Source organism: Kouleothrix sp. (assembly GCF_046328425.1).
Classification (GTDB): Bacteria; Chloroflexota; Chloroflexia; order Chloroflexales; family Roseiflexaceae; genus Kouleothrix.
On the sequence record NZ_JAXLWP010000024.1, the window covers coordinates 57,672 to 113,462 of the forward strand.

The window sequence follows — 55,791 nt, forward strand, 5'->3', positions numbered from 1 at the left end:
CGAGTGGTGAACACCGGCCCGGATGGCCTGTTCCTGCGGCCCGAGCACAACACCGACCGGCCGCCGGTCAAGACGCTGGCCGAGGGCGCGGTGGTGACGATCATCGGTCAGGATTTCAGCGGGCCGGACCGGGTCTGGAAGAATGTGCGCGACGCCGAAGGCTCGGAGGGCTGGGTCGCCGCCGACTTCTTGCAGGCAGTGCAGTAGGCGGCGGGCAGCCCTAGCGCGGCGCGGCCAGCTTTTGGGGGCGGGCGCGCCGGCCATTGCGCGCAGCCTGGTGGCCCTCGGGGAATGGCTCGCGGAACGCCTGGGCCAGCACCTCGTCCATATGCTCGACATAGACGAACGCCAGCCGGCGCTTGACGTGCCCAGGCACCTCGGCCAGGTCGTGCTCGTTCCTGCGCGGCAGAATGATCGTGCTGATGCCGGCGCGGTGCGCGCCGAGGATCTTCTCCTTCACCCCGCCCACCGGTAGCACGCGCCCGCGCAGCGTGATCTCGCCGGTCATGGCCACGTCGCGCTTCACGCAGCGGCCGGTGAGCGCCGAGATTAAAGCGGTGGCGAGGGTGATGCCAGCCGAGGGGCCATCCTTCGGCACCGCGCCCTCGGGCACGTGGATGTGGATATCGATCTTGTCGAAGCGCCGGTCGTCGATGCCGAGGCGCGAGGCGTTGGCGCGCGCGAACGAGAGCGCCGCCTGCGCCGACTCGCGCATCACGTCGCCGAGCTGGCCAGTGAGCGTCAGCGTGCCGCGGCCCTCCATCACCGACACCTCGATCGCCATGGTATCGCCGCCATTGGCCGTCCAGCTCAGGCCTGTGGCCACGCCGACCTCGTCGCGGGCCTCGGCGGCGCCGTGGCTGCGCGGCGGCGGCCCGAGGTACTTGCCGATCAGCGCGGGGGTGACGGTGCGCGAGAACGGGCGGCCCTCGGCCACACGGCGCGCGACCTTGCGGCAGATCGAGCCGATCTCGCGCTCGAGGTTGCGCACGCCGGCCTCGTAGGTGTAGCCGCGAATCAGGTAGCGCAGCGCCTTCTCGCCGAAGTGCAGGCCAGTCGCCGGGATATGCCAGCCGGCGGGAGGGCTGTCGTCGCCGAGCCGCTGGCTGCCGGCCAGGCCATTGGCCTCGATCTGCTTAGGCACCAGAAACTGGCGCGCGATCTGCAGCTTCTCCTCCTCGGTATAGCCGGGCAGCTCGATCACCTCCATGCGGTCGCGCAGCGGTGGCGGGATGGGGTCGAGCAGGTTCGCGGTGGTGACGAACATCACGCGCGAGAGGTCGTAGGCCACGTCGAGGTAGTGGTCGGCGAACGCGTTGTTTTGCTCAGGGTCGAGCACCTCAAGCAGCGCCGAGGCCGGGTCGCCGCGGAAATCGCTGCCGAGCTTGTCGATCTCGTCGAGCATGAACACCGGGTTGATCGTGCCGGCGTCCTTCATGGCCTTGAGGATACGGCCGGGCATCGCGCCGATGTAGGTGCGGCGGTGCCCGCGGATCTCGGCCTCGTCGTGGATGCCGCCAAGCGAGATGCGCACGAAGTGGCGGCCAAGCGCCTCGGCGATCGAGCGGCCGAGGCTGGTTTTGCCCACGCCGGGCGGGCCGACGAAGCACAGGATTGGCGACTTGAGCCGCGGCCCGGCCAGCTGGCGCACGGCCATAAACTCGAGCATGCGCTCTTTGATGCGCGGCAGGCCGTAATGGTTGCGGTCGAGCGTGTGCGCGGCCGCGACCAGATCGTGCGTGTCGGCGGTCTGCTGGGCCCACGGCAGGTCGAGCAGCCAGTCGAGGTAGGTGCGGATGACGCTGTACTCGGGGGCGGCCGGCGACATCGCCTCCATGCGGTCGAGCTCGTCGAAGGCTTTGAGCTGGACTTTATCGGGCATGCCGGCGGCGCTGATGCGCTCGCGCAGGTCGAGCAGCTCGCGCTGCAGCGGGTCTTCCTGGCCAAGCTCGCGCTGGATGGCCTTCATCTGCTCGCGCAGAAAGAACTCGCGCTGCGACTTATCTACCTCTTTTTGCACCTGGGTATGGATACGGCTCTCGAGTTCGAGCACGTCGAGCTCCTGGGTGAGCATGATCGAGAGCCGCCGCAGCCGCTCTTCGGGGTCGACCGTCTCGAGGATCTCCTGGCGGCGCGGCACGTCGAGCGGCAGCGTCGAGGCGATCAGGTCGGCCAGCCAGCCCGGCTCGTCGACATTCATGGCCATGATGTACGAGTCGTCGGGCAGGGTGCGCGAGAGCTTCACGACCTTCTCGAACAGCGAGAGCACCGCGCGCATCATGGCTTCGACGGCGATCGACTTATCTTCGTCGCTGTAGATCGCGGCGGCATTGGCGCGCAGCATCGGGCGCTCGGCGGTGTACTGCAGCACGCGCATGCGCCGGCGCCCCTGCACCACGATCGACGTCGAGCCGTCGGGCATCTTCAGGACGCGCTGGATGTGCGCCTCCACGCCGATCGTAAACAAGTCGCCCTCGCCAACATCCTCGCTGTCCTGCTCGCGCTGGGCGATCGCCAGGATCGCCCGGTCGTGCTCCATGGCGTCTTCGACGGCGGCAACCGAGCGCTCGCGCCCCACGAACAGCGGTGTGAGCATATGCGGAAACAGGACGGTGTTGATCAGCGGCACCACCGGCAGCTCGCGCTGGCCGCCCTGGGTTTCGCCTAGCCGGTCCTCGGGGCTGTTGGGGAAGTCGAACAGAATCGGCAGATCTTCCGGCATTGCCATACCCTCGTCACTGCTGCGCGCAGCTCTTCTGGATGCCCGGCATTATAGCACAGCTTGAAAGTTCACTCTGGCTCTTGATAAGGCGCCGTCCGAGCCCGGCACGCTTTGCGCTCTCGCCCTATGTTACAATCCCCACCTGGAAGGAGCGCCGGGCCTACGGCACAGCGTGGCTGTACAGTTTGGCTGCCCGATCTGCTGCGCCAGAGCGACCGCGAGAACGCCTGCATCACCGATCTGTTCTGCGAGAGGCAGCGGCGCTACCTGGCCGGCGAGCCGCCGCTGAATGTGCTGAATACGCGGACGCTGTACTAGTGCCATAAAAACACAAAGCCTCGCAGGCACGCGGCAGCCGCATATTCTTTGCGTCTTTGTGGCCATGTGAAATGTATTGGTACCAGGCGCGATGATCGATAACCCGTTTCTGCTCGAGGACTCGGCCGTGCGCTCGCTCAACCGGGCGCGGATCGTGGAGCTTGGCGGGGTCGCCGCGCCCGAGGGCGTGCTTGGCGCCACCGGCTACGAGCTGCTGTCGGCCGCGAGCCTCGGGCAGCAGATTGCTGCGGCCGCAGATCGGCTGGGGCTCGACCCGGCGCAGCCCGACCTGATCCGGCGCTTTGACGCGTGCTTCGGCCACTCGCAGGCCCGGCCTCACGCGCTGGCGATCGCGCGCGACTATGGCCGGCGGCTTGGCTGCCTGCTGCTGATGCTGGCGCGCGGCGCGCCGGCCAACCGCGCGGCGCGCCACGAGTGGGCCGAGGCGCACTGGGCATTCTGGCGCGCGCAGCGGCGGGTGGTGCTGGGCGGCGGGCTGCTGGCGGGCCAGCTCGGCGCCCACGCTGTAGCCGCCGCCCAGGAGCTGCTGGCCGAGGCCGGCGAGACCGGCCTGGCGGCCGAGCGGGCGCGTTTTGGCGCGTACCTGCCGCTGGTAGGCCTTGCGCGCGCCGTGCCGCCGGGCTGCCGGAATGCGCTGGTGTTCGATTTTGGCCAGACGGCGGTGAAGCGCGGGCTGGCGACTTACCAGGCCGGCCAGCTCGGCCAGCTGAGCCTCTGCCACGACGCGCCGTCGGTGTGCGACGAGCGCTTCGCCGAAGAGGCACGCGAGCGCTGGGAGCGCATGGCCGCGCTGATCGGTGAGGGCTGGCAGGCGCTGCCGGGCGCGCTGCGGCCGCACACGGCGATCGGCATCGCCCTGGCCTGCTACCTATTTGGTGGCCAGCCCTCGGCGCGCGATCGGGGATGCTACGGCGCGCTTGGCCGCCTCGCGCCAAACCTGGCCGAGTTCGTGGCCGGCGAGCTGGCGCGGCGGCTGGGCCAGGCGGTGCCGGTGGTGCTGCTGCACGACGGCGCCGCCGCCGCGATGGCCTACGCCGGCGCCGAGCGCGCCGTGGTGATCACGCTAGGCACCGCGATCGGCAACGGCTTCCCGCCAGCAGCCGGCGCGGCATGGCCGCTTGCGCCGGGGTTTGCGCTGGCCGAGCAGATCGCCTGAGATAGCACGAGCGCGGCCGCGCGATCACAGCCTGCCGGTCGCCTCGGGCTCGACCATCACCGCCGTGCCGTAGGCCAGCACCTCGGTCATGCCCTGGGCGATCTCGGTGGTGTCGTAGCCGAAGCCGACGATCGCGTTGGCGCCAAGCTGCGCGGCATGCTCGACGATCATGCGGTAGGCCTCGGTGCGCGCGTGCTCGCACACGGTGGTCATGGTGCGGATGTTGCCGCCGGCCAGCGACTGGAACGCCGCGGCGATCTGGCCGCCGAAGCTGGCCGAGCGCACCGTCAGGCCGCGCACGATCCCCAGCGAGCGCACCAGCCGGTAGCCCGGCAGCGTGAACGCCGACGTGACCATCGCCGGATCGAGCGCCAGTGGCTGGTCGGGCCGCAGCCGCTGGGTCGCGCCGGTCTGCGCCGCTGCCACCGGCGCGCCGCAGATAATGCAGAACTGCGAGTCGGGCGGGATGACCGCATCGCACATCGAGCAGTGCATGGGCTAGCTCCTTTCGACAACTGTGGTGCAAAAACGCGCATATCGGCATGGTTCTTGCGGTCAGCTCGGGCAATACGAGAGGAGGCCCAAACCATGCAGTCGGCTCATCTGCTTCAGCTTCCGCCGGGTGGCTCGCCCGCAGCCCCGGCCGAAGGCTCGATCTTCTTCATTGGCAACGCCACGGTGCTGATCCGCTACGCCGGGCTGACGATTCTGACCGACCCGACCTTTGTGCACATGCACGAGCAGGTGTCGATCGGCTATGGCATGCACACCACTCGCCTGACCGACCCGGCGGTCGATATTGGCGACCTGCCGCCGCTCGACCTGGTGCTGCTGTCGCACTTCCACGGCGATCACTTCGACCAGGTGGCCGAGCGCGAGCTCGACCGCGCGCTGCCGATTGTGACCACCCCCGAGGCCGCCAGGGCGCTTGAGCGGCGCGGCTTCGGCAACACCTACTCGCTCGGCACCTGGGGATCGCTGGTGGTGGCGAAGGGCGATACGCGGCTGCGGATCACTGCCGCGCCCGGCCGGCACGGCCCGCCGCTCGCCGAGATGGTGTTGCCCGAAGTGATGGGCAGCGTGTTGGAGTTCGAGGCCGGCGCGCCGCCGTACCGCATCTACATCACCGGCGACACGCTGATCATCGACGATCTGAAAGAGCTGCCGCGCCGCTACCCCGGCATCGACCTTGCGCTGCTGCACCTGGGCGGCACGCGCGTGCTCGGCGTGATGGTTACGATGGACGGCCAGCAAGGCGCCGAGATGATCGCGCTGGCGGATCCACGGCTGGCCATCCCGATCCACTACGACGACTACGACGTGTTCGCGTCGCCGCTGTCCGACTTCGAGCAGGCGGTGAGCGCGGCCGGGCTGGCCGAGCGGGTGCGCTACCTGCAGCGCGGCGAGAGCTACCGCTTCGGAGGGCACTAGCGCGGCGGCTGGTGCTTGCGCAGCTCGAGCTTGGCGACCGCCTCGGCGTGCACCTCGTCGGGGCCGTCGGCCAGCCGCAGTGTGCGCGCGCCGGCCCAGGCCGCCGCCAGCCCGAAATCCTGGCTGACGCCGGCGCCGCCGTGGGCCTGGATAGCGCGGTCGATCACCCGCAGGGCCATGTTTGGCGCCACCACCTTGATCATCGCGATCTCGGCGCGCGCGGCCTTGTTGCCGACGGTGTCCATCATATAGGCGGCCTTGAGCGTCAGCAGCCGGGCCTGCTCGATCTCCATGCGCGAGGCGGCAATGTCGGCGCGGATGGTGCCCTGCGCCGCCAGCGGCTTGCCAAACGCCACGCGCGACTCGACGCGCCGGCACATGGCCTCGAGCGCGCGCTCGGCCAGGCCGATCAGGCGCATGCAGTGGTGGATGCGGCCAGGCCCCAGGCGGCCCTGCGCGATCTCGAAGCCGCGGCCCTCGCCCAGCAGCATGTTCGCGGCCGGCACGCGCACGTTCTCGAAGCGCACCTCGGCGTGGCCGTGCGGCGCGTCGTCGTAGCCGAACACCGTCAGCATGCGCTCGACCGTCACGCCGGGCGCGTCCATTGGCACCAGCAGCATCGACTGCTGTAGGTGCGCGGGCGCGCCGGGGCTGCTTTTGCCCATGAAGATCGCCAGCTTGCAGCGCGGATCGCCCGCGCCGGATGTCCACCACTTGCGGCCGTTGATCACATACTCGTCGCCCTCGCGCACGATCCGCGCCTGGATGTTCGTCGCGTCGGACGACGCGACCTCGGGCTCGGTCATGGCGAAGCACGAGCGGATCGCGCCGTCGAGCAGCGGCTGCAGCCAGCGCTCTTTCTGGGCGGGGGTGCCGTAGCGCGCCAGCACCTCCATGTTGCCGGTGTCGGGGGCCGAGCAGTTAAACACCTCGGGGGCGAGCGGCGAGCGCCCCATGATCTCGCACAGTGGCGCGTACTCAAGGTTGCTCAGCCCGGCGCCGTCGTCGCTGTCGGGCAGGAACAGGTTCCACAGCCCGGCGGCGCGCGCCCTGGGCTTCAGCTCCTCGATGATCGGGGCGGGCTGCCAGCGGTCGCCGGCGGCCACCTGCGCGGCGAACACCGGCTCGTTCGGGTAGATGTGCTCGTCCATGAACGCGCCGAGCTGCTGGCGCAGCCGCTCGACCTTGTCGGAATAGTCGAAGTTCATAGCTCACCATCATGCAGCGTATGCCAAGAATGGCCGATCGCGCTGAGTATAGCATAGCTGCCGTGGTATGATGCGAGCGATGTGATCTGCCAGAGAAATGGAGATGCGAATGGTTCAGCAGCTGCGAATCTACGAGATCTTCGAGCACAACAAGGCCGCGTTTCACGCGCGCTTTCGCGACCACGCCGCGCGGATCATGCGGCGCTACGGCTTCTCGATCGTGGGCATGTGGGAGGCTGCGGGCGCGGCGCGCACCGAGTTTGTGTACCTGCTGGAGTGGCCCGACGAGGCGGCGCTCGCGGCCGCCTGGGCGGCATTCCGCGCTGACGAGGAGTGGCAGGCGATCAAGCGCGCCACCAGCGCCGCGCATGGCGATCTGGTCGGCGCGATCGAGGATCGTGTGCTCGTGCCGCTGGCGCCGATCGCGCCGACGGATGCTGGCTAGGGCCAATACCTTTCATACGCTGTTCGCTTGATCACGTATAGATTGTGCTGCACTCCGTGGCTTCGCCACGGAGTGCAGCACAATAAGAAATTTGAGGGCGGCGAAGCCGCCCCCAAACCCCCACCAAAGTGTCAGTCATGAAGCGAATTTGGTATCAAATAGCCACAAAGCCACAAAGCTGTACCAGCCCACCCGCGCGCTCACAGGCTGGCCCCGCCCGAGAGCCGCGCGTGCGGCTGCGGCTGGCCGCGCCGCGCCAGGTAGCGAATCCCCAGCTCAGCCAGCACCAGGTTTGGCACCCACGCGAGCCAGGCCACCAGCGGGTAGGCCACGCTGAAGGGCAGGTGCGCGGCGATAATCAGCAGAGGCATCCACAGCCGCAGCGTGACGGCCGCAAAGGTGGCGGCGAAGTTGCGCACCATCCAGCGCCGGTGCTCTGCGATGCGCCGCGCGCGGATCGCGCGGTAGGCGATGGCGCCGCTGAGCAGCCAGGCCAGCGCCAGGCCGGCGAAGCCGAGGTGCGCGACCATGCCGCCGCTCGAGAACATCGCCATGTAGAGCCCGCCCAGGCCGCCGACCAGCACGCTCACCAGGTATGCCCGGCCCATCCAGCGGTGCAGCGCCGGGTAGCGCCCGCGCAGCCGCGCGACGAACTGAAACGGCCCCAGCGCCAGCGTCAGCAGCGAGCCGCCGATGTGCACCGAGATCGCCAGGCTATGCGCCTGAAACGACGGCTGCAGCTGCTCGGGGAAGGCGCGCGTCACCAGCATGATCACGGCGTAGGCTAGCACGATCAGCGCGAGCGTGGCCATCAGCAGCCATCCTGCCGCGCGGCCCGCACGCTGGTAGCGGTTTGCGACCATAGGGAGTGTTCCTTTCTGGTTGGCCGAGGCCGGCCACAATAGCGTTTTCGGGTCGGCAGAGCGCTCGTTTCTCCTGTATGGCGCCGCTAGTGTGTTTTGTTTGAAGAGCCAGCTGCCATCCTGGCTGCGCGTGCTGCGCCCTTCGCCAGGGTACTATAGCGTGCTGGCTGCGTCGAGAGGCGAAAGATGTAGCGTTGCGGCGAATTGGCTGATCGCGTGCTGTGTGCGGAGCTTTGGGGCGGCTTCGCGCCCCGAAGTTTCTTTTGCCCTGCCCGACTTCGCCGGGCAGGGCAAAACGAAAGCGATCGAGCGGAGTTTGGTATAAGTCCTATGAATAGTGTTGCTCGGCGGCCGGCGCGGGCGGCTCGGCCGGCAATTTCCGCGCGCTGTCGCGGTACCACAGCCAGATCAGCACAAGCAGCAGCGGCCCCTGCACCACCGGGGCCATGTTGTCGGGCGGCAGCAGCTGCATGCCTACCAGCAGCGCGGCCGCGCCGGCCAGTGCGAGCGCGGCCTGCTCGAAGCGCCCCAGCCGGTCGATCTCGGCAAGACCTATGTAGTGCCGCCAGCTCAGCGGCGACCCCAGCAGCATCACCGGCACCAGCGGGCGCAGCCAGTCGCCGCGCCGCAGCCGCGGCACCAGCGGCAGTGCCAGCAGCACCAGCAGCGCCAGCGCCAGCGGCGTGGCCGGCGCGCCAGGCAACACCGCGCGCACCAGCCGCACCAGCGAGCCATTGCCGATCTGGTCGACATAAAAGTTAGTATTGATCGGCGTGAAGCGCAGCCAGCCGAGCGTGGTGCCGAAGCCGAGCACCAGCTCGCACAGCAGCGTGAGCGCGGCGCCAGTGGCCAGCGCCACGGCGGCGGCGGCGTAGCGCCGCGCCAGCAGCAGCCCGCCGATCAGCACGATCGGGTACACCTTGATCGCCGCGCACAGCCCGACCAGGCCGCCCACAAGCCAGTCGCGGCGGGCCGGACGGCTTTCTTCGGGCAACGGCGGGCGGTCGAGCTCGAGCGCGAGCAGCAGCAGCGCGAACAGCAGCGCCTCGTGGGTGCCCAGGCCGAGCGCGATCACCCAGAACGCGCCGGTGGCAGCGCAGGCCCACGCGCTCACCCGGCCGATCTGCCAGGCGCCGACCAGCGCGGCCCACGAGAGCGCAAGCCAGATCAGGCGCGCGGCCGGCCAGGGCAGCCAGCCCAGCGGCAGCGCCAGCAGCGTCGCGAAGGGCGGGTGGGCCGTCTGCATGCCGCCGTACAGCGGTGCGATATCGGCGCAGCACTCGCTTAGAATTGCCGCAGTCTGGCTGTTCGGGCTCAGCCCACGCCACCACGCCCGCGCGGCCGCGTAGTCCTGGGCGAAGTCCGAGAGGAAGCGCGGCAGCAGCAGCAGCGTGGCGACCAGCACGATCGCACCGACGAGCAGCCTGAGACGCATGGGCGTGGTTCCTTGAACGTCGCGTGGTTTACTCCTCGCCGGCCAACACGCTGTCGTAGGCCTCCGGGTCGGTGGCGCCCTCGGTGCAGATCAGCAGCACCCGGCTGTGTGCGCCGAGCCCCAGCCAGCCGCGCGCGGCCGCCAGATCGCGCGCGGAGCACAGGTCGATCAGCCCGCCCGCGCCGGCCGCGCCAGTCTCGCCGGCCACAATGCCGTCGCGCGCCAGGGCGCGCATGGCCTGGCGCGCCAGGTCGTCGTCGATCGCCAGCAGCATGTCGAGGCCGGCCGAGACATCGGGCCAGGCAACCAGCGAGGGCGTGCCGCAGTTCAGCCCGGCCATGATCGAGTCTTGCGGCTCGGGGATGCTGACGAGCCGCGCGGCCTGCAGCGACGCGAGCACGCAGGCCGCGCGGGTCGGCTCGACGCCGACGATCCGCGGGTGCGACGGGCGGCCGGGCTGGCGGTAGTGCCGCACCACTGCCGCCGCCAGCGCGCCGACTCCCACCTGCACGAGCACTACGTCGGGCTGTGGCGCGCCCGCGCCGGCGAGCTGCCGGTCGATCTCGCCGAAGATCGTGGCGTAGCCGGCGATCACGTCGCGCGGCGTGTCCTCGTAGCCGGGCCACGAGGTGTCCGAGATCACCAGGCAGCCAGGGCCGGCCAGTGCCGCCGAGCGCGCCACCGCGGCGTCGTAGCCGCCGTCGACCACGGTCACATCGGCGCCTTCGCCGGCGATGGCGTCGATGCGCGCCTGTGCGGTGCCGCGCGGCACGAAGATCTGCGCCCCGAGGCCAAGCAGGCGCGCCACGCGCGCGACCGCCCGGCCGTGGTTGCCGTCGGTGGCGGCGGCGAGGCTCAGCGGGCGCAGCGGCGCAGCCAGCGCCGCGAGCTCGGCCAGGCTGGCGAAGCGCGGCTCGGGCTGCCCCAGCCGCCGCGCCAGCGCGCGTGCGCTGGCCCACGCCGCGCCCAGGATCTTGAACGCGGGCAGCCCCATACGCTCGGTCTCGTCTTTCACCCACACCTGGCCGAGCCCGAGCGCCGCGGCCAGGCGCGGCGCTTCGGCCAGCGGCGTGGGCGCATAGGCGGGCAGCATCCGGTGGAACGCCAGCGGGTCGCCAGCCGGGGCCGGGGCGATGTACTCGGCAGCGGCTGGGTTGCTGAATACGCGCGGGTTGATCATTCGGGCGTCTCTTCTGTGAAGCGGTATGTAGCTGCATTGTAGCACAGCCTGCCGCTGCCCTCGGCCGTTCTCAAGGCTCGTGCAAAGTCGGCCCTCACCCCCCTTACCCCCTCTCCCGCGCGGGAGCGGGGGTAGGGGAAGAGGTCGAAAGACGTTGCACGAGCCCTCGGCCGTTCTTGAGGCGGTTGACATTCAATAGCGCTGCTGGTATACTCGGCGCAACAGAAAAGCAAACGACGACGAACAGGAAGAGTACGCGTCTGGCTGCCGCTCAGAGAGCCGGTGATCTGGTGCAAATCCGGTGCGGGTGCGGTCGCGGAATGGGCCTGCGAGTTGCGGAGCGAAATCTTTGTATATTGGGAATAGCCATTTCCAGTATACGATCGACGTAGTAGCCGCCGGCGACGCCACCGTTACCAGGGCGCGGGGTATCGGATGCCGTGCATCCCGTACCCGTTGAGTGCGCCAGGGCCGCAAGGCCGGGCGAATAGGGGTGGCACCGCGAAAGGCTTCTGGCCTCTCGTCCCTACGGGGGACGAGGGGTTTTTTGATTCTGCCGGCGGTTGGCACCAGGCGCGCGATGCCGCCAATGCCGCACTGCCGGATGCTGTCGGCATTCCGCTATTCGCTGAGGAGGCCACATGGACACCATCAAGTACGTCTTGTCGGAAGATCAGATGCCCACGCGCTGGTACAACATCGCCGCCGACCTGCCCGCGCCGCCGCCGCCGCCGCTGCACCCCGGCACCGGCCAGCCGATCGGCCCGGACGACCTGGCGCCGCTGTTCCCCATGGAGCTGATCAAGCAGGAGGTGAGCACCGAGCGCACGATCGACATCCCCGAGGAGGTGCAGTCGGTGTATCGCCAGTGGCGCCCGACGCCGCTGTACCGCGCGCGCCGGCTCGAGCAGGCGCTCGATACGCCGGCCAAGATCTACTATAAGTACGAAGGCGTCAGCCCGGCCGGCTCGCACAAGCCCAACACCGCCATCCCGCAGGCGTACTACAACAAGCAGGAGGGCGTGAAGCGCCTGGCGACCGAGACGGGCGCGGGCCAGTGGGGCTCGTCGCTGGCGCTGGCCGGCGCGCTGTTCGGGATCGAGGTGGTGGTGTATATGGTGAAGGTCAGCTATGGCCAGAAGCCGTATCGCCGCGCGCTGATGGAGACGTTCGGCGCCAAGGTGATCGCCAGCCCGAGCGACTCGACCAACGCCGGCCGGCAGATCCTGGCCGAGCACCCCAACAGCACCGGCAGCCTGGGCATCGCGATCAGCGAGGCGGTGGAGGTGGCCGCCACCGACCCGAATACGAAGTACGCGCTCGGCAGCGTGCTTAACCACGTGCTGCTGCACCAGACGGTGATCGGCCAGGAGGCGATTGCCCAGCTCGAGATGGCCGGCGACTACCCTGACATCATCGTGGGCTGTACCGGCGGCGGCTCGAACTTCAGCGGCATCGCGTTCCCGTTCATCGGCGCGAAGCTGCGCGGCGAGCGCGACGTGCGCGTGGTGGCGGTCGAGCCTGCCGCATGCCCCTCGCTCACCAAGGGCCGCTATGCCTACGACTTCGGCGATACCGGGCACCTGACGCCGCTGGTGAAGATGCACACGCTCGGCAGTACGTTCATCCCGCCGGGCATCCACGCCGGCGGCCTGCGCTACCACGGCATGGCGCCGCTGGTGAGCCACCTGCTCGACATCGGCCAGATCGAGGCCAGCGCTGTGCAGCAGCTCGACGCCTTCGCGGCCGGCGTGCAGTTCGCGCGCGCCGAGGGCATCCTGCCGGCGCCCGAGGCCAACCACGCCGTCGCCGGCGCGATCGCCGAGGCGCTGCGCTGCAAGGAGGCCGGCGAGTCGAAGACAATTCTGTTCAACCTGTGCGGCCACGGCCACTTCGATATGAGCGCGTATATGGACTACATGGCCGGCAAGCTCGAGAACTTCGAGTACCCCGAGGAAGAGATCGCTATGGCGCTGGCCGGCCTGCCGAGCGTAGGATAATCGTTTTACAACGTACGCAGTCGGCGGGCTCAGCCTTCGGCAGAGCGGTGCCTGATGCTTTATAGGTGTGCGGTTTTCCGCGCGCAGCGCGGAAAACCGCACACACAACGATGCTGCCGCAGGCAAAAGCGCCCGAGGTGGTACAAGAAGAAGTGGTATGGCACAGATCAAGATTTACGGCATGCGCGCGCACCTCGATGCGGTCAAATCGCGCATGTCCGACGCAGTGCACACCTGCGTGGTCGAGGCGCTGCGCTACCCGCCCGATAAGCGCGCGCACCGCTTTATTGGGCTCGACCCTGCCGATTTCTACTACCCGCCGGGGCGTAGCGAGCGCTATACGATCATTGAGATCAGCATGTTCGAGGGGCGCACGGTTGAGGCGAAAAAGGCGCTGATTCGCTTGATTTTTGCAAAGCTGGAGCACGAGCTGCAGATCGCGCCAAATGATGTCGAGATCACGATCTTTGAGACGCCGCGCCACAATTGGGGCATTCGCGGCCAGCTTGGCGATGAGATGGCGCTGAACTATACGGTTGACGTGTGATATTGGTTGGCGATGGGAGGCGACGATGCCGACAAAAATCTTGCTTGATACTGATATTGGATCTGATATTGACGACGCGGTATGCCTGGCCTACCTGCTCGCTCAGCCCGAGTGCGACCTGCTGGGCATCACTACCGTCACGGGCGAAGCCGAGCGGCGCGCGAGTATGGCCAGCGCGCTGTGCAAGGTCGCCGGGCGCGCGGTGCCAATCTTTCCTGGCGCCGAGCTGCCGCTGCTGGTCGAGCCGCGCCAGCCGCACGCGCCCCAGGCCGCCGCGCTGAGCCGCTGGCCGCACGAGGCGAGCTTTCCGCGCGGGCAGGCGATCGAGTTTATGCGGCAGACGATTCGCGCGAACCCAGGCGAGGTGTCGCTGCTGGCGATCGGGCCGCTGACGAACATTGCGCTTCTGTTCGCCAGCGACCCTGAGACGCCAGGCTTGCTGAAGCAGCTGGTGCTGATGTGCGGCGTGTTCGCCGAGCAGCTGCCGAACGCTAGCCCGCTGGAGTGGAATGCGCTGTGCGACCCGCACGCCGCGGCGATGGTGTATCGCGCCGCGGTAGATGGCCACCGCTCGATCGGGTTGGATGTGACCCGCCAGGTGACGTTGGACGCGAGCGAGGTCCGGGCGTCGTTCCAGCACCCGCTGCTGCTGCCGGTGCTTGATTTCGCAGAAGTGTGGTTCGAGCGCGTCAAGGTGCTCACCTTCCACGACCCGCTGGCGGCGGCGACGATCTTCGATGACCAGATCTGCACGTTCGAGCCGGGCGCGGTGGAGCTTGAGCTTGAGGATGCGCCGCAGCGCGGGCGAACGCACTGGCGCGCCGGAACTGCGCACTCGCACCAGGTTGCGCTGAGCGTCGACCGTGAGCGTTTCCTGAAGCACTTTTTTGGCGTCTTTCGGTAGCTGCCGCAAGCCAGATGTATTGGGTTTTTCCCGCGCGGAGCGCGAAAAAACCGCACACGATACGGAGCATAGTACTGCCAAGAACAAGGAGGAAACCAATGGCAACCAATAAAAAACGTATTCTGACCGGCGACCGGCCGACAGGGCGCCTGCACCTGGGCCACTACGTCGGCACGCTGGCCAACCGCGTAAAGCTGCAGGAACAGTACGACTGCTTCTTTCTCGTGGCCGACCTGCACATGCTCACCACGCGCACCGAGCTCGAGCGGCTGCGCCACACCGGCGAGAATATTCGCTCGGTCGTGCTCGACAACCTGAGCGTCGGCATCGACCCGAGCCGCAGCAGCTATATGCTGCAGTCGCTAGTGCCGCAGATCGCCGAGCTGCAGCTGATCTTCTCGATGCTGGTGACGGTGCCGCGCCTGCAGCGCGTGCCGACGCTCAAAGAGGTGATGCAGGATCTTGAGATCGAGCAGCCCTCAATGGGCCTGCTGGCCTACCCGGTGCTGCAGGCCGCCGACATCCTGTGCGTGCGCGCCAACCTCGTGCCCGTGGGCAAAGACCAGGCCTCGCACCTCGAGGTGACGCGCGAGATCGCCCGGCGCTTCAATGGCCTGTACGGCGATACGCTGCCCGAGCCCGATACGCTGATCGGCGATGTGCCGACGCTGGTGGGCACCGACGGCCAGGCCAAGATGAGCAAAAGCCTCGACAATGCGATCTACCTCAGCGACGACGCCAAAACCGTCGAGCAAAAGGTGCGCGGGATGTACACCGACCCGGCGCGCATCCGCGCCGACATCCCCGGCAAGGTCGAGGGCAACCCGGTGTTCCAGTATCACGACGCCTTCAACCCCAACGTCGACGAGGTGAACGACCTGAAGGATCGCTACCGGCTCGGCAAAGTCGGCGACGTCGAGGTTAAAAAGAAGCTCGCCGCGGCGATCAACAACTTCCTCGACCCGATCCGCCAGCGCCGCGCCGAGCTCGAGCGCAACCCGCGGATCGTCGAGGATGTGCTGGCGGCCGGCAGCGAGCGCGCCCGCGCCGAGGCCGACGAGACGCTGCGGATGATCAAAGAGGCGATGGGGCTCAAGTTCATCTAAAGTCATATGGAGTATCAAGATGCACATCCGTCCCTCGCTTGACGAGATCCGCGCGCTGCGCGACCAGGGCAACCTTTGCCCGATCTACGCCGAGATCCTGGCCGATCTCGAGACGCCGGTGTCGGCGTTTCTCAAGGTCGCGCGCGGGCCGTGGAGCTTTCTGCTCGAGTCGGTCGAGGGCGGCCAGCACCTGGCGCGCTACTCGTTCATCGGCGCCGAGCCCTACCTGACGCTGCGCTTCGCCGATGGCCTGGCCCAGGCGGTGCACGGCGGCTACAAGCAGTCGCTGCCCTATACCGACCCGCTGACCGTGCTCGATTCGTACCTGCGCGAGTATCGCCCGGTGCGCCTGCCCGACCTGCCGCGCTTTGTCGGCGGCGCGGTGGGCTACCTGGCCTACGAGACGGTGGCGCGCTTCGAGCGCCTGCCCGTGCCCGAGGAGCGCGCCTACAGCATCCCCGAGGGCATGTGGCAGTTCGTCGATACGCTGCTGGCCTTCGATCACCTCAAGCACAAGATCAAGGTGATCGCCCACGTGCACCTCGACGCCCACGACCTTGAGGCCGAGTATGCGCGGGCGTGCGCCAAGATCGAGGATCTGATCGCGAGGTTGGCGAGGCCGCTGCCGAGCAGCCAAACACCAAAAACCAAGGACGAAGTGGCCGAATCTCGTGTTGAACGAGATACTTCGTCTTTGGTGTTTCGTCCTTCGTCCAACGTTTCTCAGGCCGAGTACGAGCGCCGCGTGCTGCACGCCAAGGAGTATATTGCTGCCGGCGACATCTTTCAGGTGGTGCCGTCGCAGCGCTTCAGCCGCCGCGTGTCGGTCGACTCGTTCACGATCTACCGGGCGCTGCGCACGATCAACCCCTCGCCGTATATGTTCTTTCTCAAAACCCCCGACTGCGAGCTGGTCGGCGCGTCGCCCGAGCTGCTGGTGCGCGTCGAGGATGGCCTCGTCACGACCCACCCGATCGCCGGCACGCGCTGGCGCGGCGCCGACGAGGCCGAGGATCGCGCGCTGGCCGAGGAGCTGTTGGCCGACGAGAAGGAGCGCGCCGAGCACCTCATGCTGGTGGATCTGGGCCGCAACGACATCGGCCGCGTGTCGCAGCCCGGCAGCGTGAGCGTGCCCGACTTTATGTTCGTCGAGAAGTTCAGCCACGTCATGCACCTGGTGAGCCACGTCACCGGCCGGCTGCGCGCCGACATGAGCGCGCTCGACGCGCTGCGCGCCTGCTTTCCGGCCGGCACCGTCAGCGGCGCGCCCAAGATCCGCGCCATGCAGATCATCGCCGAGCTCGAAGGCCAGCAGCGCGGCATCTACGCCGGCGCGGTCGGCCACGTCGGCTTCAACGGCGACCTCGACACCTGCATCGCTCTGCGCACCATGATCGTCAAGGACGGCGTGGCGTATGTGCAGGCCGGCGGCGGCGTCGTGGCCGACAGCAACCCGACCGCCGAGTTCAACGAGAGCTACAACAAGGCCGCCGCGCTGCTGCGCGCGATCGAAGAGGCCGAGCAGCTGTGACCAAAACCAACGCGGTGCGCGCGCTCGACCGCGCCGGGGTGGCCTACGAGCTGCGCGCCTACGCTATCGACGAGAGCGACCTGAGCGCCGAGCGCGCGGCCGCCAAGCTCGCGATGCCGCCCGAGACGGTGTTCAAGACGCTGATCACGCGCGGCGACCGCACCGGGCCGGTGCTGGCCTGCATTCCCGCCGGCACCGAGCTCGATCTCAAGGCGCTCGGCGACGCCTCGGGCAACAAGCGCGTCGAGATGGTGCCGCTCAGAGAGGTGCTCGACCTGACCGGCTACATGCGCGGCGCAGTCACGCCGCTGGCCGTCAAGAAGCCCTACCCGCTGTTTGTGGACGAGACGGTGGTGCTGTGGCCGGTGGTTGGCATCAGCGCCGGGCAGCGCGGCCTCGAGCTGCTGCTCGCGCCGGCCGACTTGATCCGCGTCACCGGCGCTACGCTGGCCAATATCGCCCGCTAGCCTCGCCGGCACTAGCTTCGCCCGAGGCCCTATGCTGTGGAGTGAAATGAGCACGTTGCCAGCCCGTTTTCTCGGCCGCGTTGGCCTTGTGGCGCTGCCCCTGCTGGCGCTGCTGGCCGCCTGCGGCGGCGCCGCGGTTCCGCCTAGCGCCGCGCTCCCAACGCCGCCGAGCGCCACGCCGGCGCCAACCGCACCGCCAACCCCGCGCCCGACGCCGACCGAGCCGGCGGTGCCGCAGCTGCGCACCCTGGCCGCGCGCCGCGATTTCTACGTCGGCGCGGCGGTGTCCGCCGACGCACTGCGCGCCGACGCCGAGTACGCGCGCGTGCTGGCCGAGAGCTACAACCAGCTCACGCCCGAGAACGTCATGAAGTTCGGCCTGATCCACCCCGCGCGCGACCGCTACGACTGGGCGCCCGCCGACGCGCTGGTCGACTTCGCCGAAGCGCACGGCATGCGCGTGCACGGCCACACGCTGCTGTGGCACCAGGAGCTTCCCGGCTGGGTCACCGCCGGCAAGTTCACCCCCGAGGCGGCGCGCGCCGCCCTGCACGACCATATCGCCCAGGTGGTTGGCCGCTACAAAGGCCGCATCGCCGAGTGGGATGTCGTCAACGAGGCGATCGGCGATGGCGGCGCGCCGCGCGATACGCCCTGGCGCCAGCTGATCGGCCCCGAGTATATCGAGCTGGCGTTTCGCTGGGCTCACGAGGCCGACCCCGACGCCAAGCTGTTCTACAACGATTACAACGGCGAGGAGCTGAACGCCAAGTCCGACGCAATCTTCGCGCTGGTGCGCGACCTGAAGTCGCGCGGCGTGCCGATCGACGGCGTGGGCCTGCAGATGCACATCTCGCTGGCGGGCCGGCCGGACACCGACGCGCTGGCCCGCAACATGCGCCGCCTGGCCGACCTTGGCCTGCTGGTGCATGTCTCCGAGATGGACGTGCGCGTGCCCATCCCGGCCGATGCCGGCACGCTCAAGAGCCAGGGCCGCGCGTTTCGCGAGGTGCTGCAGGTGTGCCTGGCCGCGCCCAACTGCCACGAGTTCACCACGTGGGGCTTCACCGACAAGTACTCGTGGGTGCCTGGCTTTTTCCCCGGCTTTGGCGCGGCGCTGCCGTTCGACGAGCAGCTGCGGCCCAAGCCGGCCTATGCCGCCCTGATGGAGGCGCTGCGCTGATCTTTTGGCGTGTTCCACGCCGCCGCAGGCAGAACCAGCCATGCGGCGCAAGAGCGAATGTGCGCTGTTGAAAAGGAAAGAGGAAACACATGCTGCTGCTGCTCGATAACTACGACTCGTTCACCTACAACCTATACCAGTACCTGAGCGAGCTGGGCGCCGAGGTGCTGGTGAAGCGCAACGACGAGCTGGGCGTAGGCGACGTGGCCGCGCTTGCGCCCGAGAAGATCGTGATCTCGCCGGGGCCGTGTACCCCCAGCGAGGCCGGCATCAGCGTGCCGCTGATCCGCGAGCTGGGCGATCGCTTCCCCATCCTGGGCGTGTGCCTGGGCCACCAGTCGATCGGCGCAGCCTACGGCGGCGCGGTGGTGCGCGCACCCCAGGTGATGCACGGCAAGCTCTCGCAGATCTACCACGAGGGCGCGGGCGTGTTCGCCGGCCTGCCGGCACCGTTCCAGGCCACGCGCTACCACTCGCTGATCGTGCGGCGCGACGACCTGCCCGGCTGCCTGGAGGTGACGGCCTGGACGAGCGACGGGCTGATCATGGGGCTGCGCCACCGCGACCTGCCGGTGCAGGGCGTGCAGTTCCACCCCGAGTCGATCATGACCGAGGCCGGCAAGCAGCTGCTGCGCAATTTCCTCGCGGCGTAGCGCCGCGCTGCCATAGCTCGATCGCTTTCTTTTGATACCAATTTCGCTTGATTACCTACACTGGTGGGGTTCGGGGGCGGCTTCGCCGCCCGGACTCTTTTGTGTTGCACTACTGATTACTGACGCTTTGGTGGGGGTTTGGGGGCGGCGAAGCCGCACCCAAATTTCTTTTGTGTTGCACTACGTGGCGAAGCCACGTAGTGCAACACAATCTACACGTGATCAAGCGAACAGTATTAAATCGTTGGTTGGGCGTAACCTCGAAAATAGTTTATTCGTCTTATAGTGTGCCACCCTCAGGTATTGCTTTCCTGAATCGGCGCTGTGATTATTTGGATCGCTTCCTCTCGTACAAGCTGGGAGGGGGAAAGGAGAACAGCGTGTTCGATTTCGTTGGCGTTGGAATATTGCTAGCTCTGCTATTCGTATTCGGCTTCCTGACGCGGCGCGCCTGGCGCGCTCGCAACGGCGTTGTCAAATGGGTGGGGACGATTGTCGCAGGGCTGCTGACGCTCGCGGTGGCGGTGGTAACGGGCGCAGGATTGTACGGCTTTTCGATGCTGAATCGCAGCTACTCGAACCCGGTGCAGAATGTGAAGGTCGCCGGTTCGCCCGAGCAGATCGCGCGTGGTGAGAAGCTTGCGCACATCTGTGTAGGATGCCATGCCACAGGCGGCCAGCTGCCTCTCACCGGCCAAGATTTCGGCACCGACGGCCCGCCGGTGGGCACGCTCTACGCAGCCAACCTCACGCCAGGCGGTGAGCTGAAAGATTGGAGCGACGGCGAGATTATTCGTGCGATCCGCGAGGGCATTCACAAAGACGGCCGCTCGCTGCTGATTATGCCGTCGATGACGTTTCGCGGCCTGAGCGACGACGATGTGCAGGCGCTGGTAGCCTATCTGCGCTCGCAGCCGGCCACGCCAGCCACCCCGCCAACGAAAATCAACCTGATGGGCGCGCTGCTGGTTGCAATCAGCAACGGCGCATTTCTGAGCGCGCAAGCGCCAGTGAGCGGGCCGGTCGTCGCTCCGCCGGTAGGCACAACCGCCGAGTATGGGAAATACCTGGTGTACACCATTGGTGGCTGCCGCGACTGCCACGGCCCGAGCCTGGCCGGCGGTACGCCCGACCCGAACGGCCCGCCGGCTGGACCGGATATTACCGGTGTGGCCCAGCACTGGAGTGAGGCCGACTTCATGAAAATGATCCGCACCGGCATCCGGCCCGACAATACCCCACTCAGCGAGAGCATGCCCTGGAAGGATATCAGCGCCTTCGCCAGCGACGACGATCTGCGCGCGATCTTCGCCTTCTTGAAGACGCTGCCAGCCAAATAATACGCTGCTCGCTTGATCATGTATAGATTGTGTTGCACGACGTGGCTTCGCCACGTCGTGCAACACAAGAGCAAGGCGGCGAAGCCGCCCCAAACCCCACCAAAGTGTACGTAATCAAGCGTTTGGTATAACCTCCTGGGCTCAGCGCGCCAGGATGCGCACGCCGTAGCCTTCCACATCGATCGTGCCGCTGGCGGCTGTGTCGCTCAGCAGATCGTGAAATGTGCCGGGCAGCGCGAGCGTAGCCGGCGCGGCATTGTGGTTCAGGATGAACAGCAGCTGCCGATCGCCTTTCTGCCGCAGCGCCACCTCCACGCCGGCCGGCGCGTCGAGCGCTGGCGCGATGCCGTGCTGGGCCAGCAGCCGCGCGTACAGGTCGTCGAGCAGGCGCGGCTCGGGGTCGCTGGCGATGTAGATCGCCTGCCCCTGGCCGAAGCGGTTGGCGGTGAGGGCCGGCGCGCCGGCGTAGAAGTCGCGGCCGTAGGTCGCCAGCACCGCCGCGCCCTCGCTGTGCAGCAGGTCGAACAAGCTGGCGCAGCTGTAGCTGCCGCTGCCGTCGGCCATCACGATCTGGTTCTCCTCGCCAGGCGGCAGCGCGTCGATCTCCTCGACGCGGATGCCCAGCACGCGCGCCAGCGGGCCGGGGTAGCCCTCGAACGCCAGGTCGTTCTCGTTCACCACGCCACTGAAGTAGGTGGTGACAAACGTGCCGCCGCGCGCCACCTGCGCCTCGACGCGCTCGGCCAGGCCCGGCTTGACCATGTGCAGCATTGGGGCCACCACCAAATCGTAGCCGGCCAGCTCGGAGTCGCTCCACACGATGTCGACCGGCACGCGCTGGCGCCACAGCGCGGCGTAGTGCTTGCGCACCACCGCCACGTAGTCCTTCGAGCGGATCGGCCCGATCGCGCCTTCGACCGCCCACCAGTTGTTCCAGTCGAACAGCAGCCCGACGCGCGCCGGCGTTGCCGCGCCCAGCGTGGCGTCGGCCAGGCGCGCCAGCTCGGCGCCGAGCGCGGCCACCTCGCCGAACACGCGCGTATCGGCGCGCCCGCCGTGGTCGACAACCGCGCCGTGAAATTTCTCGCCGCCGCCGCGGCTGCGCCGCCACTGGAAATACATCACCGTGTCGGCGCCGTGCGCTACCGCCAGGTAGCTCCACAGCCGCAGCACACCCGGCCGCTTCAGCGCGTTCACCGGCTGCCAGTTCTGCGTGCTCGGCGTCTGCTCCATCAGCATGAATGGCAGCCCGTCCTTCAGGCCGCGATGCAGATCGTGCAGAAACGCGATGTCGGAGGGCGTGGCATTGTGCGCGGGGTAGCAGTCCCAGCTCACTACGTCCAGCTCCTTGGCCCACGCGCGGTAGTCGAGGTGCGGGAAGGTGCCCATCATGTTGGTGGTGATCGGCACGCCTGGCGCGACGGCGCGGATGGCGTCGCGCTCAATTGTGAAGCACTCGAGCATGGCGTCGCTCTGGAACCGGCGGTAGTCGATCGTCAGTCCATGCGTCACGCTTTCGCCGTCGGCGTAGGGCGGCTCGATCTGCGACCAGTCGGTGTAGGTGTGGCTCCAGAAGGGCGTCCACCAGCGCGCGTTCAGCTCGGCGAGGCTGGGGTAGCGCCGCTGCAGCCACTCGCGAAACGCGGCAGCGCAGTTTTCGCAGTAGCACAGCCCGCTGCCGCCGTACTCGTTCGAGATATGCCAGATCACCAGCGCGGGGTGGCGGCCGTAGCGCTCGGCAAGCCTGGTGGCGATCTGTGCGGCGAAGCGCCGGTAGCTGGGCGAGCTTGGGCAGAAGTTGGTGCGCCCGCCGTGGTGCACCCGCCGGCCGTATGCGTCGGCGCGCAGCACGTCGGGGTAGGCGAGCGACATCCAGGCCGGCTGCGCGGCGGTGGGCGTGGCCAGGCACACCACCCGGCCGGCGGCGTGCAGCTTCTCGATCACGCTGTCGAGCCACTCGAAGGTGAAGCGATCCTCGGCCGGCTGCAGCGATACCCAGCTGAATACGCCAACGGTGGCGATCGTGCAGCCGGCCTGGCGCATCAGCGCCACGTCGTCGTCCCAGGTGGCTGGCGGCCACTGCTCGGGGTTGTAGTCGGCGCCGTGCCAGATGTATGGCGCGCGCGGGTTGATCGGTGGGTAGGCCATGGCGGTTGCTTTCTGCTGATTGCCGGCGCGGCGTGCGGTCGTGTCGCCGCTATTAGACTTTATCGGAAATAAGAGAGCCGGACGGGCTTTGCCCCTCCGAATCTCCCCGCCAAGAGGAGATGTTGGGGGCCTGCGGCCCCAAACCCCCACGATCGGTATTTCCTATAAAGTCTATTATAAATCCCAGGCGCGAGAGGATTGCTGGAGGCCTGCGGCGGCTTTGAGCGCAATGGCGGCCAGGCGCACGTTTTCTGGTATACTCTGCGCCTAACACAGCGAAACGGAGCACTATGCAACTCGACGACGCGATCAACCACTACCACAGCCTGCTCGACGAAGACGGCGCGCGCGAGACGTTTGCGCGGCTCGACGCGCTGATCCGCGAGCGCGATCTGCTGGTCGGCAAGCCGCGCGAGCGGCTGATCTGCTCGGTGCTGCGGCCGCGCCTGATCACGCCGGCGCAGCTCGCGCTGCTCGAGCAGTCGGCCGCTGCGGTGGGCCGCGCCATCCGCAAAGTCGCCGCCGCCGCGCTCGGCGAGCCAAAGCTGCTGGAACCCTACGCGCTAAGCGAGGCCGAGCGCGCGCTGCTAGCGATCGACCCCGGCTACCCCGGCGCGTCGGCGTTTGGCCGGCTCGACGGCTTTCTCGCGGCGGATGCCAGCGCGTGCTGGTATGTCGAGTCGAACCTCGAGTCGCCCGCAGGCATCGGCTACGACGAGGCGATGGTCGAGGTGTTCGACCAGCTGCCAATCATGGCCGAGTTTCGCAACACCTACCGCGCCGCGCCGCTGCCGCACCGCCAGGGGCTCCAGCGCATGCTGCTGAGCACCTACCAGGCCTGGGGCGGCGCCGGCACCCCCGCCGTCGCGATTGTCGACTACGCCGAAGCGGTGACCTGGCCCGAGTTCGAGCATATCGCCGCGCGCTTTCGCGCCGATGGCATCGCCACCGTCGTGGCCGACCCCGGCTGGCTCTCGTACGACGGCAAGCGGCTGTATGCCACTCCGCCGGGCGGCGCGCCTACGCCGATCGACCTGGTGTACCGGCGCGTGCTGCAGCACGAGTTTCTGGCGCGCTACGACCTGAGCCACCCGCTGGTGCGCGCCTACGCCGATCGCGCGGTATGCGTGGTGAACCCATTTCGCACCAAGCCGGCGCATACCAAAATGATCATGGCGCTGCTGTCGGATGAGGATGGCCCGGCGGCCGGGCTGCTCGACGCCGACGAGCGCGCCGCGGTGGCGCGGCACGTGCCCTGGACGCGCCAGGTGCGTGGCGGCGTGACGCGCTACGATGGGCAGCAGGTGCCGCTGCTGACGTTCGCGCAGCGCAACCGCGAGCGGCTGGTGCTGAAGCCCAACGACGACTACGGCGGCCAGGGTGTGCTGCTGGGCTGGGAGACCGACCAGGCCAGCTGGGATCGCGCGCTGGCGGCGGCCCAGGCCGCGCCGTTCGTGATCCAGGAGCGCGTGCCGGTGCCGGCTGAGCTGTACCCCACCTGGGCGCCCGACGAGGGCCTGCGCGTCACGCAGCGCTATGTCGACAGCGACCCGTGTGTGTATGGGCTGCCGCACAGCCCCGACGTGCATGCCGTCGGCTGCCTGACGCGCATCGCCGCCACCGCGCTGCTGAATGTGTCGGCCGGCGGCGGCGCGGCCCCGCCGACCTACGTGGTCGAGCCGATCGCGGGCTGACCGCGCCCAACGCGGCTAGCGCGCAGTCAGGGCCGCGCCGCCGGCCTCCCTGCCGGCGATCAGGCCGGGCAGAAAGAACAGCGGGTACACCAGCAGGTAGCCATTCGCCAGCCACCACGCCAGGTCGAAATCGGCGCGCAGCCCCCAGAAGGCCAGCGCCTGCAGCCCCGAGCAGAGCGTCAGCGCCAGCGAGGTGATCGCCAGGCCGCGCCAGCGCGCGTCGCCGCGCCGGTGCAGCAGCAGGCTCGCCAGGCCCGTGGCCGAGATCAGCAGGTCGAGCGGCAGAAACGACCAGTTCCAGGCCACCAGCAGCGGCTCGTGGTAGTCCTTGAACAGGTAGGCCTCGGGGATCAGCGCCAGCAGCGTGATCAGCCAGTAGGCGATAAAGCCGATGTCGGTGACCAGAAAGAATGGCTTGAGTCGTCGCATTGTTTGCTTTTCCCCACTGGGCCAGCGCTAGTGCGCCGCGCCGCCGAACACATTCAGCACCGTCACGCCCGCGACTATCAGGCCAATGCCGAGCATGGCTGCGGGCGACACCGACTCGCGCAGCAGCAGCGCGCCGACCAGCACGATGCCGACGGTGCCGAGGCCCGACCAGATCGCGTAGGTGACGCCGATCGGGATCTGCTTGAGCGTGAGCGAAAGCAGGTAGAACGACGTGGCGTAGCCGGCGACCACCAGCAGGCTTGGCCATAGCCGGGTAAAGCCGGCCGATTGTTTCAGGGCGGTGGTGCCGACCACCTCGCTGGCGATCGCGAGCACCAGCAAAATAAATGGGTTCATCAGAGCTACTCCTGGGTGAGTGCGATCAGCGCCTCGAGCACCTGTGCGCGCAGCGGCCCGCTCGGCGGCGCCAGCCCAAACATATCGGCGAACCATAGGCCGTCGGCGGCCAGCCGCACCAGCGTGGCAATCGCCGGGTCGATGCCGTCGTACTCGAGCAGGCGCTGCCACTCGGCATAGCGCGCGCGCACTGGCTCGAGCAGGTCGGCGTTCGTCGACACTGCCGCCAGCAGATCGGCGCTGAGATCGTGCGACTGCCACTCGGGCGCGCAGGTGATGCTGGCGTAGGCGCGCGCCCAGGCGCCAGGCGGCTGCCCCGGTGCCTCGGCGGCAGCGCGCACGTCGTCGTCGAAGCTCGCCAGCATCTGCTCGAGCATGCCGGCGATCAGCTTGTCTTTGCTCGGGAAGTGGTACAGCAGGCCACCCTTGCTCACGCCGGCCTCGTGCGCCACCGCGTCGAGCGTCAGCGTTGCCGCCCCGCCCGCTCGGACGACTCGCCGCGCCGCCTGGAGGATCGCATGTCGTGTCGATGTATGTTTCATACCAGAGAGTATACCGTCTGGACGGTACAGTTGTCAAGTGCGACGCAGCCCGGTTGACAGAAGCACGGCATCCGCGATAATAGAGCATCCTCGCATCAATGTGGAGCCGCAAAGCGTATCGTGGAGGATCGCGTATGTCGTTCATACCCAGTATGCTGCTCAAGCAGCTGTATACCTTCGGCAGCCTGCAGAACGTCGACCAGGGGGTGCAGTTCGCGATCAAGAACCGCCTGAGCGACGCCGAGGTCACCGAGCTGCAGGCGATCAGTATCGACGGCAAGGTGGTGCCGCGCGACAGCATCCGGATCGACCTGGGGGATGGCACGGTGCTGACGCCGGCGCAGGTTGCGGCGGGCGGCCCGGTGCAGTTCCCGCTGCGCAAGACGCTGATGGTGCGCGTGGGCATCCCGGCGCTCGAGCTGGGCAAGCACAAGATCGGCATCGCCTTCAAGAGCAAGCCGTTCGGCGCGCTGAAGTTCGAGGTCGAAGACGCGATCTCCGAGAGCACCGAGCACCTGGTGCGCATCCCGCGCGACGGCGCCGACGACTACACCGACGCGATCATCAAGCAGCGCCAGCACTTTGTCGAAGAGTTCACCGGCGCCAAGCTCGACCACCTGACCAAATACTCGTTCGACCCGCACGTCACCAAGGGCAACATCGAGCACTTCACCGGAGTGGCGCAGGTGCCGCTGGGCTTCGCCGGGCCGATCACCATCAATGGCGAGCACGCGCAGGGCGATTTCCTCATCCCGCTGGCCACCACCGAGGGCACGCTGGTGGCGTCGTACAACCGCGGCATCAAGGTGGTGAACCTGTCGGGCGGCGTGAAGGTGACCGTGGTGGCCGACGCGATGCAGCGCGCGCCGGTGTTCGTATTCGAAGACGCGCGCGCCGGACGCGATTTCTTGAGCTGGGTCAACGAGCATATCGACAAGATCCGCGAGGAGGCCGAGGCGACCTCGAGCGTGGCGAAGCTGCAGCACATCGACCCGTACCTGGCGAATAAGTTTGTGTTTCTGCGCTTCAACTACAGCACCGGCGACGCCGCAGGCCAGAACATGGTCGGCCGCGCCACGTTCGCCGCGTGCAGCTGGGTGCTCGACCACTACGAGGGCCCGGTGAAGCACTTCTACCTCGAGTCGAACTTCGCCACCGACAAGAAAGCCTCGCAGGTGAACATCATGCGCACGCGCGGCAAGCGCGTGACGGCCGAGGCGGTGCTGAAGCGCAATGTGCTGGTGGAAAATATGCGCGTCGAGCCCGAGAACCTGGCGTACCACTGGGGCGTGGCGAACGTGGGCGCGTTTCTCTCGGGGGCGAACAACAACGGCCTGCACTCGGCCAACGCGATCACCGCGATGTTCATTGCCACCGGCCAGGACGTGGCGAATGTGTCCGAGTCGTCGGCGGGCGTGCTGTACACCGAGCTGACACCCGAGAAGGACCTGTACCTCTCGCTGACGATCCCCTCGCTGATCGTCGCGACGTTTGGCGGCGGCACGGCCCTGCCGACCCAGCGCGAGTGCCTTGAGCTGCTCGGCTGCGTCGGGCGCGGCAAGGTGCACAAGTTCGCCGAGATCGTCGCCGCCGTGGCGCTGGCCGGCGAGATCTCGCTGGCCTCGGCGATCTCGTCGTCGGACTGGGTATCGAGCCACGAGCAGTACGGCCGCAACCGCGAGAAGTAGGGCGCGCTTTCGGGCACCCGGCAAGGGGCTGGGCATCCCCTGTGGGCGCCCACAAGAGGCGGGGCACCCACAAGGGGTGCCCCGACGGCCCGTAGCGCATCCCCCGTGGGCACCCACAAGGGGCGGCACCCACAAGGGGTGCCCCTGACGGCCCGTAGCGCACTTCGCGGGCGCCCACAAGGCGCCCCGACGGTCCGTATCCGCACGCATGTGCCTGCGGTTCAGCGGGTGAACCACCGCAACGGAGGATGTTGCATTGCCCTACGACCCTCGCCGCCATCACCGGCGCTCGATCCGCCTGAAAGGGTACGACTACACCGCCCCAGGCGCCTACTTCGTCACAATCTGTGTCCAGGGGCGGGCCTGCCTGTTCGGCGCAGCCGATCGCGGCGGCATCGCGCTGAACGACGCGGGCGTCATGGTTCAAGCCGAGTGGCTGGCGCTGCCAGCGCGCTTTCCCACCCTCCGCCTCGACGCGTTTGTCGTGATGCCCGACCACATGCACGGCATTGTCGTGATCCTGGAACCGCGCGCAGGGGATGTGCACCTTGGCGATGCTGTCGGCGCGTTCAAGTCGCTGTCGACAAATGCCTATATCTGCGGTGTTCGGCAGCACAGCTGGCCACCTTTCGGCCGGCGCCTGTGGCAGCGAAACTATTACGAGCATGTTGTGCGCGATGAAGCCGCTCTGAACCGTATCCGCAGCTATATCGTGGCCAACCCCGCGCGCTGGGCCGGCGCCTAGCCCGCGTAGCGCGCCAGCGTCGCGTCGACCTCGGCGCCGTAGCTCGCGCCGAACAGGTTCAGGTGGTTGAGCAGGTGGTAGAGGTTGTAGAGGTCGGCGCGCTCCTGCCAGCCGGGGGGCAGCGGCCAGGCGGCGCCGTAGGCGGCGTAGAATGCGGGCGGGAACCCGCCGAACAGCCGCGTCATCGCCAGGTCGGCCTCGCGGTCGCCGTAGGCCGCCGGGTCGATCAGCGCAGGCGCGCCGCCCGGCCCGACGATGAAATTGCCGCCCCACAGGTCGCCGTGCAGCAGCGCCGGCCGCACCACGGCATCGTCGATCCACTCGCCGAGCCGGCCCAGCAGCCGCTCGACCCGGCGCGCACGCGCGGGTCGGCAGAAGGCCGTTGCGCGCGGCTAGCTCGGCCTGGAAGCCCAGCCGCCGATCGCGGAAGAACGCCAGCCAGCTGGCCTCCCAGCCGTTCGGCTGCGGCGTGGCCCCGATGTAGTTGTCGTGGCCGAGCCCGTAGGCCGGCAGCGGGCGCGGTGCAGCGGCGGCTAGCCCCGCGCCCAGCAGCCCGCCGGCGCGGGCGCGGCTGGCCGCCGCCGGGGCCTCGGAGCCACCCAGCAGGATGAAGCCGCTGGCGAACGGCGAAACCGGGGCACCTCCTGGTCGGCCGCCGGGCGGTCGGCCGGTGGCCGGCCCAGGATCCCGGTACGCCAGCACCGCCGGCACGCGCACCGCCCCCGCCGCGCCCAGCAGCTGCAGGCCGCGCGCCTCGGCGCCGAAGAATCCCGGCTGGCCGCGCCCGCCGACTTTCAGCAGGTATGCGCCGCGCGCGGTGCGCAGGCGCAGCGCCTGAGCTGATGCTGCCGCCGCCCACGGCCGCCCGCTCGCGGATGGGCGTGCTGTCGCCGGCCTGGCGCAGCGCCTCCTCGGCAATCAGAGTTGTTGGTCGTCGTTAGCATCGTTCTGCTCTTCGGGGGCTCCGTCGCCCCGCGCCCCGCGAGGGCGTTCGGGGGCTTCGCGCCCCGCGCCCCGCGAGGGCGTTCGGGGGCTTCGCGCCCCGTGCCCCGCAGAGGGGCGTTCTCGGGGCTTCTGCGCCCCGCCCCTGCGAGGGCTTGCGGGGCTGCGCGCCCCCGTGCCTCATGGGCGGAGGCCGCCGCCGGCCTCCTGCACCCAAGGCGCGGCTTCGCCCCAGACCCCGTAACGAATCCCGCCGCCGCTACATCGCCGGTGGCAACATGCCTCGTGGCGCGGATACGGGTGATGAGCCGGTTCTGTGGCATGCGCGTCTGGCGTTGCCGCTGGCACGGCCTTCCCGTAGGGCGCGCATTGTGCGCGCCACACACTCTCGCCCCGCGAGGGCTTAAAGAATGCCGCCGCCTCTTACAGCGCTGGTGGCACATGCGTTCCCCGTGGCGCAGAATGACGTAGGTTTGCCCTGTGGCATGCGCGTCTGGCGTTGCCACTGGCACGGCCTTCTTCGCTGTGAAGGCGCGCACGATGCGCGTCCTGCATGAGGAAATGCGCTTCCTTGCCCCCGCCCCCCGCTCAGTCTTCAAACGCTCACTCGCTCACTCGCTCGACGATCTGGCCCAGCAGGCCGCGATGCCTGCTCCACCAGCTCGTACACCTCGTCGAACCCGCCGGTGTAGTACGGGTCGGGCACGTCGCGCACCCCCGCCGCCGGCGCGTAGTCCATCAGCAGCGCCAGCGTGGCCCCGGCGCGGCTGGCCAGGTACTGCAGCTCGGCCATGTGGCTGCGGCTCGCAGCGATCAGGTAGTCGTGGAATCCGCACAGTTCAAGCGGCTGCACCTGGCGCGCCCGGTGCGTATACTCAATGCCGCGCCCGTGCATGCGGCGGGTGCCCCGGTGCGCGGCCCGCCGACATGCCACGCGCCGGTGCCGGCCGAGTCGGCCTCGATCCGCTCGCTCAGGCCGGCCTGCGCCACCAGGTGGCAGAACACCGCCTCGGCCATCGGCGAGCGGCAGATATTGCCGGTGCAGACGAATAGCACGCGGATGGGTTTGGGTTGCGTTGGCATGGCTCTTCTCTACCTCGTGATCTGGCTGGTCGCGGGTATGGTACCATATTTTTCGCGGCGCGCGAGCGCAAAAAAGCGCCCGCCGCAGCCCGCCGCCTCGCGCCGCTATGCCTCAGGGCGGCGGCACACTGGCCTCCAGGCCCGCGTGGGGCTATTGGCAAAGGAGCAGCATATGAACCGATCGCGCCTTCGCGATCATGGCATTGCCATCGGCGCGCTGCCGACCGGCGCGCACAATGCGATCACCGACGTGCCGGGGGTGCTGGTGGGCCACACCACGCTGATCTACGACGAGCCGCGCGTGGCGCGCACCGGCGTGACGGTGGTGGTGCCGCACGCCGACCCCCGCGAGCAGCAGGTGTTTGGCGGGTTTCACTCGTTCAACGGCAACGGCGAGATGACCGGCACGCACTGGCTCGAGGAGTCCGGCCTGATCGACGCGCCGATCGGCATTACCAACACCCACGGCGTCGGCGTGGTGCGCGACGCGCTTGTGGCGCACGTGCTGGGCCAGGGCAGCGGCTGGCTGCTGCCGATCGCCGCCGAAACCTACGACGGCGTGCTGAGCGATATCGATGCGTTCCACGTGCGGCCCGAGCATGTGTTCGCGGCGCTGGCCAGCGCCCGCAGCGGCCCCGTCGACGAGGGCAATGTCGGCGGCGGCACCGGCATGATCTGCCATGGCTTCAAGGGCGGCATCGGCACGTCGTCGCGCGTGGCCGCCACCGAGTGCGGCGCCTACACGGTTGGCGCGCTGGTGCAGGCTAACTATGGCTGGCGCGGCGACCTGCGCGTCGATGGCGTGCCGGTTGGGCGCGCGCTTGGCCCCGATCTGGTGCCGCTGCCGCGCGCCAGCAGCGGCGAGGCCGGGTCGATCATTGCCGTCGTCGCCACCGACGCCCCGCTGCTGCCGACCCAGTGCAAGCGCCTGGCGCGCCGCGCGACCGTCGGCCTCGCGCGCGTCGGCGGCAATGGCTACAACGGCAGCGGCGATATCTTCCTGGCGTTCGCCACCGGCAACGTGGTGCCGCGGCGCGGCGGGCTGGCCGAGCTGCTGATGCTGCCGCACGACGCGATCAACCCGCTGTTCGCCGCCGCCGCCGATGCCGTCGAGGAGGCTATTCTCAACGCGCTCTGCGCCGCCGAGACGATGACGGGCTTTCAGGGGCGCACGGCGCACGCGCTGCCGCTCGATGCGCTGCGCGGCTGATCGGCCGCCGCAAGTGTGGGCAAAAGCCCCCGGATATGGTACACTATCGCGCAATACGCAAGCTAAGCGTTGCGAAAGTCGCACAGGCTAGCCGCCTTTCCTGGCCTACGAAAGGTTCTCGATATGGCTGAGTTCATCCCGCTTACGCCGGCCGCCGCCCCGCCCGCCGATACGGCCGCCCCGCCCGCGCCGCGCTCGCGCCGCCCCGAGTGGCTGCGCGCCAAGATGCCGGCCGGCCCGAACTACGAAGACGTGCGCTCCCTGATGCGCCAGCAGCGCCTGAATACCGTGTGCGAGGAGGCGCGCTGCCCGAATATCGGCGAGTGCTGGAACCATCGCACCGCCACGTTCCTGCTGCTCGGCGAGGTCTGCACGCGCGGCTGCCGCTACTGCGCCATCGCCAAGGGCAAGCCCGGCCCGCTCGACGAGCAGGAGCCCGACCGGATCGCCGAAGCGGTGGAGCACCTGCGGCTGAAGCACACCGTGCTCACGGCGGTGAACCGCGACGACCAGCCCGATGGCGGGGCGCATATCTTCGCCGCTTCCATCCGCAAGATCCGCGAGCGCCTGCCCGACTGCCGCATCGAGGTGCTGATCCCCGACTTCGAGGGGAACTGGGAGGCCCTGGCGATGGTGATGGACGCGCGCCCCGACGTGCTGAACCACAATATCGAGACGGTGCCGCGGATCTTCCGGCGCTTCCGGCCCAAGGCCAGCTACGCCCAGTCGATCGAGCTGCTGCGCCGCGCCCGCGCGATGGGCGGCCGCGAGGTGGTGACGAAGAGCGGCATTATGGTTGGCGCGGGCGAGACGAACGCCGAGGTGCTGGGCGTGATGGACGACCTGCGCGGCGCCGATTGCGATGTGATGACGATCGGCCAGTACCTGGCGCCTTCGACTTCGCACTGGGCGATCGAGCGCTACGTAACGCCGGCCGAGTTCGCGATGTTCAAGGCCGAAGGGCTCAGCCGCGGCTTTAAGCACGTCGAGAGCGGCCCACTGGTGCGCTCGAGCTACCACGCCCACGAGCACGTGCCCCAGCGCTAGCCGCAGGGCCATAGCAGCACGCAGGCCAGGCCGGGGCGAGGCGACTCACCCCGGCCTGGCCTTTCTTCTGTTTTGCGCTGGCCTGCTCGGCGAAGCCGTGCAGGCCAGCATAAAAGGAGCGCTCTGCCGAAGGCTAAGCCCGCCAACTGCGTAAGTCATAAGAAAATTTCGGGGGCGGCTTTGCCGCCCCCAAACCCCCACATGCAGCACGTGTTCTGCCGGATGCAGCATCACCCCAGCGCCAGCAGGTCGCGCCCAGCCAGCGCCGAGGCCAGCGCGGCCAGCAGCAGCAGCAGCGCCGCCGCCAGCAGCAGCCAGCTGCCGCGCCGCAGCGGCTCGAACTCGGCGCGGAACCGGCGCCGCGCGAAGCCGCGGATCTCCAGCACCTTGCCCACCGTGTCGGCGCGGTCGACGGCGTTGAGCGTCAGCGGCACGAAGATTGGCGCCAGCCCGCGCGCCCTGCCGATCAGCCCGCGCTCGATCAGCGCGTGCCCGCGCGCCTTCTGCGCGTCGGCGATACGGCCGAACTCGGCCAGCACGATCGGCACGAAGTTCAGCGCCAGCACGATCATCAGCGCGTAGTCGAGCGGCAGCCGGAAGAACATCAGGCCGCGGATCAGATCGGAGTTGTTGGTGGTCATGATGGCGATCAGCAGCGGCATGGCGAACACGAAGATGCGCAGGATCGACACCAGGCCGAGGTACAGCCCCTCGCGCGTGATCGCCAGCGCCGGGCCAAGCGGCAGCCCGGCCGGCACCAGGTACACCAGCGGCGCGCCCGGCACCGTCAGCCCGAAGATCAGCCCCACCACCACGATGATCGCCGCCAGCCCGCGCATGCGCCGCAGCGTCTCGGCCAGCACCCCGCCGGCGGCGGCCACGGCTACGATGCTCGCCAGCACCACCAGCAGCGAGGCTGGCCGCGCGAAGATCAGCCCGGCGACCAGCGTGGCCAGCAGCCACACGATTTTGACCCGCGGATCGACCGAGCCGAGGCGGCCGCGCTCGTTGAAGATCATAGGCGCTCTGCTAGTCTCTGCCTACGGCAGCAAGGTGTTTGCCGATCGGGTGTCTGCGCTGCGCTGCACAGCGCGGAAAACCGCAGACACCCGAAAAGGAACATACCGCTCCGCCGAAGGCTTGGAGCGGCTTTCAGGCTGATACTCATAGGAGTTACGCACGTGCGTGTTTCGGCTTCCTCACGGTACGGAATTGAGCCTGCGGCAGCTTGGTACTTGCTCATCTTCTGTGTCCATTTTCCGCGCGCCGCGCGGAAAATGGACACGATACGGAGATAGAGTACCGCTCTGCCGAAGGCTGAGGGCGCCAACTGCGTAAGTCCTAACTCAATCAGCTCGCCGAGCGCGGTGGCTTTAGCCCAGGCTGGCGGCCAGCGCCTCGGGGTGAGCGCGGCGGCACGCCCAGATCGGCCAGCGCCAGCGCCAGCCGGGTGATCTGCGGCGGCGCGAGGTGGCACGCGTCCAGCAGCGCCGCGTCGGCCATCACGGCGGCGGCGGGGCCGTCGGCCACCACCGCGCCGTCGTTCACCACCACCACGCGCCGGGCGTAGCGCGCCACATTAGCCATGGCGTCGTGCGTCACCAGCAGGATGGTGATGCCCTGGGCGTTGAGCGCCTCGGCCAGCTCCATGATCTGGCGCGCGTCACGGTGATCCTGCCCGGTGGTCGGCTCGTCGAGCAGCAGCACCTGCGGGCGCATGGCCACGATCGCCGCGATGGACAGCTTCTGCTTGTCGCCGCGCGCCAGAAAGCGCGGGAAGGTGTCGCGCAGGCCGGCCAGCCCGAACTGCTCGAGCGCGGCCTCGGCGCGCGCGGCGACCTCGGCCTCGCCCAGGCCGAGGTTCTTCAGGCCGAAGCGGATCTCGTCGACGACCGACCCGGCGAACAGCTGGTCGTTCGGCTCCTGGAAGATAAAGCCGATCCGCCGCGCCAGCTCGGACACCTTGGCCCGGCGCGTGTCGAGGCCGTCGATCAGCACGGCCGCCGCTGGGCTTCAGCAGGCCCAGGATCAGCTTCATCAGCGTGCTCTTGCCCGAGCCGTTGCTGCCGATGATCGCCACGAACTCGCCGCGCGCGAACGCCAGGCTGGCGCCGCGCAGCACCGGCGCGCCCAGGCGGTAGCCGAAGCTCACGGCGTCGAGCCGGATGAGCGGCTCGCCCGGCGCCTGCGGCGCGCCTGCGGGTGGCGCGACGGCCGCGGTGTGGCGGGGAGGCAGTTGCCAGCGCCGCCGCCAGCACCGGCATCGCTTCTTCCTCGGTCAGCGGGAGCTGCGGCCAGCCCAGCGCCGGGCTCGACAGCGCCAGCTGGGCGACCTGCGGTAGGCGCACGCCCGCCTGCGCGAACAGCTCGGGGCGCGGCCGCGCGCGGCGGGGCGTCGAGGAGCACCTGGCCGGCGTGCAGCAGCACCAGCCGGTGGGCGTGGCGCGCCAGCAGCTCCAGCTCGTGCGACACCAGCACGATCGTGGTGCCAAGCTCGCGGTTCAGCCGCTCGCACAGCGCGAAGATCTTGCCGACCATCAGCGCGTCGAGCTCGCTGGTGGCCTCGTCGAGCACCAGCACCTCGGGGCGCGAGACCATCACGGCGGCGATGGCCACGCGCCGCTTCTGGCCGCCGAGAGCGCCTGCGGCGAGCGCTGCGCCAGGTGGCTGATCTCGAGCAGCGCCAGCGCCTCGTGGGCGCGCGCGCGCGCCTCGGCGTGCGAAAGCCCTGGCCGAGCGGGCCGAGCAGGCACTCCTCCTCGACCGTCGACATCACCAGCTGCGCGTCGGCATCCTGAAACACCAGCCCGACGCTGGCCGAAAGCTCGGCGACTGTGAGCGCGGCGGTGTCGCGGCCGTCACTGCACCGCGCCGCGCAGCTCGCCCTGGGGTGTAGTGCGGATGAGTCCGTTTCAGCGCCTGGCACAGCGTCGTCTTGCCCGCGCCGGGCGAGCCGACGAGCCCGACGAACTCGCCGCGGCGAAGCGCCAGATCGACGCCGCGCAGCACCGGCGCGGCGCCGGTAGGGTAGCGGTAGTGCAGGCCGCTGACAGTGATGATTGCGTCGGTCATATGCGGCGGCGTGGGCGCGGGCTCAGGCGCGCGCGGCCAGCATGCCCTGGCGGATGAGCGCGGGCCGCACGGCGCGGTAGAGCAGCGGCGTCAGCACCAGCGCGATCAGCCAGGTGGGCAGCGCGACGCCGAGGAAGCCCGAGACCCACCAGGCGGCGAAGCCGGTGCCGAAGCTGGCGCCGAAGCGCCCGAACGACTGGCCGGTGAACGGCGTGCCAAGCAGGCCCAGCCAGGTAAACAGCGAGAACAGCGTCCACGATACCAGCAGCACCAGGCTGACGATGCCGATCACCTGGGCGTTGCTCAGCTCGCGCCCGTCGCGCCCGAAGGTCTTCGCCAGCAGCGCGGCCAGCAGGAAGCTGCCGCCGTGCGCCGGGATGTTCGCCAGCGGGAACGGGCTCGAGGTGGCCAGCATCGTGAGCAGGCCGGTGGCGAGCGCGATGCCGGCGAGCGGGCCCCAGCCCAGCCCCGGCGCGATCAGCAGCGCCATCAGCACGTAGATCGCGATGCTGGGCGCGAGCTGCGCGCCGCCGATCTGCAGGATGCGCCCGGCGGCGTGGGCGATGAAGACGATCGCGAGGAAGGCGGCGGCGAGCGAGATCTGGCGCGTGTTCATGGGCATTGCTCCATCGTCTCAGTGAACAGGCCTGCGCTGCCGCCGGGCCGCGCGGAGGGCGCGGCGAGCGTAGGGCTGGCGTGCTCGTGGCCGGGTGGGACGCGAATATTGGGGGCGGGCGAACGCGCAAGGGGTGCGCGCTCGCCGCCTCGAGGCAGGCGGGGGCCTGCGCGGCCCCGCGCCCCGCGTTTTGCGCTCTGCTCGCGCGTCAGGGCAGGCGGCCTGCGCGGCCCCGCGCCCCGCGCTTCGTTGCCCGCGCGTCAGGCAGGGCGGCCTGCGCGGCCCGCGCCCCGCAGCAGGAGGCCGCCGCCGGCCTCCCGCATCCTTCCGTGGGGCTTCGCCCGGCCCCGTAAAAGAATGCCACCTCATTTGCGATGCTGTTGGCGCATGCCTCGTGGCAAACCGACACGTCACTCCGCGCCACGAGGATGAGCGTATGACATTGCCACCGGCACGGCCTTCCCGTAGGGCGCGCATCGTGCGCGCCTTCTCCCGGTCGGGGCGGCGGCGCATGCCTCGTGGCAAACCGACACGTCACCCGCGCCACGATGCGCGAGCGTATGGCAGTGAGGCTGGCAAGGCCTTCCCGTAGGGCGCGCATCGTGCGCGCCTTCTCCCGGTCGGGCGAGCGGCGCTCCCCGTGGCAAACCGACACGTCACTCCGCGCCACGGGCATGAGCGTACGACATTGACTGGCACGGCCTTCCCGTAGGGCGATCGTGCGCGCCTTCTCCCGGTCGGGGCGGCGGCCATGCCTTGTGGCAAACCGACACGTCACCCGCGCCAATGATGAGCGTATGACATTGCCACTGGCACGGCCTTCCCGTAGGGCGCGCATCGTGCGCCTTCTCCGTCGGGGCGCGGCGCATACCGTGGCAAACCGACACGTCACTCCGCGCCACGAGCATGAACGCATAACATTGCCACCGGCACGGCCTTCGCAGGCGCATCGTGCGCGTTTGTCGGTCGGGCGGGCCCCGCGCCCCGCGCTTTTGCCTGCTCACGCGTCAGGCGGGGCCCGCGGCCCTGCGCGGCGGCAGGAGGCCGCCGCCGGCCTCCTGCACTCATGGGGCTTCGCCCCAGGCCCCGTAAAGAATGCCACCTCATTTGCGATGCTGTTGGCGCTGCCTTCGTGGCACAGAACATGTGATTTCGCTCCTGAGGCGTGCGTGGCAGTGTCTGGCTTCCCGAGGCGTGCCTCGTGTCCTGATCTGCTCTGGTTTGCCCTGAGGCGTGCCTCGTGGGACAGAATGATCTGTCGGTTTGCCCTGAGGCGTGCCTCGTGTCACAGAATGATCTGTCGGTTTGCCCTGAGGCGTGCCTCGTGGCACAGAATGATCTGTCGCTTTGCCCTGAGGCATGAGCGCACAACAGAGAGGCTGGTACGGCATTCTTTCAGCCGGAAAGGTTGTAGGAAAACCGGCAGGGTTTTCCTGCGCGGGGGGCCGGGGGCCGGGTGCCCTTTGGGCGTGCCCCGGAGCGACCAGCTCACAGGGCTTGCAGGAAGCCAGGAGAAGAGAAACGAGCCAAACCGGCAGGGTTTTGCTGCGCGGGGGGCCGGGGGCCCTTTGGGCGTGCCCCGCCGTAACGGTTGCCGTAGCCGGGCGAGCCTTGTGCTCGCCCGCCCTCGCACCAGAATTCCAAGAACGCGGTATCATACAGCGCACGCACCCGCCGCCCCCAGCAGATCAGGAGAAACGCTATGCCACCGATCGGACGCCCCGGCGCGCTCACCGAGCGCGAGCGCTTTCTATTCGAGACCACCGGCTACCTGGTTGTGCCCGACGCGCTGACCCCGGCCGAGACCGAGGCGTGCCTGGCGGCGTCGCGCCGGGCGCACGCGCCGCACCCGCGCGGCCAGTGGCGGCAGATCGGCCACCTGCACGAGAGCGAGCCGGCGATCGAGCAGCTGATCGACCACCCGTCGGTGCTGCCCAAGGTGCGCGCGCTGATGGGCGACTACTTTATTCTCCAGAGCTCGTGGTGCACTGTGCAGCCGGCGCGCACCGCCGGCGGCGGCTACCACCAGGATGGCTCGGGCGTGTACGAGTTCCGGCGCCTGGCTACGCCGACGCCGCTGGTGCAGCTGCGGATCGGCTACTACCTCACCGACCAGTCGGAGGACGGTATGGGCAATATGGTGATGATCCCCGGCAGCCACAACATTGCGCTAACTATGCCCCAGGGCGTCAGGGCCGACGACGACGACCTGGATATTCGCGAGGTTGTGTGCGGCAGGCCCGGCACGGCGCTGCTGTTCCACCAGGGCGTGTTCCATCGCACCGGCCGCAACGACCGCGACTTCGACCGCTTTACCATGCACATGGTCTACGCGCCGCCGTGGCTCATCCCCTCCGACCGCACCGGCAACGACCCGGCGTTTATCGAGCGTACTACGCCGCTGCGCCGCGCGCTGATGGGGGTTTGGCAGCGCCCCGAGGAGCCGTTTGGCGTGGGCTACCCGCGCCCGCCGTTTGAGGATTAGCCTGTGCTCATGTTCCGCTTCAGCCGCGCGCTTGGCTGCCTGCTGCTGCTGCTCGCGCTGGCGGGCTGCGTGCCCCTGCCCGCGCCGGCCTCTGCTGTTGCGACGCGCCAGCCGGCGCGGCCAACGACGATCAAGTATGGCCCGAGCGCGGCGCCGGCTACTGCTACGCCGGCCGTGCTGCCCACTGCTACGCCACGCCCGGCGGCCAGGGCTACCGCCACGCCGGCCGCGCGGCCCACCGCCGCACCGCGCCCAGCGGCCAGGGCCACCGCTACGCCACGCCCGGCGGCCACCGCCACGCCAGCCGCCGCCAGCGCGCCGCGGATCGACGGCTTCGACGCGGTGACGCCCGACCAGCTGCCGGCCCAGGCGCGCGCGACGCTCGCGCTGATCGCGCAGGGCGGGCCGTTCCCCTACCGCCAGGACGGCGCGGTGTTTCAGAACCGCGAGCGCCGGCTGCCGCGCAAGCCCGCCGGCTACTACCACGAGTATACGGTTGTGACGCCTGGCTCGCCCGATCGCGGCGCGCGGCGGATCATCGCCGGGGCGCGCGGCGAGCTGTTCTACACCGCCGATCACTACGATACATTTGTGCAGGTGCTGCCAGAATGAATGCGACGCTGAACGAGATCGCTACGTTTGCCCGCCCGCCGGGGCTGTATACTCTGCGCTCGCGCGCGCGCCCGGCCGCGATCGTGCGGTCGCTCGAGCAGGGCGGCCGGCGCTGCTTCTACCTCGACGGCGGCGCGATCGGCGATAAGGCCGCGTTTCTCGCCGCCGCCGCCGAGGCGATGCGCTTCCCGGCATACTTTGGCCATAACTGGGATGCGTTCGAGGAGTGCGTGAACGACCTGAGCTGGGCGCCGGCGCGCGGCTACGCGCTGCTGTACGACAACTCCGCGCGCTTCGCGCGCGCGCAGCCCGCCGAGTGGGCTACCGCCCGCGCCATCCTGGCCACCGCCGCCGAGCGCTGGCGCGCAACGCCAACGCCGCTCTATGCGCTGCTGCGCCCGACGTTCCACAGCCCTGCGGGCCGCTCGGCCGGCCCGCCGTAGCTCGCCGAGCTGCGCTTGCCGGCGAGCCACCACCGTGTCTATCGCATCATAGACACGAGCTACGCAGTCGGGGTTCGGGGGCGCAAGCCCCCCGAGCCCCCACGCGGGAGGACACCGCGTAGCTCGCGTCACAGAGAGGAAACCCCATGAGCACGCTTCGCTTCGGTATTAAAACCGCCCCCCAGCACACCACCTACGAGGCCATGCTGCGCGTCTGGCAGGCCGCCGACGCCGTGCCGGCGTTTGAGCACGCCTGGCTGTTCGATCATTTCGCGCCGATCTTTAGCGACCTCGACGGGCCGTGCTTCGAGGGCTTCACGCTGCTGTCGGCGCTGGCCGCCCAGACCAAGCGCATCCGCGTGGGCTTGATGGTGGCCGGCAACACCTACCGCCACCCGGCGGTGCTGGCGCACATGGGCGCCACGATCGACGTGATCTCGGGCGGGCGCTTCGATATGGGCATTGGCGCCGGCTGGAATGAGTACGAGCACGCGAGCATGGGGCTGCCGCTGTATGCGCCGGGCGAGCGCATCCGCCGCCTCGGCGAGGCCTGCGAGATCATCAAGCGGCTGTATACCCAGCACCTCACCGATTTCGACGGGCGCTTCTACCAGCTGAAGGACGCGCGCTGCGAGCCTAAGCCGGTGCAGAAGCCCTACCCGCCGTTCGTGATCGGCGGCGGCGGCGAGCAGCTGACGCTGCGCGTGGTGGCGCAGTACGCCGATGTGTGGAACTTCGCCGGCGGCCCGCCCGAGGCGTTCGAGCACAAAGCGCAGGTGCTGCGCGTGCACTGCGCCGCGATCGGCCGCGACCCGGCCGAGATCGCGCTGTCGGTGCAGATCATGGTCAACTACGAGAACCTGGACGAGACGGCGGCCAATCTGCAGCGCTTCGTCGACCTGGGCGCGACGCACCTGATCCTTAATCTGCGCTACCCCTACCCCGACGGCATTGTCGAGCGGGTGGCCGCCGAGGTGCTGCCGCGCGTGCGCGCGTAGCCGGCGCGGCGCCGGGGCTACTTCGGCGGCTTCAGCGCGGTGGCGCGCACGCGCTGGAACTCGGCCTCGAATGCGCTCGCGAGCTGCGCGTCGTCGACGATCAGCAGGTTCTCGTCGTTGTCGTTCTCGGCGTTGTTGGTGAAGTTGTACGAGCCGAAGATCACGGTTTTGCCGTCGATGATGATCACCTTGTGGTGCATGACATACGGGTTGCCGTCCTGCAGCACGTCGAGCTTGGCCTTTAGCATTTTGCCATACTCGCTGTACAGCGTCTCCGAGCCGGTGGTTTCGAATACGCCGGCAACCTGCACGCCTTCTTTGGCCTTCTGGCGCACGGTCTTGCCGATCGGGTCGCTGGTGAACGAGAACGCCAGGAAGTGGATCGACTGCGTGGCCTGCTGCAGGCGGCTGTTGATCCGCGCGGCCACGCCGTCCTCGGGGGCGAAGTAGTTCTCGACGCGCACGCCGCCAATGCTCAGCACTGGGTCGCGCAGGCTGCCGGCCTTGGCCGGGCCGAACTGGCGCTGCACAAACATCTTCTCGAACTCGGCGGTGTAGTTCTGGGCAAGCTCGGCCGAGGCGATCTGGATGGCGTTGTTGTTCAGCCGGTAGGTATCGCCGTCGGTGAAGTTCCACGAGCCGGTCCAGACCGTCGCGGCGTCGACGACGACGAACTTGTTGTGCATGATCGCCGGCCGGCCGTCGTCGACGATCGGGATGCGCGCGCCTTTGACGATCGCGAAGGCGCGCTGCACCGCCGCGTCGTCGTTCGTGAGCGTGTCGCTGTCGGTGACCATGCGTACGCGCACGCCGCGGCCGGCGGCGCGCGCCAGCGCGTTGGCTACGTTCTCGAGGTCGAAGTCGTAGATTGCGATGTCGATCGTGGCTGTGGCGGTGTCGAGCAGCGCCGCCAGGTGCGCGTCGATGCCGTCGCGGTGGTACTCGCGCCGGTCGGGGTAGCGCGGGTTGCTGAAGAACAGCTGGTACCAGCCGCCGCTCTGGCTGTACACTGCCGCCGAGCTGCCCTGCCCGCCGGCGGGCGCGCTCACCGCTGTGGTGGGCAGCGGCGTGGCGGCGGGCGGCTGGGTCGGCTGCGCGGCGGGCGCCAGGGTCGGCTGCGCGGCGCTGGTCGACAGGTCGACGCGGATCACCGGGCCGTCGCTGGGCTGCAGCCAGCTGAACGCGTCGGGGTAGCGCCAGTACAGGTACAGCACGCCGATCAGCACGGCGAGCGGCAGCAGCCCGCGCAGCACCGAGCGTCTGGGTCGGCTCGAACGCCTGCTCATGTTCGCCTCACCTAGCCCCGGCTTTGAAGCGGAGGCTCGCTAGATCCACGCGCCCTGGTCGGCCTCGCTCGCCTTGAACGGCACCCAGCCCAGCCCCACGAAGTGTACCACGATGTCGCTGCTTTTGGGCGCGATCGAGACGCTCTCGAGCGGCTCGCTCTGCGCGTCGAAGCTTGCCGCCAGGCCGTCGATCTCGCGCTCCAGCTCGGCCTGCAGCTCGGCCAGCTCGGCGCGCAGGTGTTCGGCGGTGGCCTGCGCGCGCGCCACGTCGCCGCTTTCGTCCTGGATGCGGCCGATGCCGCGCACCGCCGTGGTGATCGTGCTGCGCTTGCGGCCGAAGAACGAGCCCAGCAGCGACTCGCCGATCGATACCACCGAGCTGAGCTTCTGCGCGCTGGCCTGTTGCTGCTGCCTGGCCAGGTCGGCCTCGGCGCGGCGCAGCCGCTCTTCGAGCGTGCCGACGCGCGCGGCGTAGCGCTTGCGCAGCGCGTCGACGGCTGCGTCGCGCCGCTCGCGCGCCAGCTCCTGCAGGCGGATGCGGAAGTCGCGCTCGGATTGGCCCGCCGCCGAGGTGAGCTTGAACGTCGGGCTCTGCAGCAGCGTCAGCGGCTGCTCGGTGCGCAGCCAGCGGCTCAGCAGCTTCTCCCAGTCGTCGTAGCTCTTGGGCTTGCTGGCGGCGCCGGGCAGGCTGGCGAAGGCAACCCCGGCGTCGGGCTGCTTCTCGAGGTCGCCGGCGTCCAGCGCCAGCTCGGTCGAGCGCGCCCAGTCGACCGGCACGGCGCTGTTGTCGATCGGGCAGATCCGCAGGGCGCGGCGCGTCTGCTGCACGTTGTACTTGGCGCTGGCGAAGGTGATGTCGGCGGCGGCGATTGCGAACGGCCGGTACACCAGCTCGCCCGGCGCCGCGCCGCGCCGTGGCGGCAGGTAGAACTGGGCGATCTGCGCCGGCAGCACGGGCGGCCCGGCCGGCGCGGCGGGTGCCTGCGCCGGCGCCGCGCCTCGCTGCGGCGCGGCAAGCGTTGGCGCGGCCGCCTGTGGCGGCGCTGCGGGCGCGGCCGGCCTCAGCCGCCGGATCTGCTCGCGCGTCAGCGGCCCGGCCAGGTACGCCAGCGTCCAGCGGGTGGTGAACAGCGTCGGCCGGTCTTCGTGCACGTTATGCAGCAGAAACACGCGCTTGCCCAGCCCGGCCAGCGTGCGCTCGATCTGCTGCCGGTCGAAGGCGCCGCCCGAGGCCGCGCCCTCGAGCCCCTCGATCACGCGCGACTTATCGCGCTCGGTCTGGAGCCGGCCGATCATCCAGGTGCCGATATTCGACAGCGCTTTGTAGTCGAGGTCGACCGGGTTCTGCGTCGAGAGCACTAGGCCCAGGCCAAACGCGCGCGCCTGCTTGAGCAGCGTCAGGAACAGCGTTTTGGTGGGCGGGTTGGCGATCGGCGGCAGGTAGCCGAAGATCTCGTCCATGTACACGATCGCGCGCAGGCTGGTGCTGCCCGGCTGGGTGCGCATCCAGCTCACCACGTCGTTCAGCAGCGTCGCCACAAAGAACAGCCGCTCGCGGTCGCCGAGGTGGGCGATCGACACCACCGACACGCGCGGCTTGCCGGTGTCGCTGAACAGCAGCCGGCCGGTGTCGAGCGGCTCGCCCTCCATCCAGGCGGCGAAGCCCGGCGCGGCCAGCAGGTTGTTCAGCTGCATGGCCAGGGCGGCGCGCTCTTTGGCGGGGAAGAACGATTCGACGTCGAGCACGCCGACGCGCTCGAACGGCGGCTGCTGGATGGCGCGGATCAGCCCGGCGATGTCGAGATCCTGGCCGTTGCGCCAGTGCGCGTCGAGCAGGTTGGCGATCAGCACGTGCTCGCGGCTGGTGATCGGGTCGGCGTCGACGCCCATCAGCGTCAGGAGGCTCAGCGCGCTCGACTGCACGCGCTCGCGGTACAGGTCGGCGTCGTCGAGCAGCGCCTGCGAGGGCGCCTTGAACGAGCGCAGCACCGAGATCGGCCGGCCGGCCGAGCTGCCGGGCGTGTAGATCGCCAGGTCGACGGCGTCGAGCAGCCGGCGGATGCGCGCGCCGTCCTCGCCCCACTCGGCCAGGCCCGTGCGCCAGCGCTCGGCAAGCTCGGCGGCGCGCTGGGCGTCGCTCACCGGCGGCGCGCCGGCGTCGGCCGGGGGCAGCCAGGGCTGAAAGCTGGCGGCGTCGAGGTCGGGGAACATCAGCAGCAGGTTGCCGAGGTCGCCCTTGGGGTCGATCGCGATCACCGGCACGCGGTCGATCGCGGCCTCTTCGATCAGCCCGATGCCCAGGCCGGTCTTGCCGCTGCCGGTCATGCCGATGATCACCGCGTGGGTGGTCAGATCCTTCGAGTCGTACAGCAGCAGCTCGTCGGTCGCCGCGCCGCGCTCGAGGTCGTACTCTTTCCCGAGGTAGAATGCGCCAAGCTTCTCGAAATCTTGCACGTCGCACCTTTGTGGCATATGCTGCGGGAGCTGGCCGTGACGCAGAGGGTGCGGGGCCAGCGTGGGCCGATTATATGCGAAAGCGCGCCGCGCCGCAAAAGCCTGCGCGCCTGTAACCACATTGCGCCACAGCCTGAAGTATAATGGGGCCGGTTCGCCAAGCATACGGAGCAGGCCGATGGAGAGTGTCGCGGCGCGGATCGCCGCCATTCACGAGCGTATCGCCGCTGCGGCGCGCCGGTCGGGGCGCGCGCCCGAGCAGGTGCGCCTCGTCGGCGTCAGCAAAACCCACCCGCCCGAGCGCGTGGCCGAGGCGCTCGCCGCCGGCCTGCGCGATTTTGGCGAGAACCGCGTGCAGGAGGCCGAGGCGAAGATCGCCGCCCTGGCCGCCGAGCGCGCGCAGCTCACCTGGCACCTGATCGGCCACCTGCAGAGCAACAAGGCCCGCCGCGCCGCCGCGCTGTTCGATTGCGTCCACTCCGTCGATAGCCTGCACCTGGCGCGCGCGCTGGCCCGCGGCGCCGCGGGCCGCGAGCCGGGGGCGGCTGGGCGCGGCCCGCTCGCGGTGCTGCTGCAGGTGAACATCTCGGGCGAGGCCAGCAAAGAGGGCTTCGACCTGGCCGGCTGGGACCGCGACGGCGCGCGCCTCGGCGCGTTTCTCGCCGAGGTCGAGCAGCTGCTGGCGCTGCCGGCGCTGGCGGTGCAGGGCCTGATGACGATCGCGCCGTGGGGCAGCGACGCCGAGCAGGCGCGGCCGGTGTTCGACGCGACGCGGCGCCTGCGCGACGAGCTGGCGCGGCGCTTTGGCGGCGCGTGGCCCGCGCTCTCGATGGGCATGACCGACGATTTCGAGGTGGCGATCGACGAGGGCGCGACGCTCGTGCGCGTCGGGCGGGCGATCTTTGGAGCGCGGTAGGGAACCTCGCCCCTGGCGCCTCCCCTGGCAGGGGAAGGGAAACACATCTGGCTGTGTGGTGCGGTCGCGGCGGCGACCGCGCCGCGGCCAATAAACTTGCGGCTCGGTCGCGCTATGATAGGATTGGCAGCAGTTCCGCAAGGTACAAGCAGAAAGAAACACCATGAGCATTCTGGTCGATGCAAATACGCGTCTGCTGGTGCACGGCATCACCGGCAACGAGGGCACCTTCCACACGCGTGCCATGCTGGATTACGGCACGAATGTCGTCGCTGGGATGACGCCAGGGCGCGGCGGCCAGAAGGCTGTCGACGGCCGGGTGCCGGTGTTTAACACGGTGAAAGAGGCGGTGCGCGCCACCGGCGCGAACACCTCGATCATCTACGTGCCGGCGCAGCTCAACGCCACCGACTCGATCTGCGAGGCGGCCGAGAATGGCGTCAAGCTGATTGTGTGTATCAGCGAGGGCGTGCCGGCGAACGATATGATCGCGGCCTACGAGGTGGTGCGCGCCAATGGCGCGCGGCTGATTGGCCCGAACTGCCCCGGTCTGCTCACCCCCGGCCAGGCCAAGGTCGGCATCATCCCCGGCAACATCGCCACGCCCGGCCCGGTCGGCGTGGTGTCGAAGAGCGGCACGCTGACCTACGAGGCCGTCGACGCGCTCACCAAGCTTGGCCTGGGGCAGACGACGATCGTCGGCATTGGCGGCGACCCGATCATCGGCACGTCGTTTGTCGATGTGCTCGAGCTGTTCCAGGCCGACCCCGACACCAAGGCGATCGTGCTGATCGGCGAGATCGGCGGGCGCGCCGAGATCGACGCGGCCGAGTATATCAAGGCGCACGTCACCAAGCCGGTGGTGAGCTTTATCGCCGGCCAGACGGCCCCGCCCGGCAAGCGCATGGGCCACGCCGGCGCGATCATCTCGGGCGGCGAGGGCACCGCGCAAGAGAAGATCGCCGCGCTTGAGGCCGTGGGCGTGAAGGTTGCCAAGCTGCCCACCGATATCGCGCAGCTGGTGAAAGATAGCCTGGCGTAGCGTGGAGACTTCTTCCCCCCTGCCCTTTCTCCCGCTGGGAGAAGGGCGGGGGTGCGGGAAGGCGCGGGCGAGGGCGGCTGCATACGCGCCGGCGGGGCTACTCGTGCCCGAGGTGCTCGAGGCTGATCTGGAACAGCCGGGCCACGTGCTCGTCGTCGAGGGTGTAGTACACCTGCTTGCCGTCGCGGCGCGCGCGCACCACCCGCAAGCTGCGCAGCAGGCGCAGCTGGTGCGACACCGCCGACTCGCTCATCTCCAGCACGGCCGCGAGGTCGCCCACGCACAGCTCGGCGTGCAGCAGCGCGTGCAGCATGCGCACCCGCGTCGGGTCGGCGAGCGCCTTGAAGATCTCGGCGAGCTGGCTGGTGAGCTGGTCGTCGATCGGGTGCTCGCGCACGCGGCGCACTGCCTCGGGGTCAAGGATCTCTGGCTCGGGGGTGGTGGCCTTCGAGCTATCCATCGCGGCTTCCTTGTGTTTGTTCCGGCGTGCCGATAGTATACCATCTCTTCGGGCGCGGCGTCTTTCGGCCTCTCTTCCTGCCCCCTCCCCTGCCAGGGGAGGAGATTATTGTTGGCTGTGTGGTGCGGTCGCTTTGCGACCTGCAGACGTTGTTTTCCGCATCCCGCGTTCGGCGCAAGGGCCGGGGCTAGCTGCCCCGGCGCACCAGGCCGGAGCGCCAGGCCAGCACCGCCGCCTGCGTACGGTCGGCCAGGTGCAGCTTGCTCAGAATATTGCCGACGTGGCCTTTGACGGTTTTTTCGCTCAGCACCAGCGCGGCGGCGATCTGCGCGTTGGCCATGCCGTCGGCGATCAGCCGCAGCACCTCCAGCTCGCGGCCGGTCAGCTCGGCGAAGAGGTTTGGCGGGTCGCCGCGCAGCTCGTGCAGCACGCGCGAGGCGACGCGCGGGTGCAGCGTGGCCTCGCCGCGCGCCGCCGCGCGGATCGCGGCCGCCAGCTCGGCCGAGCCGATGTCTTTCAGCAGGTACGAGATCGCGCCGGCGCGCAGCGCCGGAAAGAGGTGCTCGTCGTCGTGGTACGAAGTGAGCACCAGCACCTGCGTGCGCGGGCTGGCCTGGCGGATGCGCCGCGTGGCCTCGACGCCGTCGAGGCCGGGCATGATTAAGTCCATCAGCACGACGTCGGGTATGTGGCGCTCGGCCAGCGCCACGGCCTGCTCGCCCGAGCCGGCCTCGGCCACCACCAGGAAGTCGGGCTGGGTTGCCAAGTAGGCGCGCACGCCCTCGCGCACCAGCGCGTGGTCGTCGGCCAGCAGGATGCTGATCGGCTCGCTCATGGCTGTTGCTCCGCATACTCGTACACCGCGAGCACCTGCGTGCCCGGCCCGCTCTCGCCGTCGATCTGCAGGCGCCCGCCGATCGCGGCCATGCGCTCGGCCATCGAATCGAGGCCGATACCGCCGGGCGCGGCGCTGTGCCGAAAGCCGCGGCCGTCGTCGCGCACCTCGAGCAGCACGCGCGCCGGGTCGTATATCAGCCGCACGCGCGCGCTGGCTGCGCCGCTGTGGCGCGCCACGTTCGCCAGCGCCTCCTGGGCCACGCGGAACAGCGCCTGCTCGGCGCCGGGCGGCAGCGCGCGCGCGCCCTCGACCTGCGCTGCGGCGGCGATGCCGCTCGCGCGCGACCACTCGGCCACGTAGTCGCGCAGCGCGTCGGGCAGCCCGCGCTGCTCAAGCGCCGCCGGGCGCAGCGCGCGGATCAGCGCCGTCAGCTCTCCGCCGGCGGCGCGGGCCATGCCCTCGGCCGCCACCACGTGCTCGTAGCCGGGCGCCTCCGGCGCGAGCGTGGCGCGCGCCGCGCCCAGGCGCATGCCGATCGCAAACACCTGCTGCTTGACGCTGTCGTGCAGGTCGCGCGCCAGCCGGTTGCGCTCCTCGGCCACCGCCAGCTCGTGCAGCTGGCGCTGCGCGGCGCGCAGGTCGTCGAGCAGCCGCTGCTTCTCGCGGTTGGCGATGGCGACCTGGCGCAGCGTGAAGCCGAACACGCCGCTGAAGAAAAACGTGGCGGCGTTGAACGCCAGCGCGAACAGCGCGCCCCGGCCGTTGGCCCACAGCAGGATGCCGCTGCTGACCAGGCAGAAGCCGCTGATCCAGGCCACCGCCGCGCGCGGCGGGCTTGAGCTGGCCACGCGGATGCTCATCAGGAAGAACAGGAATGTGAACACGTCGCCGTTGCGCGAGCGCAGCAGCATCAGCCCGGCGATCACCAGCGCCTGCGCGGCGTAGTACCCTGCGCGCCCGCGCTCGCTGCGCGCCCGCCGAAACATCAGCGGGTAGAGCAGCGCGAACGCCAGGCACAGCGCTGCGGCGGCGGCCTGCGCCGCGCGGCTGCTCAGCCCGGCGATGCCCAGCGCGCACATCACTGCGATCGTCAGGTAGATGCTGGCGCTGAGCCAGCGCGATGCTATGGGTGGCCCGAGATCGGTCATGCGGCTATTATATGGATTCTAAGACTTGTGCCAACGCGCTCGCGAGAACCGTCAGGCCGGACGAAGGACGAAGGACGAAGGACGGAGGACGAAGGACGAAGGACGAAGGACGAAGGACGAAGGACGAAGGACGAAGGACGGAGAACGGGAGAGCGCGCCATTCGTCTTTTGTCTTTTGTCGCCCGCCCCTGCTGTACGTCGCGTGTTCAAGTCGTGAGAGAGCCGTCAGGCCGGACGAAGGACGGAGAACGGGAGAGCGCGCTATTCGTCTTTTGTCGTCCGCCCCTGCTGTACGTCGCGTGTTCAAGTCGTGAGAGAGCCGTCAGGCCGGACGAAGGACGGAGAGCGGGAGAGCGCGCCATTCGTCTTTTGTCTTTTGTCGTCCGCCCCTGCTGCACGTCGCGTGTTCAAGCCGTGAGAGAGCCGTCAGGCCGGACGAAGGACGGAGAACGGGAGAGCGCGCTATTCGTCTTTTGTCTTTTGTCGTCCGCCCCTGCTGTACGTCGCGTGTTCAAGCCGTGAGAGAGCCGTCAGGCCGGACGAAGGACGGAGAACGGGAGAGCGCGCCATTCGTCTTTTGTCGTCCGCCCCTGCTGTACGTCGCGTGTTCAAGTCGTGAGAGAGCCGTCAGGCCGGACGAAGGACGGAGAACGGGAGAGCGCGCCATTCGTCTTTTGTTGTCCGCCCCTGCTGCACGTCGCGTGTTCGAGTCGTGAGAGAGCCGTCAGGCCGGACGAAGGACGGAGAGCGGGAGACCGCGCTATTCGGGCAGCTCGCCCGGCCGCCACACCAGCGTCGCCTGCGGCGGCGTGGCCACCTCGATGCGCCAGGGCGTGAGCTTTAGCAGCCCAAAGCCCTCCAGGCTCTTGAAGATCGGCGCCGGGTCGTAGCCCAGCGGCGGCGCGGTGCGCAAGAACAGCTCCCACACCCGCTGGCGCGTGGCCAGGTCGTCGGCCCAGGCGGCGTAGGCGTCGACATACACCGGCCGCGCCGGGTCGGATACGTACGCCAGCGACACGGCGGGGTGCAGCGCGAGGTGCCGGCCCTTGAACGAGTCGCGCCGCGTGCCGAGCCAGCCCTCCGCCCCATCCCATACCGGGTGCACCACCCGCGAGCGCGGGCGGCCGCGCGCGTCGACGGTGGCCATGTTGCACCAGACGGCCGCGCTGACGCGCTCGAGAAACGGCTCGGCCAGCGCGGCGAAGCTTTCAACCTGCATGGTTGCCTCCTTCAGAAAATATGGTGCGGCGCGGCGAAGCCGCGCCGCACCATAACGAATGTGCAGCATGTGCTTGCCCAACACAGAAAAGTGGATATTTGGAGAGGCTTCGTCCCTCCAAACCACCCTCTCCAGACAGCTTGTTATAGAGCGATCGGATACGAGCGCGTGCCTGTGTTGGTGTTACCCGCGCACCTGCGCGTGCGCGCGCACTGCCGCCACTAGGTCGAGGATGGCGGCGGCGACCTGGCGCGCGTGCGCGGGGTTGAACACCAGCGAGGCGTGCGTGGCGCCCGGCACCAGCCGGTGCGCGCTGTTGCGCGAGAGCGCCGCAAGCTCGTTTTGCAGCTCGGCCCAGCCGGGCTGGCCGCCGCTTGCCGCGCTCACCACCATCAGCGGCATGTCGCCCAGGCCGCCGAGGCCGCGCGCTTCGGCGAAGATCCGCGGCCCGGCGGCGATCGAGGCGCGCTGGCGCTGCCAGAACTCGGGCGACGACCAGAACGCCGCCAGGGCGTCGTGCGCGGGGCGCGGCAGCTCGGCGAAGTCGATCTCGCCGCCGCGCGCGAAGAAGAGATGGAACAGGCCCAGCCGCGCCAGCAGCGGGAACAGCGCCGCCATGCGCCCGAACGAGCGCTCCTGCGCGAGCCACTCGGGGTGGCGCTCGAACTGCGTCGGCGTCGACGCGTCGATCAGCGCCATGCCGGCCACCTCGGCGGGGTAGGCGGCGGCGTAGGCCCGCGCGTAGATGCCGCCCTTTGAGTGGCCTACCAGCACGTACGGCCCCGGCACACCCGCGCTTGCCAGCAGGGCATGCAGGTTGCGCGCGGCGCGCGCCGCGCTCTCGGGCTGCGGGTCGGGCTCGCTCCAGCCGTAGCCGGCGCGGTCGAAGCTGCACACGCGCGCGCCGCGCGCGACTTCGGGCTGAACCCAGGCCCAGCTCAGCATGCTGCCGCCCGAGAGCGTGTCGAGGATCACTGTCGGCGCGCCGGTGGCCGAGCCGCTGCAGAGAATGTGCATCTTGAAGCCGCCAACATCCACCAGCTGGCCGGGCGCGGGGAATGCGCGCCGGTCGGCGGCGCTGGCGCCGGCCTGGTAGAGCGCGCCTGCCGTGGCGAGCGCCAGTATGATCGCGAGCAGTGCCAGGCCGGCGCGGCGTGCCCAGGGAGTGCGCTGCCGCGCGGGCGCCGTGCGCGCCGCCTGCGACGAGGTGCTTATCATTGTGCGTTCCTCCTGTTTGGCGCTAGCATACGCTATGCGCGCCGATTTGCGGCGCGCCTGCGGTCGCGATCGGCATAGGCCAAAAGTCGGGGGTGGCGCTAGTCCTAGTGGAATTCGATAGGTGTGCCTATTTTCTTATTGAACCCTGGGGATCGATATGCTATCGTACATAGGTCGCTGAATTACGTGTGGTAAGGCATGGCTCAGGCGCAGAGGCGTGAGATAGCGCGCCTGTACCAAATGCAGAGGCGCGCGATGCCGCGCCCCTACAGGAGCCTGCGAGTTGAGCGATGTGCTGCGATAGATAATAGAGCTATCAGGCGCAGGCTGTGCAATCGGGGCCGAGTCGTTGGCGTAGGCCCGATCGTCATCGGTGCAATCTGTGCCATCTGTGAATGATCGCTCTATAAGGAGGGCAAATGGGTAAATGACCTATGTATCCGGCGCTCTCTCCGCACGTATGCAGTGGCGGACGGAGGCTGCGGGGTGGCGGACGGAGGCTGCGGGGTGGCGGACGGACGTTGCGGGGTGGCGGACGGAGGCTGCGGGGTGGCGGACGGACGTTGCGGGGTGGCGGACGGAGGCTGCGGGGTGGCGGACGGACGGTGCGGGGTGGCGGACGGAGGCGGCGGGGTGGCGGACGGAGGCTGCGGGGTGGCGGACGGAGGCTGCGGGGTGGCGGACGGACGTACTGGCTGGTAGACCCAAGCGAACGCGCAAGGACGTGGAGTGGGGCGCACAAGCGGCGAGCGAGGTGCGCACAGAGGCGGGGTGGCGCGTATGGATACAACATCGCACTACAACATTGGAGGAAGGTCATGAAACAACAAACCAAAAAGAACATCCAGAAATGCCTGAAGCAGGCACAAGTCGCGCTCACCAACGCACTCAGCGATAGCGAGCTTCAAGAGGCGCTTGAGCGGTACGGCTACAGCGCCGAGCGGCTGGCCCAGGGCAAAGCGCTCTACGACCGGACACAAGAGCTATACCAGGAGCAGCATAGCAGCCACGGTGCGCATGCGACGGCGATCGACGCGCTGGAGACAAGCAAGCACCAGGCCAACCGCACCTACATGCGCTACGTCAAGGTTGCGCGCGTCGCGTTCAAGAACAATCGTGGCGCGCTGCAGGCGCTGCTGCTGCAGGAGCGCCGCCACGAGCAGCTGGACAACTGGCTGGGGCAGGCGCGCCAGTTCTACAACGAGGCGCTGGCCGATCCCGCGCTGCTGGCTCAGCTCGCGCGGTTTGGCATCAGCGAGGCCATGCTCCAAAGCGGCCGGCAGGAAGTCGAGGCCGTGGCCGACGCCAGGTCGCACCGGCAGAAGTGCCAGGGCGCCGCGCTGACCGCGACGAGCCTCAGCACGAAGAGCAACGCCGAGCTCGCCGACTGGATGGCCGACTTCACCAAGATCGCGCGGGTGGCGCTGGAGCACCAGCCGCAGCAGCTGGCCAAGCTGAGCATTGTCAGGCAGGAGCGCCCCGCCACGGCCAAGCGCGCTGCGGCGGCGCCCAAGGCCGCCGCGCCTGAGGCTGCGGCCAAGGACGGCGCGCCCGAGGCGTCGCCCGAGGGCGCGGCTGCGCCGGCCGAGGCGGGCCGGCGCAAGGCGGCGTAAGCACCCGGCGACAATCGACGGTGGGGAGTTCGGGGGTGGCAGTGCCGCCCCCGAAGTTTTATTTTTAGAGCCTACGGTAGCTGCGCTGTTCGGCTTGCCGAAGCCGGGCGGGGCACGCGCAGGCGCTGTAGAGGCGCAATATTATGGTGCGAGCAAAGGACGAAGGACGATGGCGCTATTGTCCATCGCCCTTCGTCCTTTGTCGAACTGAAAAGTGACTTCCGCCAGCTACATCGTCGCCCCGACGATCCAGGGGTTGAACTCCTCCTCGCCAATATCCTGCGCCTCGCTCAGGCTCTTTTCGCCCGAGGCCACCGCGATCAGCTTCTCGAAGATCTCGCGCCCGACCTGCTCGATCGTCGCGCCCTCGAGGATGCGGCCGGCGTTGATATCCATATCGCCGCGCATGCGCTCGTACGTGGTATTGTTCGTGGCGATCTTGATGCTCGGCGCGGGCTTGAAGCCGAAGCAGCTGCCGCGCCCGGTGGTAAAGGCGATCAGGTTGCAGCCACCCGCCACCTGCCCGGTCGCCGACACCGGGTCGTAGCCGGGGGTATCCATAAACACAAAGCCGTGCTCGTCGATCGGCTCGGCGTACTCGTACACCGCCTGTAGCGGCATGCTGCCGCCCTTGGCCACCGCGCCAAGCGACTTCTCGTAGATCGTGGTGAGCCCGCCGGCCTTGTTGCCCGGCGCGGGGTTATTGTCGATCATGAAGCCCTCGCGGCTGGTGTACTCCTCCCACCAGCGCACGCGCTCGATCAGCTTCTCGCCGACCGCGCGGCTCACGGCGCGGCGCGTCAGCAGGTGCTCGGCGCCATAGATCTCGGGCGTCTCGCTCAGCACCGCCGTGCCGCCCTGCCCCACCAGCAGATCCACCGCGTAGCCCAGCGCCGGGTTGGCCGTCACGCCGCTGAAGCCGTCGCTGCCGCCGCACTGCAGCGCCAGCGCCAGCTCGCTCAGCGGCACGGGCTCGCGCGTGCTCTGGTTGGCGCGCGCCAGCAGCCCTTCCAGCAGCCTCAGGCCCTCGTCGATCGTCGCCGCCACGCCGCCGGTGTCTTGAATGCCGAGGTACGGCGGCAAGCGCGGGTTGCCCAGGCGGTCGTGCTGGCTCGCGAACAGGTCCTCGAACTGGTTGGCCTCGCAGCCGAGGCCGACGAACAGGTAGGCCGCGACGTTGGGGTTGCGCGCGAAGCCGGCCAGCGTGCGGCGCAGCATCTCGATCTCGTAGCCGGCGGTCTTGGAGGCGCAGCCGCTGTGGTGGGCGATGCCGATCACATCGGTGACATTCGGGAAGCGCGGCAGCAGCTCGGCGCGGGCGCGCGCGGCGATCCGCCGCACGGTATGCGCCGAGCAGTTGACGGTGCCGAGCACCGCGACGGTGTTGCGCGTGCCGGCGCGGCCGTGCGCGCGGCGGTAGCCCTGAAATGTGCGGCGCTGCTCGGACGGCACCAGCGCCACCGGGCGCGCCTCGGCGCCGATCTGGTAGTCGAGCCGCATGTCGCCGACGGCGAGGTTGTGGCTGTGTACGTGGTCGCCCGGCGCGATCGTGTGGGTCGCGAAGCCGATCACCTGGCCGTAGCGCCGCACCGGCTGGCCAGGCTCGACCGGGCGCAGCGCGAACTTATGCCCGGCGTCGATCGCGCGCGCCAGGCGCGGCGCGTAGCCGGCCAGCTCGATCTGGCGGCCCGCCGCAAGCGGCACCAGCGCGATCGCGACGTCGTCGTTGGGATGCAGTTGGATGGCTGGTGTGTCATGCAGGGTGATCAGCATGGCGCTCTCCTTGGTTGTCGGCGTTTATACAGGTGCGGCAAATTATACGCGATGCGGCGGCAGCTAGCCGGGGCTTTTGGTGAGGCAGCCGAGCACCCCGCGCACCAGCTGGTCGGTGGTGAACGGCTTGGCGATCACCGGCAGGCCGGTGCGCCGCAGGAAGCGCTGGCTGTGCCCGCTGAGGGTATCGCCGGTGATGATCAGCCAGCGCTGGTCGGGCTGGTGCGGCCGCAGCTGCGCGTAGAGCGCCGGCCCGTCGAGGCCAGGCATGTGCAGGTCGCTGATGATCAGCGCGTACGCGCCGGCCGAGGCTAGCGCGAGCGCTTCCTGGCCTCCGGCGGCGGCGTCGACCACCGCGCCGTGGCGCTTGAGCGCGGCGGCCACCACGTCGCGCAGCGGCTCTTCGTCTTCGACCACCAGCACGCGCGCGCCGGCCAGCGTGTCGAGCGCCAGCTCGGCCTCGGCCGCAGACACGGCGGGCGCTGACGCGATCGGCAGCTGGATGAAAAACGTGGCGCCCTGGCCCGGCTGGCTGTTGACCCAGATCTGGCCGTTGTGCTGCTGGACGATCGCGTGGCTGATTGCCAGGCCCAGCCCGGTGCCCTTGCCGATCGCGCGGGTGGTGAAGAACGGGTCGAAGATGCGTGGCAGGTTGTGCGGCTCGATGCCCGGCCCGCTGTCTTCGATCGCAACCAGCACCTTGTGGTCGGCGGCGCTGGCGCTGATGCGCAGCCGGCGCTGCTCGGGCGGGCTGTCGGTCATCGACTGCACGGCGTTGTTGAGCACATTGAACAGCACCTGGCTGAGCTGGTTGGGGTCGCCGCTCACCGGCGGCAGGTTCGGGTCCAGCTCGGCCTGCACCGCGATCTGCTGGGTGTGCAGCGCGCCGGCCAGCCGGTCGAGCGCCTCGCTCACCAGGGGGCGAAGCGGCACCGGCTCGGTCTGTGGCGGCTGGGGCCGCGCGAAGCTGAGCATCTGCTGGACGATCGCGCGCGCGCGCAGCGCCGCCCGCTCGATCTTCTCGAAATCGTCGTGCAGCTCGTCGGGCAGGCTGTCGCCAAGCTGGAGCTGCGCCAGGCCGAGGATCATCGCCAGCGGGTTGTTCAGCTCGTGGGCCGCGCCGGCGATCAGGCGGCCGAGGGCGGCGAGCTTCTCGATCTGGTGCTGCTGGGCCGCCTGCTCGCGCTGGTCGGTCACGTCCTT

Annotated in this window: 51 protein-coding genes and 3 pseudogenes (2 of these 54 running past the window's edge); 26 read left to right on the top strand and 28 right to left on the bottom strand. The window is 69.1% G+C overall.

Annotated features, from left to right (window positions below; all coding sequences use genetic code 11):
* Positions 1-207, top strand: partial view of an SH3 domain-containing protein gene (locus U0177_RS20880; protein WP_409572601.1) — the end only. Its footprint begins 441 nt before the window's first position; only the last 207 of its 648 coding nucleotides appear in the window; the start codon falls outside the window, past its left edge; it ends in the stop codon at positions 205-207.
* A 13-nt stretch (positions 208-220) separates the two neighbouring features.
* On the opposite strand, the gene lon is transcribed toward U0177_RS20880, so the two are convergent.
* Entirely contained in the window at positions 221-2,722 is a 2,502-nt protein-coding gene (gene lon, locus U0177_RS20885) for an endopeptidase La (RefSeq protein ID WP_409572656.1), read from the bottom strand.
* Between the two features lie 126 nt (positions 2,723-2,848).
* On the opposite strand from lon, the gene U0177_RS20890 reads away from it, so the two are divergent.
* Both U0177_RS20890 and U0177_RS20895 read left to right on the top strand, forming a co-directional pair.
* Positions 2,849-3,040, top strand: a complete 192-nt coding sequence (locus tag U0177_RS20890; RefSeq protein WP_409572602.1) for a hypothetical protein — start codon at positions 2,849-2,851, stop codon at positions 3,038-3,040.
* A gap of 91 nt (positions 3,041-3,131) precedes the next feature.
* Entirely contained in the window at positions 3,132-4,217 is a 1,086-nt protein-coding gene (locus tag U0177_RS20895; protein ID WP_409572603.1) for a hypothetical protein, read from the top strand.
* A gap of 24 nt (positions 4,218-4,241) precedes the next feature.
* On the opposite strand, the gene U0177_RS20900 is transcribed toward U0177_RS20895, so the two are convergent.
* Positions 4,242-4,574: a YbjQ family protein gene (locus tag U0177_RS20900; protein ID WP_409572657.1), complete on the bottom strand. Its 333-nt coding sequence runs from the start codon at positions 4,572-4,574 to the stop codon at positions 4,242-4,244.
* Positions 4,575-4,805: 231 nt separating this feature from the next.
* On the opposite strand from U0177_RS20900, the gene U0177_RS20905 reads away from it, so the two are divergent.
* Positions 4,806-5,648, top strand: a complete 843-nt coding sequence (locus U0177_RS20905; RefSeq protein ID WP_409572604.1) for an MBL fold metallo-hydrolase — start codon at positions 4,806-4,808, stop codon at positions 5,646-5,648.
* Here U0177_RS20905 and U0177_RS20910 read toward each other — a convergent pair.
* Entirely contained in the window at positions 5,645-6,856 is a 1,212-nt protein-coding gene (locus tag U0177_RS20910; RefSeq protein WP_409572605.1) for an acyl-CoA dehydrogenase family protein, read from the bottom strand. The genes U0177_RS20905 and U0177_RS20910 overlap by 4 nt on opposite strands.
* Before the next feature lie 109 nt (positions 6,857-6,965).
* Between U0177_RS20910 and U0177_RS20915 the strand changes: the two genes are divergently transcribed.
* Positions 6,966-7,301: an NIPSNAP family protein gene (locus tag U0177_RS20915; protein WP_409572606.1), complete on the top strand. Its 336-nt coding sequence runs from the start codon at positions 6,966-6,968 to the stop codon at positions 7,299-7,301.
* A 200-nt stretch (positions 7,302-7,501) separates the two neighbouring features.
* Here U0177_RS20915 and U0177_RS20920 read toward each other — a convergent pair whose 3' ends face one another.
* The 3 genes from U0177_RS20920 to U0177_RS20930 form a co-directional block, all read right to left on the bottom strand.
* Entirely contained in the window at positions 7,502-8,164 is a 663-nt protein-coding gene (locus U0177_RS20920) for a DUF2306 domain-containing protein (RefSeq protein WP_409572607.1), read from the bottom strand.
* 328 nt (positions 8,165-8,492) lie between these two features.
* Positions 8,493-9,599, bottom strand: coding sequence for a glycosyltransferase family 87 protein (locus U0177_RS20925; protein ID WP_409572608.1), 1,107 nt, complete (start codon positions 9,597-9,599; stop codon positions 8,493-8,495).
* Positions 9,600-9,627: 28 nt separating this feature from the next.
* Positions 9,628-10,779, bottom strand: coding sequence for a diaminopropionate ammonia-lyase (locus U0177_RS20930; RefSeq protein ID WP_409572609.1), 1,152 nt, complete (start codon positions 10,777-10,779; stop codon positions 9,628-9,630).
* Positions 10,780-11,420: 641 nt separating this feature from the next.
* Here U0177_RS20930 and U0177_RS20935 point away from each other — a divergent pair.
* From U0177_RS20935 to U0177_RS20975, 9 genes are all read left to right on the top strand, one after another.
* Positions 11,421-12,779 (top strand): TrpB-like pyridoxal phosphate-dependent enzyme, encoded by a 1,359-nt coding sequence (locus tag U0177_RS20935; RefSeq protein ID WP_409572610.1) that lies wholly within the window; start codon positions 11,421-11,423, stop codon positions 12,777-12,779.
* A 157-nt stretch (positions 12,780-12,936) separates the two neighbouring features.
* Positions 12,937-13,326: a tautomerase family protein gene (locus tag U0177_RS20940; RefSeq protein ID WP_409572611.1), complete on the top strand. Its 390-nt coding sequence runs from the start codon at positions 12,937-12,939 to the stop codon at positions 13,324-13,326.
* Between the two features lie 25 nt (positions 13,327-13,351).
* A complete protein-coding gene (locus U0177_RS20945) occupies positions 13,352-14,230 on the top strand; it encodes a nucleoside hydrolase (RefSeq protein WP_409572612.1) in 879 nt (292 codons plus the stop codon).
* Between the two features lie 98 nt (positions 14,231-14,328).
* Positions 14,329-15,336, top strand: coding sequence for a tryptophan--tRNA ligase (gene trpS, locus U0177_RS20950; protein ID WP_409572613.1), 1,008 nt, complete (start codon positions 14,329-14,331; stop codon positions 15,334-15,336).
* 19 nt (positions 15,337-15,355) lie between these two features.
* Positions 15,356-16,867, top strand: a complete 1,512-nt coding sequence (gene trpE, locus U0177_RS20955) for an anthranilate synthase component I (RefSeq protein WP_409572614.1) — start codon at positions 15,356-15,358, stop codon at positions 16,865-16,867.
* Positions 16,864-17,334, top strand: coding sequence for a Cys-tRNA(Pro) deacylase (gene ybaK / locus U0177_RS20960; protein WP_409572615.1), 471 nt, complete (start codon positions 16,864-16,866; stop codon positions 17,332-17,334). The genes trpE and ybaK overlap by 4 nt, the downstream gene beginning before the upstream one ends.
* A gap of 46 nt (positions 17,335-17,380) precedes the next feature.
* Complete coding sequence (locus tag U0177_RS20965) at positions 17,381-18,517, top strand: endo-1,4-beta-xylanase (protein WP_409572616.1); 1,137 nt, start codon at positions 17,381-17,383, stop codon at positions 18,515-18,517.
* Positions 18,518-18,606: 89 nt separating this feature from the next.
* Entirely contained in the window at positions 18,607-19,170 is a 564-nt protein-coding gene (locus U0177_RS20970; RefSeq protein ID WP_409572617.1) for an anthranilate synthase component II, read from the top strand.
* A gap of 380 nt (positions 19,171-19,550) precedes the next feature.
* Entirely contained in the window at positions 19,551-20,510 is a 960-nt protein-coding gene (locus U0177_RS20975; protein WP_409572618.1) for a c-type cytochrome, read from the top strand.
* A gap of 141 nt (positions 20,511-20,651) precedes the next feature.
* Here U0177_RS20975 and U0177_RS20980 read toward each other — a convergent pair whose 3' ends face one another.
* Entirely contained in the window at positions 20,652-22,658 is a 2,007-nt protein-coding gene (locus tag U0177_RS20980) for a beta-galactosidase (RefSeq protein WP_409572619.1), read from the bottom strand.
* 290 nt (positions 22,659-22,948) lie between these two features.
* Here U0177_RS20980 and U0177_RS20985 point away from each other — a divergent pair, with 290 nt between their 5' ends.
* Positions 22,949-24,352: a hypothetical protein gene (locus U0177_RS20985; protein ID WP_409572620.1), complete on the top strand. Its 1,404-nt coding sequence runs from the start codon at positions 22,949-22,951 to the stop codon at positions 24,350-24,352.
* 15 nt (positions 24,353-24,367) lie between these two features.
* On the opposite strand, the gene U0177_RS20990 is transcribed toward U0177_RS20985, so the two are convergent.
* Genes U0177_RS20990 through U0177_RS21000 form a run of 3 tightly spaced genes read right to left on the bottom strand, consistent with a single transcriptional unit; the run spans position 24,368 to position 25,680 of the window.
* A complete protein-coding gene (locus U0177_RS20990; RefSeq protein WP_409572621.1) occupies positions 24,368-24,781 on the bottom strand; it encodes a DUF5360 family protein in 414 nt (137 codons plus the stop codon).
* Positions 24,782-24,808: 27 nt separating this feature from the next.
* The gene (locus U0177_RS20995; protein WP_409572622.1) at positions 24,809-25,138 is read right to left on the bottom strand and encodes a DMT family transporter; all 330 of its coding nucleotides are present in this window, start codon (positions 25,136-25,138) and stop codon (positions 24,809-24,811) included.
* A gap of 5 nt (positions 25,139-25,143) precedes the next feature.
* Positions 25,144-25,680: a TetR/AcrR family transcriptional regulator gene (locus U0177_RS21000; RefSeq protein WP_409572623.1), complete on the bottom strand. Its 537-nt coding sequence runs from the start codon at positions 25,678-25,680 to the stop codon at positions 25,144-25,146.
* Between the two features lie 134 nt (positions 25,681-25,814).
* Between U0177_RS21000 and U0177_RS21005 the strand changes: the two genes are divergently transcribed.
* Entirely contained in the window at positions 25,815-27,368 is a 1,554-nt protein-coding gene (locus U0177_RS21005) for a hydroxymethylglutaryl-CoA reductase (RefSeq protein ID WP_409572624.1), read from the top strand.
* A 256-nt stretch (positions 27,369-27,624) separates the two neighbouring features.
* Positions 27,625-28,113: a transposase gene (locus tag U0177_RS21010; protein WP_409572625.1), complete on the top strand. Its 489-nt coding sequence runs from the start codon at positions 27,625-27,627 to the stop codon at positions 28,111-28,113.
* On the opposite strand, the gene U0177_RS21015 is transcribed toward U0177_RS21010, so the two are convergent.
* From U0177_RS21015 to U0177_RS21025, 3 genes and pseudogenes are all read right to left on the bottom strand, one after another.
* A complete protein-coding gene (locus U0177_RS21015; RefSeq protein WP_409572626.1) occupies positions 28,110-28,415 on the bottom strand; it encodes a fructosamine kinase family protein in 306 nt (101 codons plus the stop codon). The genes U0177_RS21010 and U0177_RS21015 overlap by 4 nt on opposite strands.
* A 133-nt stretch (positions 28,416-28,548) precedes the next feature.
* Positions 28,549-29,031, bottom strand: a pseudogene (locus U0177_RS21020) (fructosamine kinase family protein); the annotation flags it as partial.
* A 619-nt stretch (positions 29,032-29,650) separates the two neighbouring features.
* A pseudogene (locus tag U0177_RS21025) lies at positions 29,651-30,138 on the bottom strand (low molecular weight protein-tyrosine-phosphatase).
* Between the two features lie 172 nt (positions 30,139-30,310).
* Between U0177_RS21025 and U0177_RS21030 the strand changes: the two are divergent.
* Positions 30,311-31,348: a P1 family peptidase gene (locus U0177_RS21030; RefSeq protein WP_409572627.1), complete on the top strand. Its 1,038-nt coding sequence runs from the start codon at positions 30,311-30,313 to the stop codon at positions 31,346-31,348.
* A 123-nt stretch (positions 31,349-31,471) separates the two neighbouring features.
* The gene (lipA, locus tag U0177_RS21035; protein WP_409572628.1) at positions 31,472-32,395 is read left to right on the top strand and encodes a lipoyl synthase; all 924 of its coding nucleotides are present in this window, start codon (positions 31,472-31,474) and stop codon (positions 32,393-32,395) included.
* Between the two features lie 230 nt (positions 32,396-32,625).
* On the opposite strand, the gene U0177_RS21040 is transcribed toward lipA, so the two are convergent.
* The 6 genes and pseudogenes from U0177_RS21040 to U0177_RS21065 form a co-directional block, all read right to left on the bottom strand.
* Positions 32,626-33,414 (bottom strand): energy-coupling factor transporter transmembrane component T family protein, encoded by a 789-nt coding sequence (locus U0177_RS21040; RefSeq protein ID WP_409572629.1) that lies wholly within the window; start codon positions 33,412-33,414, stop codon positions 32,626-32,628.
* A 331-nt stretch (positions 33,415-33,745) separates the two neighbouring features.
* Positions 33,746-34,547 (bottom strand): annotated as a pseudogene (locus U0177_RS21045) (energy-coupling factor ABC transporter ATP-binding protein).
* A complete protein-coding gene (locus tag U0177_RS21050; RefSeq protein WP_409572630.1) occupies positions 34,544-35,011 on the bottom strand; it encodes a hypothetical protein in 468 nt (155 codons plus the stop codon). The pseudogene U0177_RS21045 and the gene U0177_RS21050 overlap by 4 nt, the downstream one beginning before the upstream one ends.
* Positions 34,993-35,148 carry a hypothetical protein gene (locus U0177_RS21055; RefSeq protein WP_409572631.1) on the bottom strand — a complete coding sequence of 52 codons (156 nt, stop codon included), beginning with the start codon at positions 35,146-35,148 and terminating at the stop codon, positions 34,993-34,995. Before U0177_RS21055 ends, U0177_RS21050 begins: the two co-directional genes overlap by 19 nt.
* A gap of 19 nt (positions 35,149-35,167) precedes the next feature.
* Positions 35,168-35,467, bottom strand: coding sequence for an ATP-binding cassette domain-containing protein (locus U0177_RS21060; RefSeq protein WP_409572632.1), 300 nt, complete (start codon positions 35,465-35,467; stop codon positions 35,168-35,170).
* Between the two features lie 22 nt (positions 35,468-35,489).
* On the bottom strand, positions 35,490-36,083 hold the full coding sequence (locus tag U0177_RS21065; protein WP_409572633.1) for a hypothetical protein: 594 nt from the start codon (positions 36,081-36,083) through the stop codon (positions 35,490-35,492).
* Positions 36,084-37,785: 1,702 nt separating this feature from the next.
* Here U0177_RS21065 and U0177_RS21070 point away from each other — a divergent pair.
* From U0177_RS21070 to U0177_RS21085, 4 genes are all read left to right on the top strand, one after another.
* Positions 37,786-38,568 carry a phytanoyl-CoA dioxygenase family protein gene (locus U0177_RS21070; protein WP_409572634.1) on the top strand — a complete coding sequence of 261 codons (783 nt, stop codon included), beginning with the start codon at positions 37,786-37,788 and terminating at the stop codon, positions 38,566-38,568.
* A 9-nt stretch (positions 38,569-38,577) separates the two neighbouring features.
* Positions 38,578-39,180 (top strand): ribonuclease domain-containing protein, encoded by a 603-nt coding sequence (locus tag U0177_RS21075; RefSeq protein ID WP_409572658.1) that lies wholly within the window; start codon positions 38,578-38,580, stop codon positions 39,178-39,180.
* A complete protein-coding gene (locus U0177_RS21080; protein WP_409572635.1) occupies positions 39,177-39,623 on the top strand; it encodes a barstar family protein in 447 nt (148 codons plus the stop codon). Before U0177_RS21075 ends, U0177_RS21080 begins: the two co-directional genes overlap by 4 nt.
* 146 nt (positions 39,624-39,769) lie before the next feature.
* Complete coding sequence (locus U0177_RS21085; protein WP_409572636.1) at positions 39,770-40,621, top strand: LLM class F420-dependent oxidoreductase; 852 nt, start codon at positions 39,770-39,772, stop codon at positions 40,619-40,621.
* 17 nt (positions 40,622-40,638) lie between these two features.
* Here U0177_RS21085 and U0177_RS21090 read toward each other — a convergent pair whose 3' ends face one another.
* On the bottom strand, positions 40,639-41,907 hold the full coding sequence (locus U0177_RS21090) for a phospholipase D-like domain-containing protein (RefSeq protein WP_409572637.1): 1,269 nt from the start codon (positions 41,905-41,907) through the stop codon (positions 40,639-40,641).
* Between the two features lie 39 nt (positions 41,908-41,946).
* On the bottom strand, positions 41,947-44,361 hold the full coding sequence (locus tag U0177_RS21095) for an ATP-binding protein (RefSeq protein ID WP_409572638.1): 2,415 nt from the start codon (positions 44,359-44,361) through the stop codon (positions 41,947-41,949).
* A 178-nt stretch (positions 44,362-44,539) separates the two neighbouring features.
* On the opposite strand from U0177_RS21095, the gene U0177_RS21100 reads away from it, so the two are divergent.
* Together U0177_RS21100 and sucD are read left to right on the top strand one after the other, a co-directional pair.
* Positions 44,540-45,277, top strand: coding sequence for a YggS family pyridoxal phosphate-dependent enzyme (locus U0177_RS21100; RefSeq protein WP_409572639.1), 738 nt, complete (start codon positions 44,540-44,542; stop codon positions 45,275-45,277).
* Positions 45,278-45,440: 163 nt separating this feature from the next.
* On the top strand, positions 45,441-46,319 hold the full coding sequence (gene sucD, locus U0177_RS21105) for a succinate--CoA ligase subunit alpha (RefSeq protein WP_409572640.1): 879 nt from the start codon (positions 45,441-45,443) through the stop codon (positions 46,317-46,319).
* A gap of 97 nt (positions 46,320-46,416) precedes the next feature.
* Here the strand turns inward: sucD and U0177_RS21110 are convergent, their stop codons facing one another.
* The 5 genes from U0177_RS21110 to U0177_RS21130 all read right to left on the bottom strand — a co-directional run bounded on the left by U0177_RS21110 (position 46,417) and on the right by U0177_RS21130 (position 51,202).
* Positions 46,417-46,779, bottom strand: coding sequence for an ArsR/SmtB family transcription factor (locus tag U0177_RS21110; RefSeq protein ID WP_409572641.1), 363 nt, complete (start codon positions 46,777-46,779; stop codon positions 46,417-46,419).
* A 187-nt stretch (positions 46,780-46,966) separates the two neighbouring features.
* On the bottom strand, positions 46,967-47,614 hold the full coding sequence (locus U0177_RS21115) for a response regulator (RefSeq protein WP_409572642.1): 648 nt from the start codon (positions 47,612-47,614) through the stop codon (positions 46,967-46,969).
* The gene (locus U0177_RS21120; protein ID WP_409572643.1) at positions 47,611-48,765 is read right to left on the bottom strand and encodes a sensor histidine kinase; all 1,155 of its coding nucleotides are present in this window, start codon (positions 48,763-48,765) and stop codon (positions 47,611-47,613) included. Before U0177_RS21120 ends, U0177_RS21115 begins: the two co-directional genes overlap by 4 nt.
* Before the next feature lie 760 nt (positions 48,766-49,525).
* Complete coding sequence (locus U0177_RS21125; protein ID WP_409572644.1) at positions 49,526-49,984, bottom strand: pyridoxamine 5'-phosphate oxidase family protein; 459 nt, start codon at positions 49,982-49,984, stop codon at positions 49,526-49,528.
* A 183-nt stretch (positions 49,985-50,167) separates the two neighbouring features.
* Positions 50,168-51,202 carry an alpha/beta fold hydrolase gene (locus U0177_RS21130; RefSeq protein WP_409572645.1) on the bottom strand — a complete coding sequence of 345 codons (1,035 nt, stop codon included), beginning with the start codon at positions 51,200-51,202 and terminating at the stop codon, positions 50,168-50,170.
* 818 nt (positions 51,203-52,020) lie between these two features.
* Between U0177_RS21130 and U0177_RS21135 the strand changes: the two genes are divergently transcribed.
* Positions 52,021-52,815: a hypothetical protein gene (locus U0177_RS21135; protein ID WP_409572646.1), complete on the top strand. Its 795-nt coding sequence runs from the start codon at positions 52,021-52,023 to the stop codon at positions 52,813-52,815.
* Between the two features lie 228 nt (positions 52,816-53,043).
* On the opposite strand, the gene U0177_RS21140 is transcribed toward U0177_RS21135, so the two are convergent.
* Together U0177_RS21140 and U0177_RS21145 are read right to left on the bottom strand one after the other, a co-directional pair.
* On the bottom strand, positions 53,044-54,588 hold the full coding sequence (locus U0177_RS21140; RefSeq protein WP_409572647.1) for a UxaA family hydrolase: 1,545 nt from the start codon (positions 54,586-54,588) through the stop codon (positions 53,044-53,046).
* Between the two features lie 63 nt (positions 54,589-54,651).
* Positions 54,652-55,791: the end of a GAF domain-containing protein gene (locus tag U0177_RS21145; protein WP_409572648.1), read on the bottom strand. The gene runs 2,310 nt beyond the window's last position; the window shows 1,140 of its 3,450 coding nt (coding positions 2,311-3,450); its start codon lies off the right edge, out of view — the gene reads right to left on this strand; it ends in the stop codon at positions 54,652-54,654.

What these genes read in the sequence shown, in the direction of transcription:
- U0177_RS20995 (WP_409572622.1), bottom strand. Translation starts at nt 25,138, where the DNA reads ATGAACCCATTTATTTTGCTGGTGCTCGCGATCGCCAGCGAGGTGGTC.
- trpS (WP_409572613.1), top strand. Translation starts at nt 14,329, where the DNA reads ATGGCAACCAATAAAAAACGTATTCTGACCGGCGACCGGCCGACAGGG.
- U0177_RS20980 (WP_409572619.1), bottom strand. Translation starts at nt 22,658, where the DNA reads ATGGCCTACCCACCGATCAACCCGCGCGCGCCATACATCTGGCACGGC.
- U0177_RS20930 (WP_409572609.1), bottom strand. Translation starts at nt 10,779, where the DNA reads ATGATCAACCCGCGCGTATTCAGCAACCCAGCCGCTGCCGAGTACATC.
- U0177_RS21030 (WP_409572627.1), top strand. Translation starts at nt 30,311, where the DNA reads ATGAACCGATCGCGCCTTCGCGATCATGGCATTGCCATCGGCGCGCTG.
- U0177_RS20965 (WP_409572616.1), top strand. Translation starts at nt 17,381, where the DNA reads ATGAGCACGTTGCCAGCCCGTTTTCTCGGCCGCGTTGGCCTTGTGGCG.
- U0177_RS21100 (WP_409572639.1), top strand. Translation starts at nt 44,540, where the DNA reads ATGGAGAGTGTCGCGGCGCGGATCGCCGCCATTCACGAGCGTATCGCC.
- U0177_RS21005 (WP_409572624.1), top strand. Translation starts at nt 25,815, where the DNA reads ATGTCGTTCATACCCAGTATGCTGCTCAAGCAGCTGTATACCTTCGGC.
- U0177_RS21040 (WP_409572629.1), bottom strand. Translation starts at nt 33,414, where the DNA reads ATGATCTTCAACGAGCGCGGCCGCCTCGGCTCGGTCGATCCGCGGGTC.
- U0177_RS21125 (WP_409572644.1), bottom strand. Translation starts at nt 49,984, where the DNA reads ATGCAGGTTGAAAGCTTCGCCGCGCTGGCCGAGCCGTTTCTCGAGCGC.
- U0177_RS20940 (WP_409572611.1), top strand. Translation starts at nt 12,937, where the DNA reads ATGGCACAGATCAAGATTTACGGCATGCGCGCGCACCTCGATGCGGTC.
- lipA (WP_409572628.1), top strand. Translation starts at nt 31,472, where the DNA reads ATGGCTGAGTTCATCCCGCTTACGCCGGCCGCCGCCCCGCCCGCCGAT.
- U0177_RS20990 (WP_409572621.1), bottom strand. Translation starts at nt 24,781, where the DNA reads ATGCGACGACTCAAGCCATTCTTTCTGGTCACCGACATCGGCTTTATC.
- lon (WP_409572656.1), bottom strand. Translation starts at nt 2,722, where the DNA reads ATGCCGGAAGATCTGCCGATTCTGTTCGACTTCCCCAACAGCCCCGAG.
- U0177_RS20915 (WP_409572606.1), top strand. Translation starts at nt 6,966, where the DNA reads ATGGTTCAGCAGCTGCGAATCTACGAGATCTTCGAGCACAACAAGGCC.
- U0177_RS21135 (WP_409572646.1), top strand. Translation starts at nt 52,021, where the DNA reads ATGAAACAACAAACCAAAAAGAACATCCAGAAATGCCTGAAGCAGGCA.
- U0177_RS21065 (WP_409572633.1), bottom strand. Translation starts at nt 36,083, where the DNA reads ATGAACACGCGCCAGATCTCGCTCGCCGCCGCCTTCCTCGCGATCGTC.
- U0177_RS20970 (WP_409572617.1), top strand. Translation starts at nt 18,607, where the DNA reads ATGCTGCTGCTGCTCGATAACTACGACTCGTTCACCTACAACCTATAC.
- U0177_RS20895 (WP_409572603.1), top strand. Translation starts at nt 3,132, where the DNA reads ATGATCGATAACCCGTTTCTGCTCGAGGACTCGGCCGTGCGCTCGCTC.
- U0177_RS20935 (WP_409572610.1), top strand. Translation starts at nt 11,421, where the DNA reads ATGGACACCATCAAGTACGTCTTGTCGGAAGATCAGATGCCCACGCGC.
- U0177_RS21120 (WP_409572643.1), bottom strand. Translation starts at nt 48,765, where the DNA reads ATGACCGATCTCGGGCCACCCATAGCATCGCGCTGGCTCAGCGCCAGC.
- U0177_RS21130 (WP_409572645.1), bottom strand. Translation starts at nt 51,202, where the DNA reads ATGATAAGCACCTCGTCGCAGGCGGCGCGCACGGCGCCCGCGCGGCAG.
- U0177_RS21110 (WP_409572641.1), bottom strand. Translation starts at nt 46,779, where the DNA reads ATGGATAGCTCGAAGGCCACCACCCCCGAGCCAGAGATCCTTGACCCC.
- U0177_RS20925 (WP_409572608.1), bottom strand. Translation starts at nt 9,599, where the DNA reads ATGCGTCTCAGGCTGCTCGTCGGTGCGATCGTGCTGGTCGCCACGCTG.
- U0177_RS21090 (WP_409572637.1), bottom strand. Translation starts at nt 41,907, where the DNA reads ATGAGCAGGCGTTCGAGCCGACCCAGACGCTCGGTGCTGCGCGGGCTG.
- U0177_RS21140 (WP_409572647.1), bottom strand. Translation starts at nt 54,588, where the DNA reads ATGCTGATCACCCTGCATGACACACCAGCCATCCAACTGCATCCCAAC.
- U0177_RS20910 (WP_409572605.1), bottom strand. Translation starts at nt 6,856, where the DNA reads ATGAACTTCGACTATTCCGACAAGGTCGAGCGGCTGCGCCAGCAGCTC.
- U0177_RS20900 (WP_409572657.1), bottom strand. Translation starts at nt 4,574, where the DNA reads ATGGTCACGTCGGCGTTCACGCTGCCGGGCTACCGGCTGGTGCGCTCG.
- U0177_RS21000 (WP_409572623.1), bottom strand. Translation starts at nt 25,680, where the DNA reads ATGAAACATACATCGACACGACATGCGATCCTCCAGGCGGCGCGGCGA.
- U0177_RS21085 (WP_409572636.1), top strand. Translation starts at nt 39,770, where the DNA reads ATGAGCACGCTTCGCTTCGGTATTAAAACCGCCCCCCAGCACACCACC.
- U0177_RS20890 (WP_409572602.1), top strand. Translation starts at nt 2,849, where the DNA reads ATGTTACAATCCCCACCTGGAAGGAGCGCCGGGCCTACGGCACAGCGT.
- sucD (WP_409572640.1), top strand. Translation starts at nt 45,441, where the DNA reads ATGAGCATTCTGGTCGATGCAAATACGCGTCTGCTGGTGCACGGCATC.
- U0177_RS20920 (WP_409572607.1), bottom strand. Translation starts at nt 8,164, where the DNA reads ATGGTCGCAAACCGCTACCAGCGTGCGGGCCGCGCGGCAGGATGGCTG.
- U0177_RS21080 (WP_409572635.1), top strand. Translation starts at nt 39,177, where the DNA reads ATGAATGCGACGCTGAACGAGATCGCTACGTTTGCCCGCCCGCCGGGG.
- trpE (WP_409572614.1), top strand. Translation starts at nt 15,356, where the DNA reads ATGCACATCCGTCCCTCGCTTGACGAGATCCGCGCGCTGCGCGACCAG.
- U0177_RS21070 (WP_409572634.1), top strand. Translation starts at nt 37,786, where the DNA reads ATGCCACCGATCGGACGCCCCGGCGCGCTCACCGAGCGCGAGCGCTTT.
- U0177_RS20945 (WP_409572612.1), top strand. Translation starts at nt 13,352, where the DNA reads ATGCCGACAAAAATCTTGCTTGATACTGATATTGGATCTGATATTGAC.
- U0177_RS21060 (WP_409572632.1), bottom strand. Translation starts at nt 35,467, where the DNA reads ATGACCGACGCAATCATCACTGTCAGCGGCCTGCACTACCGCTACCCT.
- U0177_RS20905 (WP_409572604.1), top strand. Translation starts at nt 4,806, where the DNA reads ATGCAGTCGGCTCATCTGCTTCAGCTTCCGCCGGGTGGCTCGCCCGCA.
- U0177_RS20985 (WP_409572620.1), top strand. Translation starts at nt 22,949, where the DNA reads ATGCAACTCGACGACGCGATCAACCACTACCACAGCCTGCTCGACGAA.
- U0177_RS21115 (WP_409572642.1), bottom strand. Translation starts at nt 47,614, where the DNA reads ATGAGCGAGCCGATCAGCATCCTGCTGGCCGACGACCACGCGCTGGTG.
- U0177_RS21075 (WP_409572658.1), top strand. Translation starts at nt 38,578, where the DNA reads ATGTTCCGCTTCAGCCGCGCGCTTGGCTGCCTGCTGCTGCTGCTCGCG.